Origin of the sequence: Soonwooa sp., from assembly GCF_030151385.1 — a bacterium.
In the GTDB taxonomy this organism is placed as follows: Bacteria; Bacteroidota; Bacteroidia; order Flavobacteriales; family Weeksellaceae; genus Soonwooa.
This window is the reverse complement of record NZ_JASLDS010000073.1, coordinates 173,014-230,684: the sequence shown is the minus strand read 5'-3', so window position 1 is coordinate 230,684 and position 57,671 is coordinate 173,014. Positions and strand designations below refer to the sequence as shown.

Annotated in this window: 46 protein-coding genes and 1 tRNA gene (2 of these 47 only partly in view); 32 read left to right on the top strand and 15 right to left on the bottom strand. The window is 35.2% G+C overall.

Going from position 1 to position 57,671, the window contains the following annotated elements; genetic code table 11:
* Window positions 1–738, top strand: partial view of a T9SS type A sorting domain-containing protein gene (locus Q1V95_RS15715; RefSeq protein WP_300675663.1) — the 3' portion only. 633 nt of this gene lie to the left of the window's left edge; 738 of the gene's 1,371 nt are visible here — the last part of the coding sequence; its start codon lies off the left edge, out of view; it ends in the stop codon at window positions 736–738.
* Between the two features lie 51 nt (window positions 739–789).
* Here the strand turns inward: Q1V95_RS15715 and Q1V95_RS15710 are convergent, their stop codons facing one another.
* Both Q1V95_RS15710 and Q1V95_RS15705 read right to left on the bottom strand, forming a co-directional pair.
* A complete protein-coding gene (locus Q1V95_RS15710; RefSeq protein WP_300675662.1) occupies window positions 790–1,671 on the bottom strand; it encodes a hypothetical protein in 882 nt (293 codons plus the stop codon).
* A 183-nt stretch (window positions 1,672–1,854) separates the two neighbouring features.
* Window positions 1,855–2,331: a phosphoglycerate mutase family protein gene (locus tag Q1V95_RS15705; protein ID WP_300675661.1), complete on the bottom strand. Its 477-nt coding sequence runs from the start codon at window positions 2,329–2,331 to the stop codon at window positions 1,855–1,857.
* 299 nt (window positions 2,332–2,630) lie between these two features.
* Between Q1V95_RS15705 and Q1V95_RS15700 the strand changes: the two genes are divergently transcribed.
* The 11 genes from Q1V95_RS15700 (at window position 2,631) to Q1V95_RS15650 (ending at window position 19,139) form a co-directional block, all read left to right on the top strand.
* Complete coding sequence (locus tag Q1V95_RS15700) at window positions 2,631–3,509, top strand: AraC family transcriptional regulator (protein WP_300675660.1); 879 nt, start codon at window positions 2,631–2,633, stop codon at window positions 3,507–3,509.
* Window positions 3,510–3,815: 306 nt separating this feature from the next.
* A complete protein-coding gene (locus Q1V95_RS15695; protein ID WP_300675659.1) occupies window positions 3,816–4,946 on the top strand; it encodes a TonB-dependent receptor plug domain-containing protein in 1,131 nt (376 codons plus the stop codon).
* A gap of 107 nt (window positions 4,947–5,053) precedes the next feature.
* Complete coding sequence (locus tag Q1V95_RS15690; RefSeq protein WP_300675658.1) at window positions 5,054–6,307, top strand: MFS transporter; 1,254 nt, start codon at window positions 5,054–5,056, stop codon at window positions 6,305–6,307.
* A 135-nt stretch (window positions 6,308–6,442) separates the two neighbouring features.
* Entirely contained in the window at window positions 6,443–7,402 is a 960-nt protein-coding gene (locus Q1V95_RS15685; RefSeq protein ID WP_300675657.1) for a glycoside hydrolase family 130 protein, read from the top strand.
* Between the two features lie 12 nt (window positions 7,403–7,414).
* Window positions 7,415–9,646 carry a GH92 family glycosyl hydrolase gene (locus tag Q1V95_RS15680; RefSeq protein WP_300675656.1) on the top strand — a complete coding sequence of 744 codons (2,232 nt, stop codon included), beginning with the start codon at window positions 7,415–7,417 and terminating at the stop codon, window positions 9,644–9,646.
* A 273-nt stretch (window positions 9,647–9,919) separates the two neighbouring features.
* Window positions 9,920–11,347 carry a glycoside hydrolase family 125 protein gene (locus tag Q1V95_RS15675; protein WP_300675655.1) on the top strand — a complete coding sequence of 476 codons (1,428 nt, stop codon included), beginning with the start codon at window positions 9,920–9,922 and terminating at the stop codon, window positions 11,345–11,347.
* Between the two features lie 64 nt (window positions 11,348–11,411).
* Window positions 11,412–13,820: a LamG-like jellyroll fold domain-containing protein gene (locus tag Q1V95_RS15670; protein WP_300675654.1), complete on the top strand. Its 2,409-nt coding sequence runs from the start codon at window positions 11,412–11,414 to the stop codon at window positions 13,818–13,820.
* A gap of 142 nt (window positions 13,821–13,962) precedes the next feature.
* Window positions 13,963–14,832, top strand: coding sequence for an ROK family protein (locus Q1V95_RS15665; RefSeq protein ID WP_300675653.1), 870 nt, complete (start codon window positions 13,963–13,965; stop codon window positions 14,830–14,832).
* A gap of 10 nt (window positions 14,833–14,842) precedes the next feature.
* On the top strand, window positions 14,843–17,113 hold the full coding sequence (locus Q1V95_RS15660; RefSeq protein WP_300675652.1) for a GH92 family glycosyl hydrolase: 2,271 nt from the start codon (window positions 14,843–14,845) through the stop codon (window positions 17,111–17,113).
* Between the two features lie 23 nt (window positions 17,114–17,136).
* Window positions 17,137–17,628, top strand: coding sequence for a phosphoheptose isomerase (locus Q1V95_RS15655; RefSeq protein WP_300675651.1), 492 nt, complete (start codon window positions 17,137–17,139; stop codon window positions 17,626–17,628).
* A gap of 248 nt (window positions 17,629–17,876) precedes the next feature.
* Complete coding sequence (locus tag Q1V95_RS15650; RefSeq protein WP_300675650.1) at window positions 17,877–19,139, top strand: T9SS type A sorting domain-containing protein; 1,263 nt, start codon at window positions 17,877–17,879, stop codon at window positions 19,137–19,139.
* A 65-nt stretch (window positions 19,140–19,204) separates the two neighbouring features.
* On the opposite strand, the gene Q1V95_RS15645 is transcribed toward Q1V95_RS15650, so the two are convergent.
* Window positions 19,205–19,278: transfer RNA gene (locus Q1V95_RS15645), tRNA-Arg, on the bottom strand.
* Window positions 19,279–19,337: 59 nt separating this feature from the next.
* On the opposite strand from Q1V95_RS15645, the gene Q1V95_RS15640 reads away from it, so the two are divergent.
* The 5 genes from Q1V95_RS15640 (at window position 19,338) to Q1V95_RS15620 (ending at window position 24,342) form a co-directional block, all read left to right on the top strand.
* Entirely contained in the window at window positions 19,338–20,384 is a 1,047-nt protein-coding gene (locus tag Q1V95_RS15640) for an ABC transporter substrate-binding protein (protein WP_300675649.1), read from the top strand.
* 2 nt (window positions 20,385–20,386) lie between these two features.
* Window positions 20,387–21,211 (top strand): type II CAAX endopeptidase family protein, encoded by an 825-nt coding sequence (locus Q1V95_RS15635; protein ID WP_300675648.1) that lies wholly within the window; start codon window positions 20,387–20,389, stop codon window positions 21,209–21,211.
* A 10-nt stretch (window positions 21,212–21,221) separates the two neighbouring features.
* Window positions 21,222–21,800 carry an RdgB/HAM1 family non-canonical purine NTP pyrophosphatase gene (rdgB, locus tag Q1V95_RS15630; protein ID WP_300675672.1) on the top strand — a complete coding sequence of 193 codons (579 nt, stop codon included), beginning with the start codon at window positions 21,222–21,224 and terminating at the stop codon, window positions 21,798–21,800.
* A gap of 9 nt (window positions 21,801–21,809) precedes the next feature.
* A complete protein-coding gene (locus Q1V95_RS15625) occupies window positions 21,810–22,724 on the top strand; it encodes a ribonuclease Z (protein ID WP_300675647.1) in 915 nt (304 codons plus the stop codon).
* Between the two features lie 79 nt (window positions 22,725–22,803).
* Window positions 22,804–24,342, top strand: a complete 1,539-nt coding sequence (locus Q1V95_RS15620; RefSeq protein WP_300675646.1) for a serine hydrolase — start codon at window positions 22,804–22,806, stop codon at window positions 24,340–24,342.
* 41 nt (window positions 24,343–24,383) lie between these two features.
* On the opposite strand, the gene Q1V95_RS15615 is transcribed toward Q1V95_RS15620, so the two are convergent.
* Entirely contained in the window at window positions 24,384–25,292 is a 909-nt protein-coding gene (locus Q1V95_RS15615; protein WP_300675645.1) for a CorA family divalent cation transporter, read from the bottom strand.
* A 224-nt stretch (window positions 25,293–25,516) separates the two neighbouring features.
* Between Q1V95_RS15615 and Q1V95_RS15610 the strand changes: the two genes are divergently transcribed.
* The 6 genes from Q1V95_RS15610 (at window position 25,517) to Q1V95_RS15585 (ending at window position 31,042) form a co-directional block, all read left to right on the top strand.
* Window positions 25,517–26,539, top strand: a complete 1,023-nt coding sequence (locus Q1V95_RS15610) for a beta-ketoacyl-ACP synthase III (RefSeq protein ID WP_300675644.1) — start codon at window positions 25,517–25,519, stop codon at window positions 26,537–26,539.
* 158 nt (window positions 26,540–26,697) lie between these two features.
* Complete coding sequence (locus tag Q1V95_RS15605) at window positions 26,698–27,276, top strand: hypothetical protein (RefSeq protein WP_300675643.1); 579 nt, start codon at window positions 26,698–26,700, stop codon at window positions 27,274–27,276.
* Window positions 27,277–27,410: 134 nt separating this feature from the next.
* The gene (locus tag Q1V95_RS15600) at window positions 27,411–27,980 is read left to right on the top strand and encodes a YceI family protein (protein WP_300675642.1); all 570 of its coding nucleotides are present in this window, start codon (window positions 27,411–27,413) and stop codon (window positions 27,978–27,980) included.
* An 81-nt stretch (window positions 27,981–28,061) separates the two neighbouring features.
* The gene (locus Q1V95_RS15595) at window positions 28,062–28,706 is read left to right on the top strand and encodes an alpha/beta hydrolase (protein ID WP_300675641.1); all 645 of its coding nucleotides are present in this window, start codon (window positions 28,062–28,064) and stop codon (window positions 28,704–28,706) included.
* A gap of 66 nt (window positions 28,707–28,772) precedes the next feature.
* On the top strand, window positions 28,773–30,191 hold the full coding sequence (locus Q1V95_RS15590) for an L-serine ammonia-lyase (protein ID WP_300675640.1): 1,419 nt from the start codon (window positions 28,773–28,775) through the stop codon (window positions 30,189–30,191).
* 26 nt (window positions 30,192–30,217) lie between these two features.
* On the top strand, window positions 30,218–31,042 hold the full coding sequence (locus Q1V95_RS15585; protein WP_300675639.1) for a tetratricopeptide repeat protein: 825 nt from the start codon (window positions 30,218–30,220) through the stop codon (window positions 31,040–31,042).
* Between the two features lie 88 nt (window positions 31,043–31,130).
* Here the strand turns inward: Q1V95_RS15585 and Q1V95_RS15580 are convergent, their stop codons facing one another.
* The 4 genes from Q1V95_RS15580 to tsaE all read right to left on the bottom strand — a co-directional run bounded on the left by Q1V95_RS15580 (window position 31,131) and on the right by tsaE (window position 34,171).
* Window positions 31,131–31,976: a prephenate dehydrogenase gene (locus tag Q1V95_RS15580; RefSeq protein WP_300675638.1), complete on the bottom strand. Its 846-nt coding sequence runs from the start codon at window positions 31,974–31,976 to the stop codon at window positions 31,131–31,133.
* Window positions 31,977–32,124: 148 nt separating this feature from the next.
* Entirely contained in the window at window positions 32,125–32,496 is a 372-nt protein-coding gene (locus tag Q1V95_RS15575; protein WP_300675637.1) for a hypothetical protein, read from the bottom strand.
* Window positions 32,497–32,505: 9 nt separating this feature from the next.
* Window positions 32,506–33,702 (bottom strand): alanine dehydrogenase, encoded by a 1,197-nt coding sequence (locus Q1V95_RS15570; protein WP_300675636.1) that lies wholly within the window; start codon window positions 33,700–33,702, stop codon window positions 32,506–32,508.
* 61 nt (window positions 33,703–33,763) lie between these two features.
* Window positions 33,764–34,171 carry a tRNA (adenosine(37)-N6)-threonylcarbamoyltransferase complex ATPase subunit type 1 TsaE gene (tsaE, locus tag Q1V95_RS15565; RefSeq protein ID WP_300675635.1) on the bottom strand — a complete coding sequence of 136 codons (408 nt, stop codon included), beginning with the start codon at window positions 34,169–34,171 and terminating at the stop codon, window positions 33,764–33,766.
* Window positions 34,172–34,469: 298 nt separating this feature from the next.
* On the opposite strand from tsaE, the gene dnaG reads away from it, so the two are divergent.
* Together dnaG and clpP are read left to right on the top strand one after the other, a co-directional pair.
* Complete coding sequence (gene dnaG / locus Q1V95_RS15560; RefSeq protein ID WP_300675634.1) at window positions 34,470–36,392, top strand: DNA primase; 1,923 nt, start codon at window positions 34,470–34,472, stop codon at window positions 36,390–36,392.
* 66 nt (window positions 36,393–36,458) lie between these two features.
* Window positions 36,459–37,142, top strand: coding sequence for an ATP-dependent Clp endopeptidase proteolytic subunit ClpP (clpP, locus tag Q1V95_RS15555; RefSeq protein ID WP_300675633.1), 684 nt, complete (start codon window positions 36,459–36,461; stop codon window positions 37,140–37,142).
* Between the two features lie 256 nt (window positions 37,143–37,398).
* On the opposite strand, the gene Q1V95_RS15550 is transcribed toward clpP, so the two are convergent.
* Window positions 37,399–38,163 (bottom strand): TIGR02757 family protein, encoded by a 765-nt coding sequence (locus tag Q1V95_RS15550; protein ID WP_300675632.1) that lies wholly within the window; start codon window positions 38,161–38,163, stop codon window positions 37,399–37,401.
* Between the two features lie 300 nt (window positions 38,164–38,463).
* Here Q1V95_RS15550 and pyrF point away from each other — a divergent pair, with 300 nt between their 5' ends.
* Both pyrF and Q1V95_RS15540 read left to right on the top strand, forming a co-directional pair.
* Window positions 38,464–39,822 carry an orotidine-5'-phosphate decarboxylase gene (pyrF, locus tag Q1V95_RS15545; RefSeq protein WP_300675631.1) on the top strand — a complete coding sequence of 453 codons (1,359 nt, stop codon included), beginning with the start codon at window positions 38,464–38,466 and terminating at the stop codon, window positions 39,820–39,822.
* Window positions 39,823–39,991: 169 nt separating this feature from the next.
* Window positions 39,992–42,811, top strand: a complete 2,820-nt coding sequence (locus tag Q1V95_RS15540; protein WP_300675630.1) for an aminopeptidase — start codon at window positions 39,992–39,994, stop codon at window positions 42,809–42,811.
* 62 nt (window positions 42,812–42,873) lie between these two features.
* Here the strand turns inward: Q1V95_RS15540 and Q1V95_RS15535 are convergent, their stop codons facing one another.
* From Q1V95_RS15535 to Q1V95_RS15525, 3 genes are all read right to left on the bottom strand, one after another.
* On the bottom strand, window positions 42,874–43,638 hold the full coding sequence (locus tag Q1V95_RS15535) for a T9SS type A sorting domain-containing protein (protein ID WP_300675629.1): 765 nt from the start codon (window positions 43,636–43,638) through the stop codon (window positions 42,874–42,876).
* Between the two features lie 293 nt (window positions 43,639–43,931).
* Window positions 43,932–44,621: a T9SS type A sorting domain-containing protein gene (locus Q1V95_RS15530; protein ID WP_300675628.1), complete on the bottom strand. Its 690-nt coding sequence runs from the start codon at window positions 44,619–44,621 to the stop codon at window positions 43,932–43,934.
* A 211-nt stretch (window positions 44,622–44,832) separates the two neighbouring features.
* The gene (locus Q1V95_RS15525) at window positions 44,833–45,948 is read right to left on the bottom strand and encodes a T9SS type A sorting domain-containing protein (protein WP_300675627.1); all 1,116 of its coding nucleotides are present in this window, start codon (window positions 45,946–45,948) and stop codon (window positions 44,833–44,835) included.
* A gap of 232 nt (window positions 45,949–46,180) precedes the next feature.
* Here Q1V95_RS15525 and Q1V95_RS15520 point away from each other — a divergent pair, with 232 nt between their 5' ends.
* The 3 genes from Q1V95_RS15520 (at window position 46,181) to Q1V95_RS15510 (ending at window position 50,407) form a co-directional block, all read left to right on the top strand.
* Window positions 46,181–49,417, top strand: a complete 3,237-nt coding sequence (locus Q1V95_RS15520) for a hypothetical protein (protein ID WP_300675626.1) — start codon at window positions 46,181–46,183, stop codon at window positions 49,415–49,417.
* A 298-nt stretch (window positions 49,418–49,715) separates the two neighbouring features.
* On the top strand, window positions 49,716–50,114 hold the full coding sequence (locus Q1V95_RS15515) for an OsmC family protein (RefSeq protein WP_300675625.1): 399 nt from the start codon (window positions 49,716–49,718) through the stop codon (window positions 50,112–50,114).
* 11 nt (window positions 50,115–50,125) lie between these two features.
* Entirely contained in the window at window positions 50,126–50,407 is a 282-nt protein-coding gene (locus Q1V95_RS15510) for a GNAT family N-acetyltransferase (RefSeq protein ID WP_300675624.1), read from the top strand.
* A gap of 79 nt (window positions 50,408–50,486) precedes the next feature.
* On the opposite strand, the gene uvrA is transcribed toward Q1V95_RS15510, so the two are convergent.
* Window positions 50,487–53,273, bottom strand: a complete 2,787-nt coding sequence (gene uvrA, locus Q1V95_RS15505) for an excinuclease ABC subunit UvrA (RefSeq protein WP_300675623.1) — start codon at window positions 53,271–53,273, stop codon at window positions 50,487–50,489.
* Window positions 53,274–53,450: 177 nt separating this feature from the next.
* A complete protein-coding gene (locus Q1V95_RS15500) occupies window positions 53,451–54,266 on the bottom strand; it encodes a T9SS type A sorting domain-containing protein (RefSeq protein WP_300675622.1) in 816 nt (271 codons plus the stop codon).
* A gap of 341 nt (window positions 54,267–54,607) precedes the next feature.
* Here Q1V95_RS15500 and Q1V95_RS15495 point away from each other — a divergent pair, with 341 nt between their 5' ends.
* On the top strand, window positions 54,608–56,404 hold the full coding sequence (locus Q1V95_RS15495; protein WP_300675621.1) for a TonB-dependent receptor: 1,797 nt from the start codon (window positions 54,608–54,610) through the stop codon (window positions 56,402–56,404).
* Between the two features lie 31 nt (window positions 56,405–56,435).
* On the opposite strand, the gene Q1V95_RS15490 is transcribed toward Q1V95_RS15495, so the two are convergent.
* Window positions 56,436–57,107, bottom strand: a complete 672-nt coding sequence (locus Q1V95_RS15490; RefSeq protein ID WP_300675620.1) for a hypothetical protein — start codon at window positions 57,105–57,107, stop codon at window positions 56,436–56,438.
* A gap of 108 nt (window positions 57,108–57,215) precedes the next feature.
* Between Q1V95_RS15490 and Q1V95_RS15485 the strand changes: the two genes are divergently transcribed.
* Window positions 57,216–57,671, top strand: the 5' portion of a protein-coding gene (locus Q1V95_RS15485; RefSeq protein ID WP_300675619.1) for a S1-like domain-containing RNA-binding protein. Its footprint extends 369 nt past the window's final position; the window shows 456 of its 825 coding nt (coding positions 1–456); the start codon lies at window positions 57,216–57,218; the stop codon falls past the right edge of the window.

Here is a 57,671-nt window from a genome sequence, read left to right as displayed (position 1 = left end):
AAAAACAACAAAGGAGAGCTTCCTAAGGTTATTACAAATGAAGTAAAAGGTATCAACAAAAATGGTGTTGCAGTTGGCCAGTTTGATAACTTACCATTTATCTATGATCCTGCATCTGATACTTACACAGAGTTCGCAAATCCAGATCCTGCAACTTACTTCGGTGGCGCATTTTCTAGCATTTCAGATGATGGAACTGTAGTTGGAATGTGGTATAACGGTGGTCAAAAGAATAGATTTGCAATTATTTATAATCCTAGTTTGGGAACTACACCTAAAGACTTAAAAACATTTTTAGAGGATAAAGGTGTAGCAGTTAATTCCAGCGGTTCATTAGGAAATATGGGACCTGCTATTGCAATCTCGCCAAATGGAAAATATGTGGCAGGTTTTGAAGATGGACCAGCAGTGCAAGCTTATGGTTGGATTGTTAGTATGCCAGAGAAGTATTTGGCAAACAATGATACAAAAGTCAATATTACGAATATTAATGTATATCCAAACCCAGTAATTGACGAATTAACTGTTGATCTAAAATCATCAAAATCTGGTATAGCAAAAGTCGAACTTTACTCAATGGAAGGAAAACTGCTTCTGGCTGAGAATAAAAATATGACAAATGGTGCTAATAACTTTAAAATGAATGTGGCGCAAGTTGCAAAAGGAACTAAGAATCTAATTTTGGTTATTAACACACCTGAAGGAAACAGAATTACTAAGAAATTGGTAATGAAGTAATTATTTATTTTGTATTGTTAAAAGCGATGGGTTTTTAATTCATCGCTTTTTTTATTGAATGTCGCCATAGGCTAATTTTCGGAATTCTAATTCCATTTTCCAAGGACGTAATCCAGCACTTACACGTCTTTGGTCAAGATTTTTGATGTCTTTAATTTGCTTATCTGATATGTTAGAATAAATTCCATAAGTGTAAATACCACTCGTACGATCATGACTATCAATTAATGCTGCATAAAGTTCTGGAAATGATTCTCCATTTTTAACATAATCAAAAAAGATTGGTTTGAAGTATTCGATATCAAGAAAATGCAAGGCGAAAATTAAGAAATGATCTGGTTGCTTATCGATAGTATAATTGCCAATTAATTTTGGATTAAAAAAGCCATATTGAGAAAGTAATTCCTTCATTCTGTTTTCATTGTAGCAATTAACTTTGTCATATTCCTCTTTTGAAATGCCTTCTTTTCTGACACGTTGATCTTCCGCTAACATTTTAATAAACTCATCTCTTAGCTTTATGTTGACGTTATGTCGCCAATTGCTATTTATTTTTTTTGCATCTTCGACGAAGTGAGTCCAATTTTTATCTTGTTTTAAAACTTGAAGATTCTCATTTTCACTCATTAAATCTAAAGTATATCCGTTTTCGAACAAAAAATTAAGATACTTGTAAGCTTTACTATTGTTGTTGCGACTTGCTTCGATGCTAGCAAGCATTTCTGGAGCACTGAGTAGTGGGTCAAATATTAATTGGCAATTTTGTTCAGCTTTTTTTAGGTTAATGTAGGCAGAGTCAAAATTCTTTTTTAAATATTGAATTTGAGCTTTGTAAACAAGAGGGTAATAATCTTCAATGTAGTTACATTTTTTGTTTTGAGCAAAAGAAAATACACAGCAAGCTATTAAGAATGAGGAAATTATGCTTTTCATGATTTGTTTTTTTGATAACGATATTTCAGACTAGAATATTGTTTTATTATCAAAATAACGCACAATTAAAAATGAAAAAGCAATTTTTTATCTAATTTGCATTTCATAAATGTAATGTGCTTTTTTTAAGAAATATTTTAAAATACAATTACTACAAAAGCACAAATCGTAATTTTAAAAACATCAAATTGTTTTCGGAGAATAGAAATATAAAAACTTCTTTTTTGCCATTTCGAAATCTGACCAATCTTCGCAATCGACTTCATAGCCAACAACACCGCAAGTTGGAAGATTGATAATTTCGTCTGTCAAGTAATTCGCAAAATTTGAAATGCCATTATTGTGCGAGAAAATTGCAACTGAATTAATATCATTTGCTAAACCGTAAATCACGTTTTCAAAATGCTGTTCTCTTGCATTGTAAAGTTGTTGCTCAGTCGAAAAATCGCTATCATAAATTTTTGAAAATAAAGCGCAAGTCTCTTGAGCTCTCTTTGCAGGACTGCTAATAAAAGAATCGATTTTGATGTTTTGATTTTTTAGAAATTTCGCCATTTTGGGAGCGTTTTCTATACCAGTTTCTGTTAAAGGTCTGTCAAAATCATCAACGCCTTCTGGCCAATCACTTTTCGCGTGTCTTACGAGCAAAATTGTTTTCATGTGCTTTTTTCTTCAAAATTAAAATTAATAAAAAATATCTTTCAAAAATTATTTTTCTTTGAAAATCAATCTGATAAGCATATAACGATTGCTAGTGTTTTCCAGTTTGAAGTAGGAATTGGAATCTTTTGGTTATTTAAAAAGTTGATTATATGCTTGTAAATCAGTGATTTGTGTTTTTGTTTGAAGTTGTTTTGTTAAATATTTTATAATATGCCTCGAAAAATGAAGAAAATGTAAAAATTGTAATTAAAAATCTATCTTTACTACGATAATACTTCGATTACTAGCATTTTGTCATGAGTCATCTAGAAAATATTTTGCGAGAAATTACGCCATTGTCGCCAGAAGACAGTTTTTTGTTTTTTGACCGCATCCATCATTCTTTTGTGTTTCCGTATCATTATCATCCAGAAGTTGAGCTCAATTTTATTGTTGATGGCAAAGGTTACAAAAGAGTAGTAGGTGACCATTCCGAAGAAATTGATGATCTAGAATTGGTGTTAATTGGTCCAAATCTTCCGCATTGTTGGGCAGATCATAATTGTAAGAATAAAAGGTCTCGAGAGGTGACGATTCAGTTTAATCAAGATTTTTTTTCTCAAGCTTTGATGGAGAAAAATATTTTTAAACCTATTAGTCGCTTGTTGAATGAGTCAATACGAGGTATTTTATTTTCTCGAGAAACAGCCGAAAAGGTGAAAGCGTCTTTATTAAGCCTTTCGAAAATGGACAGCTTTGATTCATTCTTGGAAATTATGAAAGTCCTCAATATCCTCGCAAATGATGAAAATAGAATTTTGTTGTCATCTTATAGTATAGAACAAGAAGTGTTTGCCTACAAAGATGCCATGAAAACGGTGCACGATTTTGTTCATAAAAATTTTAAAAATAAAATTACGCTTGACGAAATAGCATCTTTGGTTAATATGAGCATTCCGACTTTTAATCGATTTATTAAGCAAAGGACAGGAAAAACTTTCGTCAATTATCTTAACGAAATCCGCATTAGTTACACTGTTCGCTGGATGACGGAGCGTACTATGACAATCTCCGAAATTGCTTTTGATGCTGGATTTAACAATATTGCGAATTTTAACAAAATTTTTAAGTCTATTAAGAATACAACGCCTTCAAAATTCAAGGATCAATTCACAGGTGTTAAAAAAATCGAGTAATTGCTTATATATAATACATCTACAAAACGTCAATAAAGTAGTATTTTTACTAAATTTTTTAGTTTCAATTTTTGATGGTAAATTGTTGATAGATAAAATATTATGTGTTTGTTTTTAATGTTGTTTGCAAAATAATATCATTTTATGATAAAATAGTATTACTTCTATTTCAGAACAAAAATTAGTTTTGTTTATATGAATTGAATATTAACGAAATTTTAAATATTTAAAATTAATTGTCAATTTTTTTTGAATGTTTTAAGCTTAAGTTAACTGATATTCTGTCAATTAAATAATACAAAACTTATGAGAAAAGCAGTTCTACCTATTTTATTCGTGTTTTCTTTGGCTGCTAACGCACAAGAGAAAGCATCGGATTCTACAAAGACTAATGACATAGAAACTGTTGTAGTAACAGCTTTAGGTGTCAAAAGACAAGCCAAGTCATTAACCTATTCTGCACAGCAGATTGGTGGCGACGAGCTTTCTGAAGTAAAAACTCCAAATTTACTTAATGCTATTAATGGTAAAGTTTCTAACGTACAAATCAACAAAACCAATGGTGTTGGTAGTTCGGTAAGAGTTGTGATGCGTGGTAACAAGTCCGTATCTAACGTTGCACCTTTATATGTTATTGATGGTATTCCAATGTTTAACGGTAATGGAGGAACTCCAAGTATTGGACAATACACAAACATGCCAGATGCGGGTGACGTGATGAGTTCTATTAACCCAGACGACATCGAAAGTATTAACTTCTTAAAAGGTGCTTCAGCTTCGGCACTTTATGGTTCGGCTGGTGGTAATGGTGTTGTGCTAATCACCACTAAGAAAGGTCGTGCTGGTAGAAGTTCTATCAGCTATAGCAGTAGCTTGACAATGGATAAGGCTTATAGTCTTCCAGAGTTACAGCATAGTTACCTATCTTATGATCCTTCCGTTAATGGTTCTACAGCCGGCTCATCAATAGAAAGTTGGGGAGCAAAAGGTACATCTAAAGATTATTTGAAAGATTTTTTGAGAACTGGTGCTACTTGGATTAATAGTCTTTCTTTCCAATCAGGTAATGATAAGTCAACCAATTACTTCTCAATTGGAAATACAACTAATAAAGGAATTATTCCTCTTTCTAGCTTTGATCAATATAATGTGTCATTCAGAAATACAAGTAAATTTTTGGATGATAAGTTAACATTAGATGCTAGCTTTATTGGATCATTACAAAATAGTATTAACAGACAAACGCCAGGAGTTTCATTTTCTCCTTTGGTGAGTTTGTATTGGTTACCAAGAGGTGTTGATTTTGATCAATATGGTCCAAATAATTATTCATATAATAACGATACGAAAACTTCTACATACAATTATCAACAAGCGGCGTCTATGCTTAATGGACCAGACACTGGTGGTACCAGACTTTGGTGGGATAAAAAATAAAACTGTTTATTATTTTCTTTATAGATTGGGCGCATTATCTTGCGCCCATCTATTAAATAAAAATTATTGTGGAAAAACTACAAGCTCCAAAATCTAAAATAAATCCTATGTTCTGGATTCCCACTTTGTATTTTGCAATGGGAATGCCATTTGTAAGTATTAACTCGGTTGCTGGTATCATGTATAAAAACATGGGAATCACCGATGCTAAAATTGCTTTTTGGACAGCGCTTATTTTATTTTTTTGGACTATTAAACCTTTGTGGAGTCCGTTTTTAGAAATTTATAAAACCAAAAGATTTTTTGCAATAACTGCACAATTTTCGATTGGTGTTTTGTTCGCGTTGGTGGTTTTTACGCTACCGATGACCGATTTCTTTAAGTACAGTATTGGCTTGTTAGCGGTTGTTGCTTTTTGTGGTGCAACGCATGATATTGCAGCTGACGGAATCTACATTAATGCGTTAACCAACAGAGAACAAGCTAAATATATTGGTTGGCAAGGTGCTTTTTACAATATGGCAAAAATTGTTGGAAGTGGCGCTTTGGTCTATCTGGCTGGGACTTTGGAAAAGTCAAGAGGTGTTACCAATGCTTGGATGATGATTATGGGGATTTGTTCGGCGGTATTTATTAGTTTGGCGATTTATCACTATTTCGTTTTACCAAAAGAAAATAATTCTCAAGTAAATACACATCAGAAATCATTTAAAAATGTACTTGAGGAGCTAGGGAAAATCATTAAAACTTTTTTCACAAAACCTCAAATCTTGTGGAGTATTGGTTTTGTAATCTTCTATCGTTTTGCAGAAGGTTTCGCGATTAAAATCGCGCCTCTCTTTTTCAAAGCACCAAGGACAGCAGGAGGTTTAGGGCTTTCGACTGAGGATATTGGTATTATTTATGGGACTTATGGATCGATTGCTTTTATTTTAGGATCCGTTTTGGCAGGTCATTTTATATCAGCAAGAGGTCTAAAAAAATCATTGATTTGGTTGTGTTGTGCATTTAATATTCCATTTGTTGTGTATGCACTTTTGGCGTTTTATGTTCCCGAAAATCTATACGTCATCGGCGCTGCCGTAGTGTTTGAGTATTTCGGATATGGTTTTGGGTTTGTTGGTTTAATGCTTTACATTATGCAACAGATTGCGCCAGGCGAACATAAAACTTCACACTATGCTTTTGCAACGGGGATTATGAATTTCGGCGTCATGCTTCCAGGGATGATAAGTGGTTACATAAGCGATGCAATAGGCTACAAAATGTTTTTCATTTGGGTGTTGGTTGCGACTATTCCAGCTTTTTTGGTAACCATGTTTGTACCGTTTCCACATCAAGAAGAAAAAACAGGAGCGTAAAAATTAAATTTTAAACTTACTTCACGTATACTTTTATAATTAAAATTAAGTCATTTTCAAAATATGACTTAAGGTCTTTCGTGTTTGAAAATTTTTAAAACAGAAAGACATTTAATAAAACTTAAAATAAAAAAAATGAAAACAATTCCTTGGCAAGACCGACCGGAAAACAATAATGATGTAATGTGGCGTTTTTCGGAAAATCCAATTATTGGACGTTACGATATTCCGAGTTCTAATAGTATTTTTAACAGTGCAGTTATCTCTTTTGAAGACGGGTTTGCAGGTGTTTTTCGTTGCGATAATAAAGCGGTACAGATGAATATCTTTGCTGGTTTTAGTGATGACGGTATCAACTGGAAGATTAACCACGAGCCAATCGAGATGAAAGCTGGTAATACAGAAATGATTGACTCTGATTACAAATACGATCCTCGTGTAACTTTTATCGAAGACCGTTATTGGATCAGTTGGTGTAATGGTTACAACGGACCAACAATTGGATTGGCTTATACATTTGATTTTAAAGAATTTTATCAATGCGAAAATGCATTTTTGCCTTTTAATAGAAACGGTGTGCTTTTTCCAGAAAAAATCAATGGTAAATATGCGATGCTAAGTCGTCCAAGTGATAATGGACACACGCCTTTTGGTGATATTTTTATCAGCTACAGTCCAGATATGAAGTATTGGGGCGAACACCGTTGTGTGATGAAAGTGGCGCCTTTTATGGACAGTGCTTGGCAATGTACCAAAATCGGTTCTGGTTCGGTGCCTATCAAAACGGAAGAAGGTTGGTTGATGTTCTATCATGGTGTTATCAATACTTGTAATGGATTCCGTTACTCGATGGGAGCGGTTTTATTGGATTTAGAAAATCCTGATAAAGTTTTGTACCGTTCAAAGCAATATCTTCTTGCTCCAGCTGAACTTTATGAGACAACGGGCGATGTTCCCAATGTTGTTTTCCCATGTGCAGCAATTTCTGAAGGTGATAAAGTAGCTGTTTATTATGGCGCAGCAGATACAGTTGTTGCTGTAGCTTTTGGATATATTTCTGAAATTATTAATTTTATGAAAAAAGATTCATTGTAAAAGACTTTTAGCATGATTAAACATTTCAAGGTTTTAGTATTTTTCGTTTGTACCTCTATTTTAGGATTTGCTCAGGATAAAAATGACATTCTAAAATGGGTTGATCCTTTTATTGGGACAGGTGGTCATGGACACACATTTCCTGGCGCAACTGCACCATTTGGAATGATACAATTGAGTCCCGATCAAAACACAAAATCAGGTGATTGGGATTGGTGTTCGGGTTATCATTATTCCAGCAAAACCATTATGGGATTCAGCCACAATCATCTTAGCGGAACTGGCTGGGCAGATTTGGGCGACATTTTGGTGATGCCGACAACTGGCAAAGTCAACATGATTGCTGGCACAGAGCAACAACCGCAAAATACTTATCGCTCGACATTTAGTCATGATAGAGAATCAGCGTCACCTGGATATTATTCGGTGATGTTGGATTCTTACAACGTAAAAGCAGAATTAACGGCATCGGAAAGAGTTGGCTTTCATAAATATACGTTTCCAAAAACGGACGAAGCTAATATTATTATCGATCCAACCAACAAAATTTTTGGAACGGTTTATCATACAGCGATTAACATAGAATCAAATAAGAAAATTACGGGTTATTGCTACAGTACAGGTTGGGGCGGAAAACGTTTTGCGTATTTCGTGATGGAGTTTTCTAAACCTTTTAAAAGCTCAGGCGTTTATAAAGCTGGAAAAATTCTTGAAAATGAAAAAGCAGCCATCGCAAAAGATGCAAAAGCTTTTGTAAGATTCTCAACAGAAAACAATGAAGCAATCGAAGTTAAGGTGGCTTTGTCACCGATTAGTATTGAGAATGCGGAAGAAAACCTAAATGTAGAAGCTAAAAATATTGACTTTGCAAAAGCTAAAGAAAATGTACAAAATACTTGGCGAAAACTAATTTCAAGATATGATGTTTCTGGCGGAACGGACGACCAACGCAAAATTTTCTACACAGGTGTTTATCACACATTTATTGCTCCTAATCTTTATATGGATGTTAATGGTGATTATGTTGCAGCCGAAGAAAACATGAATGCGAAAGGTTTCAAAAATTACAGTACGTTTTCGTATTGGGACGGTTTCCGAGCGACACATCCTTTGCTGACGATTATGGATCAAAAACATACCACCGAGTTTGCAAATACTTTGATTAGCCGTCATAAAGACCGCAAAGATCACATGCCAATTTGGGAACTTACAGGTTTTGATAATTTCTGTATGTTAGGCTATCACAGCGTTTCGGTGATTTGGGATGCCATTTCAAAAGGAGTTCCTGGTATTAATTTGGAAGATGCGTTTGCCGCGATGAAAGATGCTTCTTTAACAGATAAAATGAGCAGTAGTGATGGCGGTGGCGGTTTGAATGATTATATCAAATTAGGATATACACCATCAGAAAATGGAGCTTCAGTTTCTTCGACTTTAGAATATGCTTATGATGATTGGTGTATCGCACAATTGGCGCTAAAACTCGGTAAAAAAGAGGAAGCGGAAATCTATTTGAAGCGTTCTCAAAACTACCTTAATACATTTAATAAAGAAAACAAACATTTTTGGCCAAGAAAAAAAGATGGAAAATTTATTGAAGATTTTGCTTTAAATGATTGGACGAAGTTACAACCACATTGGGTTTCTGGGAATATTTGGGCTTATGATTTTTTTGTTCCGCAAGATATTCCAGGGATGATTAATCTTTATGGTGGCAAAAAAGCTTTTGAACAAAAATTAGATAATACTTTTAACCAAGATTTAAAAATGATTGGTGAGCAACATGTTGATATTTCAGGATTTATCGGTTCTTTAGGTTTTGGTGATGAGCCTGGACATCATGTTCCGTATTTGTACAATTATGCTGGTGTGCCATCGAAAACTCAAAAAATGGTGAAGTTTATTAGAGACAATATGTATCATGCAAAGCCTGATGGCATCGTGAATAACGAAGATTGCGGACAAATGTCGGCTTGGTATATTTTCTCATCTTTAGGATTTTATCCAGTGACGCCAGGCAATGGAAAATATGCAATCGGAACACCTCTATTCCCAAAAGTTAGTTTGAAACTTGAAAACGGAAAAACTTTTACGGTTGTTGCAGATAAGATTTCTGACAAGAATTTTTATGTTCAAAAAATATTTTTAAACGGAAAAGAATTCAAAGGTTGGGAGTTGGATCATGCTGATATTATGAATGGCGGAGAACTAAAATTCGTAATGGGAAACAAGCCTGTTAACTAGTTTGAATTTTATTTTAAAAAAAACTAATGTTAGTCCTATTTTAAAGTAGTCATATCGAGAACTGTTTTAATCAAAGTAAAAACAAATAAACTTGATTAGAAAAAGCAACGTCAGTTTGAGTAGATTTTGAAAAAATCGTATCGAGAACTATTTTTAGATGGAGGAAAAGTAAATAAACTTGATTAAAAAAACTAACGTCAGTTCGAGTAGATTTTGAAAAAATTATATCGAGAACTAATTTAACAATAAAAAATCGCGAAAAAATAAATTATAATGAAAAGAAGAAAATTTATCCAAACAGGTTCATTGGCAGGTGCTGGATTACTATTCCCGAATTTGGCTTTTTCGAAAGCTATTTGGGGAGAAGATTATCCTGTGGTACGTGTTGCCAAGAACAAAAGAAATTTTTCTAGTGAGGCGGTAGAAAATGCAATTTCACAATTTAAAAAGAAAGTAAAAAATAAAGAGCTAAGTTGGCTTTTCGAAAACTGTTTTCCAAACACTTTGGACACAACGGTTTTCTTTAGCGAAACAAACGGAACACCCGACACTTACGTTATTACTGGTGACATCGATGCGATGTGGTTAAGAGACAGTTCGGCGCAAGTTTTTCCGTATCTACAATTTACAAAAACGGATCAGCAACTTCATAAGTTAATTGCTGGTGTTATCCATAAACAAACGAAATTCATTCTAAAAGATCCTTATGCAAACGCTTTCTACAACGACGATAACAAAGTTAGTAAGTGGAAAGAGTTTGACCATACCGATATGAAAGATGGTATCCACGAAAGAAAGTGGGAAATCGATTCTTTGTGTTATCCGATTCGTTTGGCTTATCATTTTTGGAAAGAAACAGGTGATACCAAACCTTTTGATAACAATTGGTTGCAAGGGATTAAGTTGACGCTTCAGACTTTCAAAGAGCAACAAAGAAAAGAAAATCTCGGTCCCTATAAATTCGAAAGAACGACAGATTGGGCGACAGACGGTATTCCGATGGGAGGTTACGGTTATCCTGTAAAACCAAATGGGCTTATCTGTTCGATGTTCCGCCCAAGTGACGATGCAACAATTTGGGCGTACCTTATTCCATCTAACTTGTTTGCAGTTGTTAGTTTGAGACAAGCTTCGGAAATGGTCTCCAAAATTAAAAATGAAACAAAACTAGCACAAGAGCTTTCTGCTTTGGCTGATGAAGTCGAAAACGCTGTTAACAAATATGGCGTTTACAACCATCCAGAGTTTGGAAAAATGTACGCTTTTGAAGTTAACGGTTTTGGAAGTTATAACTTAATGGACGATGCTAATTGCCCGAGTTTATTAGGTTTACCGTATTTGGATGCCGTTAAAGAAAACGATCCTATTTATCAAAATACCAGAAAATTTGTTTGGTCAGAGAATAATCCATTCTTCTTCAAAGGTAAGGTTGCGGAAGGAATCGGCGGTCCACACATCGGTTTGGATATGATTTGGCCAATGAGTTTAATAATGAAAGCTTTGACAACTAAAGATAAAACTCAAATCAAAAATTGTATTCAGATTTTACAAAAAACACATGGCGGTACAGGTTTTATGCACGAGTCATTTAATAAAAATGATAGCACAAAATTTACAAGATCATGGTTTGCTTGGGCTAATACTTTGTTTGGAGAACTTCTTTGGAAAACTTTCAATGAAAGCCCAGAATTATTAGGTTAAGCTTTTGAAATCTAAACACAAATTTCAGATATACACCATTTTTAACAATTAAAAAACTTTTAATATGAAGAAAAAAACGCTTCTTTTGATGATGCTAGGCGGCTTGTTATCGACGCAAGTTAAGGCTCAGCAGAATCCACAAAACTTCTGCTATGTGGAGGTTAATGACAATAACTTGCTTAATGTTGGCGCTTACACGTTGACCAATTCGGGCAAGCCAGCATTTGATAGCGCGATTATTTTTGCGGGAAATATCAATTACGATGCTTCAAAAGGTCGTACTTATATCTACAATAATAACAACGTTACCAAAGTCCTTAACGATGTTAATACTTATGTGCGACCACTTCAACAAAAAGGAATCAAGGTATTATTAAGTCTTATTGGTAATCACCAAGGTGTCGGTATTTTGAATTTCCAAAATCAGGCAGCTGCTAAAGATTTTGCTTTGCAAGTCGCGAATACCGTTTACACTTATGGTCTGGATGGTGTCGATTTCGATGACGAATATGCGGGTTATCCAACAACTGGAAATGTGAAAAATGGAGCATCTTTTACAATGCTTTTACAAGAATTAAAAGCAGCCATGCCAGATAAGTTGGTGACGCTTTATGATTATTCTGACTCGGTTGGTGCACCAGTTCCCACCACTTACTTAACGAATGGAGCAGATCGTGCTGGTAACTATATCGATTATGCTTACAACGGTCTTTACGGAACTTACATGACGCAAATGGCGACTGCTGTTCCTCCTTTAGGAAAACCTAAATTAGGAGCTGCTGCATTTAATGTGCAATCGACATCGACATCGGTAATCAATACGCAATCTACAAGAACTAAAACCGATGGTTATGGTGTGATTGTTTGGTATGATTTGCGTCAAGCAGATGCTAGTGCAAAGATTTCGACATCGACGAGCAACTTGTACGGTGAGACAACAACATTATCAGGGGCAACTTATGCTTGGACTGCTGGTGTTAATTGTGATGCACCAGTTGGATTAGATGCTGTAAATCTTGCTGGGACATCAGGAACTTTAACTTGGACAGGCGATGCGACCAAAACCTATAACATCGATTATAAAGCGGCTAATTCTTCAACTTGGACAAGTGTTGCAACCAACTATTCTGGAAGTAGTATTGCGATTAATAATTTGACGGCAAATACCGAGTACGATTGGAGAATTCAATCAAATTGTTCTGCCTCATTGACGAGTACTTATATTTTTGCACCTCGTTTTAATTCGGGTAACGGCTGTATTGCACCTTACGGATTGTCATCATCTAACTACAAAGGGACATCAGCGACTGTTTCGTGGACATCGACCAATGCTAGTTCTTACACGATTCAGTACAAAGCAGCAACGGCAGCAGATTGGACAACGGTTAATAATGTAACGACTAATACTTACAACTTACAAGGTTTAACGCCTAACACAGCTTACACGTGGAAAGTTCAAAGTTCTTGTGGAGCGCAGGTTAGTACATTTTCGAATGAGTCATCTTTCAAAAGTGGATTCACGCCAGTGCAAAGTCCTGGGAATCGTTCGCTTTATTTTAACGGAACGACCAATTATCTAGATGCAGGTAATTTTGACCTTAGCGGAAATGCTTTGACTTTGGAAGGTTGGGTTAAAATGAGTGCTTTTCAAACTGCATTTCCTTACATTTCGTCAGTAGCAGGTATCGAAGGAGGAGACAACAACTCGGCTTTATTGCGTTTTGGAGATGGCGATATTCCAACGGGAGATTATTTGCAGTTTGTGGTAAGTATCGGCGGAGCACAAGTTAAATTAAAATCAGCAACTAAATTTAATAAAGATGCTTGGTATCATATTGCAGCAACTTATGATGGTGCAGCAATGAAGCTTTATGTTAACGGTGCTTTAGATGCAACGGTTTCAGCGTCGGGAGCATTTAATGCTAATGGGAACTTTTTCTTAGCGGCGAGAAATTCTAACAATAACGATAGAAGACTTAATGGTTTCATGGACGAGTTTAGAGTTTGGAAAAAAGCTTTATCTGTGGACGAAGTCGTAGCGACACAATGTATTGTAGCACCTAATGCTGCAGGATTGGAAGCGAATTGGAAGTTTAATGAAGGTAGTGGTATCGCGGCTTTCGACCAAACGGCTAATACGCATTTCGCAATTTTGAACAATATGACAGACGCTAATTGGAGTACAGATGTAGCTTGTGTTAATGATATGGCGGTTAGTGATGTTGCTTCTGCAAAAACTAAAATCTATCCAAATCCAGTTAAAAAAGGTGACGATATTCACTTTGTGACTAAAGAAAAATCAGCAATTGTTACGCTTTATGATGCAACTGGAAAATTGGTGAAAACGCAAAAGATTTCGGATACTAATTCAGTGATTAGTTCGTCTAACTTGGGTGCTGGACTTTATATTTACAAGGTTCAAAGTGCTGATGCAAGTGCAGTTGTAGATTCTGGAAAAGTAATGGTGAAATAACACTTTTTTGATATTTTTTTAATTAAGAGCATTTTTAGAAATTTCAGTAAAATTTTTAAACAAACTCTAAGACAAGTCGCAAATTTGATGTTGAAAAATATCGAATTTGCGCTTGTTTATCTTATTTTTAAGCCAAAATAAAATGAAACAAATAGTAGGAATAGACGTTGGTGGGTCGCATATTACGATGGCGCAGGTAACAACTGAAAATCGCGAAATCATCGCGTCAACTTATCTTCGAGAACATGTTGATTCTTTAGCAGAAAAAGAAGTTATTCTGTCCGCTTGGGTTTCGGCGATAGAAAAACTTATTGCAAATCTCGATAGAAATCTTGTATTAATCGGTGTTGCAATGCCTGGACCTTTCGATTATGAAAACGGAATTTCGTTGATGACGCATGGCAAATTTATCAACATTCTTAATTTGAATATTAAAAAAGAATTAGCGCAAAGACTTTCGATTTCTGAGAAACAAATTCATTTTGTCAATGATGCAGCAGCATTTTTGGAAGGCGAAATTTTTGGTGGCGCAGTCCAAAATTACGAACGCGTTTTTGGCATTACTTTAGGAACGGGACTTGGAAGTACGTTTTATGATGGTACATTTGCAACCGACGAAGATCTTTGGGATGCACCTTATAAAGAAAGCATTTTCGAAAATTATTTGACAACCAATTGGTTTATTAAGCGTTATAAAGAACTTACAGGAGAAGATATTTCTGGGACTAAAGATTTACTCGAAAAATCCGAAGACATCCGAACTCTAATTTTTGATGAATACGCAGATCATTTTAGTGATTTTGTCGTGCAACATGTTAAAAATTATAATCCGAATGTTTTGGTTATTGGTGGTAATATCGCAAAAGCTTATCCTTATTTTCAGGAAAAACTTACCCGAAATTTAGAAGAGAATAACATTAATTTACCAATAAAAATATCTGCTATTTTTGAGGATGCAGCCATATTGGGTGCTGCAAGCTATGCGTTGAAGCAATCGTCAAACAATAATTAAAATTATGAAAATGAAATCTATATTTGCTACGCTTTTTGTTTTTATAAATCTTATTTCTTTTGGGCAAAATTCGCTAGTCGATTATGTCAATCCTTTGATGGGAACGCAGTCGAAGCCGTCTTTGTCCAACGGAAATACGTATCCTGCTGTTGGTCTTCCGTGGGGAATGAATCTTTGGACGCCACAAACAGGAAAGATGGGCGACGGCTGGGCTTACAGTTATGATGCAGACAAAATAAAAGGCTTCAAACAGACGCATCAACCATCGCCTTGGATGAATGATTATGGTGCTTTTGCCATAATGCCAGGCGTTGGAAAACCAAAATTCAAAGAGGAAGAAAGAGCGAGTTGGTTTAGTCACAAAGCTGAAATTTCAACACCTTATTTTTATAGCGTTTATCTAGCGGACGCGAATGTTACAACTGCTTTCACGCCAACGGAAAGAGCTTCTTTTTTTAAGTTTGATTTTCCAAAAACGGATAGCGCTTATGTTGTTATCGATGCTTTGGACAAAGGTTCGTACATCAAAATTCTTCCTAAAGAGCGCAAAATCATTGGTTATACGACCAAATATGCTTCAGGGAAATATGAGAATTTCAAAAACTATTTTGTTGTTCAGTTTGATAAAGATTTTGATTTAACCCAAATTTGGGCAGACGAAAAATTGTTGGACAAACAGTTAGAAAATTCGTCCAATCATGCAGGAGCAATTATTGGTTTTAAACTTAAAAATAAAGAATCAGTGTATGCAAAAGTCGCTTCTTCTTTTGTAAGTTTTGAACAAGCTGAATTAAATTTAAAAAGAGAAATCGCTAACAAAACTTTTGACCAAGTAAAAACTGAAGCAAAAGATATTTGGAACAAAACTTTAAGCAAAATCGAAGTTAAAGGTGGGACAGATCAACAGACAAGGACTTTCTATTCGTCGTTGTACAGAACCTTATTTTTCCCTCAGAAACTTTATGAGATTGATGCACAAAACAAAATTAAACATTGGAGTCCATACAACAGCAAAATTCTGGATGGAAGAATGTTCGCTGGTACAGGCTTCTGGGATACTTTCCGTGCACTTTATCCATTGTTAAATTTGGTCTATCCTAGCATTAATGTTGAAATGCAGGAAGGTTTGGCTAATGCTTACAAAGAAGGTGGATTTTTGCCTGAGTGGAGTAGTCCAGGCTATTCCGATATTATGATTGGTAACAACTCTGCCTCGGTTGTTGCGGATGCTTATCTCAAAGGACTTCGCGGTTACGACATCGAAACGCTTTGGGAAGCTGTAAAGCATGGTGCAAATAATGAAGGACCGATGAGCGCCGTTGGTAGAAAAGGTGTTGATTATTACAATCAGCTTGGTTATGTGCCTTATGATGTCAAAATTAATGAAAACGCTGCTAGAACCTTGGAATATGCTTATGATGATTTTGCAATATATCAATTAGGAAAAGCTTTGGGAAAACCGGCATCGGAGATTGATGTTTATAAAAAGCGTGCTTACAATTACAAAAATCTTTTCGATAAAGAGTCTGGATGGATGCGTGGCAAAAACAAGGATGGCAAATTCCAAACGCCATTTAATCCGTACAAATGGGGTGATGCTTTCACGGAAGGAAATAGTCTACATTATACGTGGTCAGTTTTTCAAGATGTTGATGGATTGGCAACTTTAATGGGTGGCAAAAAGAAATTCGAAGCAAAGTTGGACGAAATTTTTACGCTTCCTCCAGTTTTCGATGATAGTTATTATGGCTTTGTGATCCACGAAATCCGCGAAATGCAAATTATGGATATGGGACAATATGCCCACGGAAATCAACCAATTCAGCACATGATTTATCTTTATAACTATGCTGGAGCGCCGTACAAAACACAATATTGGGCAAGAAAGGTGATGGACAAGTTGTATCAAGCAACGCCAGATGGATATTGTGGTGATGAGGACAATGGACAGACTTCGGCATGGTACATTTTTTCAGCTTTAGGTTTTTATCCAGTAACACCTGCAACAGATCAATATGTTTTGGGAGCGCCTTTGTTTAAGAATGTGATTATTCATTTAGAAAATGGAAATTCAATTAAAATAAATGCACCAGAAAATAGTGCGGAAAATCTTTATGTTAACAGCTTAAAAGTGAATAACCAAGCTTATTCTAAAAATTGGTTAAGTCATAAAGAATTGATTCAAGGTGCGGTTTTGGATTTCCAAATGAATAACGTCCCGAATAAACAAAGGGGAAGTGAGGAAAAGGATTTTCCTTACTCAATGTCAAAAGAAAAGTAAAATTCAAAATAAATAAACAATAAATGGAAAAGAATAAAATCTTTGATGAGGTCGAAAAAATGTTGACCGAACAAAAGTTTAATATCGTTGCAAAAGACGATTCCAGACCTTGGGGAGGCTTTTTTGTAATTGATGAAAGCCAAGCGCAAGATTTTGCAAACATCTATTTTGACGGTATCGATGTGGACGGATTGAGAATCGGAGGAAAGCTAAGTCCTAAAATTCTTTTGGTAGCTCCAGAAGCAAGATTAAGCTGGCAATACCACCACAGAAGAGCCGAGATTTGGCAAGTGGTTTCTGGAAGAGTTGGTATCAAAAGAAGTCCAACAGATGAGGAAGGAGAGTTGGTAGAGTACCATCCGAAAGATCAAATCAAGTTGGAGCAGGGCGAAAGACACCGTTTGATTGGTTTGGATAATTGGGGCGTTGTTGCGGAAATCTGGCAACATGTTGACGCTTCTAATCCTTCCAATGAAGACGATATTGTAAGAGTTCAGGACGATTTTGGTCGATAGAATCTGAAAATTTAGAAATTCAATTTTTTATAAGATTAAAAATATCCGTAATAGGATGTCAGTTGAATTTTTCAAAAAGAGCATTCTCATAGTTTCTGTGAGAATGTTTTTTTATTTAGTACACTTTTGAATTGTTTGAAGATGTTTGTTTTTTATGGTAATAGTTGAGCTTATTTGATGTTTTTTTTGAATATTTATTAATTTATTTAATGTTTTTGTTATCTTTAGTTAAAATAAACTAACACTCTATGAAAACACTTTTATCTTCTATTTTACTCCTGATTTTTAATATCTCTTGCTATGCGCAATGGGTAGAGAAAGATTTATCCAATATCACAACAACTTGGCTTAGTGATATATATGCTATAACACCAGATATTGTGATCATCACAGGTGCGAATGGCACTATTCTTAAATCTACAGATGCTGGCACGACATGGCAACAAAAAAACTGTGGAACTGATCTTTATTTGAGAGAGATACAATTTCCAACTTCCAAAATTGGATATGTGTTAGCTGGCGGAAATACGCTTCTTAAAACCAAAGATGCTGGAGAAACGTGGACACAATTTCCTATTGAAAATATTTCTGGGATAGATGTTATATCATGCGTTAACGAGAATTTGATTTTTCTAAATACTAACAAAGGTTTAATAAAGAGCGAGGATGGCGGTGCGACTTGGAGTGCACCTGTACAATCACCTTTTTTTGGAGAACATGGTATCCAAATGCAGTTTTTTGATAGAAATGTTGGTTTTGTTGGGATAGACGAGATGAGCTACTTGGATAATGGTGACCAGCACTGGGAGAATAGATTGGCTAAAACTACTGATGCAGGGAAATCTTGGCAAATATTTGACGCAATCGCACCATTTCATTTTTTAAATGAAAATCTTGGCTTTTATTATTTTCAAAAACTTTATAAAATAACTAATAGTGGCAATCAAATTGAAGGAGTTGGTGGTTATTCAGCACATACGCTAAGGAAAATTATCGCAATTGATGAAAATACAATTTGGGGAATTCTTGATGCTCGAGCATTGAATTATGATACGTCATCACAAGGTGTTATTAAGTTGACTAAAAATGAGGCTGGCGAATATGTTGCAAAAGGCTGGTATGATAACAGTTTTGATATTGATATGACATCTATGCACTTTGCGAATGATAATGCGGGCTACATCATTGGACGAGCTTTTGGTAAAAATAAATTATGGAAGAATACCACAGGGAGTAATGTTGGACTTAACACAACTGAAACTGATAAAATAAATCTTGTTAAAATCTTTCCTAATCCTACATCCGACAAGATTAATATCCAAATCGACACACAATTGGCAAAAGAGTTTTCAATCAATCTTACAGAAATGTCTGGGAAACTTGTTTTTGAGAAGATCTACAAAAATCATAAAGAGGTTGTTATCGATGTTAAAAATTTATCGAAAGGAACTTATTTAGTAAACATCAAAGGTCAAAATCAAGCTTCTTCACAAAAGATTATCGTTAAATAACAGATTCACAAAAGCTTATAAAACAAAAAACCGACAAAGAAATCTAATTTCATTTGTCGGTATTGTGACCTCGATAGGATTCAAACCTATAACCTTCTGAGCCGTAATCAGATGCGCTATTCAGTTGCGCCACGAGGCCGTTGTTACCTTGTTTCGTAAGGGTTTGCAAATATAACACTTTTTTCTTTTCTTTGAAATATGAAAGCACTTTTTTTTATTTTATTTTCATTTTTCTGTTTAACATCATGTAAGAAAAAAGAAATTCCGACAACAGAAAACGCTGTAATTATTTCAGAACGTTTGAGTTATAAAAATGACGGACAGCAGTTTGTTCTAAAGTCTGGAAAATTCGAAAACTTCTTCGATTCGTCAAAATTGGGCTTCAAAAAAGTCGTTTTGCTCAATTCTTCGCTTTTAGGCTTCTTCACAGAGCTTAATTTGGTGGACAGAATTGTTGGCGTTGCAAGTCCCGAATATATTTTTGACGAAAATATCCGAAAAGCTGTTGCTTCTAACAAAATAGCAAATATCGGTAACGAACAAAAATATGACATCGAAAGAATTCTTTCTTTAAAGCCAGATGCGATTTTAACAAATTATGTTCCGAGCTTCGAAAATACTTATGAGATTTTAAGAAAAGCCAATATTCAAATTATTTTTCTTGACGAATATTTAGAAACGACGCCACTTAACAAATCAAAATATCTTTTGTTATTTGGAGAATTGTTCGGGGTGAAAGAACTTGCGGAAGAACGTTACAAAAAAATTGAAACCGATTATCATAATTTGCAACAGGAAGCTTCGAAAAGTGCAGAAAAACCTGTTGTTCTTTGTAACGAAATGTACGGCAACCAATGGTTTTTGCCAGGTGGAAAATCTTCTGTTGCTAATTATTTTCGTGATGCAAATGCCAATTATGTTTTAGCAGATAATACAGATGTTAATGCAATTCCTCTTAGTTTTGAAGAAGTGTACAAAAAGTCAGAAGATGCAAAATATTGGGTGAATATTGGCGCTTATCAAACCAAACAGGCTATGCTAAATATCAATCCTAATTATTCGAAAATGAAGGTGTTCCAAAATGGAAAATTGTACATGATTAACAATCGTGAGGTAGGAATGGCAAATGATTATTTCCAAAGTGGTGCTGTTCGTGCAGATTTGGTGCTTAAAGATTATATTAAAATTTTTCATCCTGAGATGTTTCCAAATGAAGCGCTTTACTATCTTAAAGAATTAAAATAAAGATGAAATCCACAATACAACCACTTAGCTTTTTTGCAGCGCTAATTCTTTTTCTAGGTTTGGTTGCTGGTCAAACGATTATCGCTTTGCTTGCGGTGTTGTGCATCTATATATTCCATATCGATTACGCTGCATCAGCTTGGTTTGCAATTATTGGCTATTCGGTAAGCATGATATCGCCATTGGTTTTTTATTATTTTTTTGTTTTAAAACCAAAAGGATTAAAGCTACAATTTGACTTTAAGAAGAATGGATTTGTAACTTATCTTATCGTTTTTCCAATGATGTTTGGGATGATGTTAATCGCCGAATATTTAGTGACTTTTGTACCAACGACAGGTGTTTTTTTTGGTGATTTATACCAGAAATTTGAAGCGCAAATGAAGGGCTTGGCAATGGATAATGTGAGCATGATTATCATGACTGTTATTTTGGCACCAATTTTAGAGGAATTGGTTTTCCGTGGTGTAATCCAAAAGTCGATTATTAAAAACGGTGTCAATCCAAGGATAGCCATTTTTATTTCGGCATTTGTTTTTGGTGCTTTTCATGTGTATCCTTGGCAATTTGTTGGCGCTTTTTTGTTGGGTATCGTCTTAGGCTTGGTGTATGAAAAAACACAATCTCTCGTTTTGCCAATCCTTTTGCATGCTTTTAATAATTTGATTATGGCTTTAATAATGATCAAATATGGCGCTGAGACAACGCATACGCTTTTACCAATTAAGCCTATCTACAGTTTTATGATTGGTGTAGGGATTTTTAACATTTTTATGTGGGGCTTTGTTTTCTATTTTCGAAGAAAAGCTAGTATCTTTGAAGGATAAATTATGCTCGATGGAAATTTTGGTTGCGACACACAATCTTCATAAAAAGGAAGAGATTCAACAGATTTTAGGTTCTAATTATTTTGTATTAAGTCTTAGCGATTACAACTTAAATGAAGAAATTGTTGAAGATGGACATACTTTCGCAGAAAATGCTTTAATAAAGGCTAAATATTGTTTTGAAAAAACAGGAAAGCCAAGTCTTGGTGATGATAGTGGATTGGTTGTAGAAGCTCTGGATGGTCGTCCAGGAATCTATTCGGCACGTTATGCAGGAGATCACGATTTCAAAAAAAATATCGAAAAAGTTCTTGATGAAATGAAAGACGAAACCAATCGTCGTGCTTATTTTATCACTGTTTTATGCTTGGTTGATGCTTCTGGAGAACATTATTTTGAAGGTCGTGTTTATGGGAATTTAACAAAAGAAGTCTTTGGTGAAGGTGGTTTTGGTTACGATCCGATTTTTATGGCAGATGATCATAATACGACTTTTGCTGAAATGCCAGCCGAAGAAAAAAATAAAATTTCGCACAGAAGTAAAGCGCTTAAAACATTTTTAGACTATCTTTCTGTCAATCCTTTGTAAAATAAATTTGTGAGTACATATCTGACCATATTAGGTTTTAATTCCGCAATTCCGACTGTTAATTCGTCGCCAACAGCACAGCTTTTGGAGATGGAAGAACGTATGTTTTTGATTGATTGCGGAGAAGGGACTCAGGTTCAGTTACGAAAAGCAAAAGCGAGATTTTCTAAGCTTAATCATATTTTTATTTCGCATCTTCATGGCGATCATTGTTTTGGTTTGCCAGGATTAATTGCCTCTTTCAGGCTTTTGGGTAGGACGACGCCTTTGCATGTCTATGGCCCGAAAGGTATTAAAAAAATGCTCGAAACAATTTTTACGATTACTGAAACACATCGCGGTTTCGAAGTGGTCTATCACGAGTTGGATAAAAAAGTTTCGGAAAAAATATATGAAGACAAAAGGGTAGAAGTCTTCACGATTCCTTTGGATCACAGGATTTATTGTAATGGTTATTTGTTTAAAGAAAAACCAAAAGAACGTCATCTTAATATGGCGGCAATTTCCGAATTTCCCGAAATCGAAATTTGCGATTACCAAAATCTGAGAAACGGAAAAGATTTCGTTTGCGAAGATGGAACAATAATTCCAAATGCTGAATTAACCACGGATCCCAAAGCATCAGTTTCTTATGCGTTTTGTAGTGACACACGTTACAAAGAAGATATTATCCCTTTGATAAAAAATGTGGATGTCCTTTATCACGAGTCTACATTCTTACACGAATTAAAAGAAATGGCAGATTATACTGGTCACACAACGGCGCAAGAAGCTGCAACAATTGCGAAGAAAGCGGAAGTCGGCAAACTTATTATGGGACATTTCTCTAATCGTTACGATGATTTGACAGTTATGACCACCGAAGCACGACAAATCTTCCCTAATTCTTATCTTCCAAAGGCTTTAGAATGCGTAAAGCTTTAGAAATTCATCATTTTCAAAAGATAATTATTTAATTTTCCTTTATTTATTCAATATCTTTGGCTTCATAATAAAGTTAACTATGAAGAAAAGATTTATGTTTATGTTCGTGTTAGCGACTTCGACTTTTTGGGCACAAATGCCTGAGGCGAAGCTGGACGAGCTTATCCAAAACACCCTCAAAACTTTTGATGTTCCAGGAATGTCTGTTGGTATTGTTAAAGACGGTCAAATGGTGTACTCTAAAGGATTTGGAGTTCGTTCTTTAAAGAATAAACTTCCGATGGATAGCAAAACTTTGGTAGGGATTGCTTCCAATTCTAAAGGTTTTACCGCTACGGCTTTGGCGATGTTGGTGGATGATGGAAAGTTAAATTGGGATGATAAAGTGTCGAAATTTATCCCCGAATTCCAAATGTATGATCCTTATGTTTCTAAGGAAGTGACAGTTCGTGATTTGATTACGCATCGTGCAGGACTTGGTTTGGGACAAGGCGATTTGATGTTTTTCCCAGAAGGAGGAACGCAAAGTATTCAGGACATCGTTCGTAATGTTCGTTATCTAAAACCTGACCATTCTTTCCGTACAAAGCTAGAGTACAACAACATTATGTTTATTGTTGCGGGTGAAGTTATTACAAGAATTAGTGGACTATCGTGGGCGGATTTTATCGAACAGAGAATTCTAAAGCCTGTTGGGATGACAGCGAGTTTTGGTTCTTATAACCGTGCAAAATCTTCATCAAACATTATTGATGCGCATGCTCCAGTTGATGGAAAAGCGATTGCTGTACCTCACGACTGGAATGAAACGGCGAACGCAGCAGGCGGAATTATGAGTAATGTTGAAGATATGACGACTTGGGCAACTTTCCTAATGAACAATTTTACAACTAAAGAAGGTAAACGTTTGGTTTCTGAAAAGAATGCACACGAGCTTTGGTCTTTGCAGATTTCGGATAAAGTGGCTCCAAAAAATCCTTATGATACTCATTTTTATGGTTATGGTCTTGGTTGGTTTTTGAGCGATGTTAAAGGAAAATTGCAAGTTCAGCATAGTGGTGGATTAATTGGTACTGTGACACTATTCACAATGATTCCTGAATTAAAATTAGGAATTGTAGCCTTGACCAATCAGCAGTCTGGTGCAGCTTTCACAACCGTGACTAACGCAATTAAAGACAGTTATTTGGGTGTTGAAGATAGAAATTGGTTGAAACAAAATGCTGACAGAATGGCGAAGAACAATGAGCGTTTTGAAAAGCAGAAAAAAGATGTTTATGATCAAGTTAAAGCTGCGGAAAAAACATTTATCCTAAAACCTGAGCAATTTGTAGGAACTTACAATGATGCTTGGTTTGGTGATGTTGAAGTTAAACAAGAAGGCAAAAAGTATCGATTGTATTGCAAAACTTCGCCACGATTAAAAGGTGATTTGTTACCTTACAATAATAATACTTTTGTTGTTAAATGGGATGATAGAAGTTACGATGCCGATGCGTTTTTTATCGTAGATTTTGATGAAAGTGCTAAAGCAAAATCAGCAAGCATGAAACCGATTTCGGATGTTACCGATTTTAGTTTTGACTTTGGTGATTTGGATTTGAAAAAAGTAAAGTAAGAACTTTATCAAACATAAAAAAAATGGTAGTCTACTAAAGGCTACCATTTTTTTCTGCGAAAATATACAAAGGTGACAACAACAATTAATGCCATCAATGCTAATGTGCCGTAATAGCCATAAGGCAGTTTTAGTTCGGGCATATTTTCGAAGTTCATTCCGTACAAACCTGCGATAAAGGTTATTGGTAAAAAATAAACCGAATAGATTGCCAATAGTTTCATAACCTGATTGGCTTTTTGATCTGATAATGCCAAAAACATCGAAATTAAGTTGGTGGTTTGTGCGTTGAGATGGTCAAAATCTGCCAACACATCTTTTTGCTTGTCCAGTAAGTCGATAACTTCAACTTCCTCCAACTCCAACCCATGGAATTTGTTAATCCATTCTGAGGAAATGTTTAGGATTCTTGTATTAAGTCCCGCTTTTCTTTTTAGCTTGTAAAGTCTTCGGATTTGGTTGGATTGATTGGTGTTTTTTAAGAAAATTTCGTTTTCCATATTATCCAAAACTTCCACCAAATGTTGACTTTCTTCATCGTAACTTTTCATAACTTCCAATGCAAGCTTCAAGGCTAGTCTGTCGGCAGTAATTGTATGAGCAAGTTTAGAATTTTTGTTAATTTCATCAAGTACTTCGCGGATACATTTACTTTTAAGTCGATGTACGGTAATGATGAGATTTGGCAATACAAAAAGGCTCAATTTGGTACTGACGTCACTTATGGTATTAAGTGTTTGTCGTTCCATATCGGTGTTTTCGCGCATCAGGAAGAATTTTACCTCATCAACTTCTTCATATTTTGGTAAGTGATTTGGATCAATGGTATCTTCCAAAATGAGATTGTTAATATGATAACGAGAATGCAGAAATGCTAAATCATCTTCATTCGCCATTTCCACATCCAACCACTCGCAGTATTCGTTTTTAAAAATGCTTTCTATTGCCATTCCGCAAAGCTAAATAATTTTTGTAAAAATTTGTATTTCTATGCTAAAAATAGAATTTTTTATTTATTTAATAAAAATAATTAAATGTGATATTATTGTTAAAATTGCGGTGTGATGGCTGGTTTTATCAGATTTAATCAGCTTATCTATTATTAATAGTTAAATAAACTTCTATGTAATGAATAAAACATTATTTTTGCATCACTATTTTATAAGCTTAAAGTATGTTTAAAAGTAAAATTACAGGTGTGGGACATTATGTTCCAGAAAATATAGTTACCAATGATGACTTGTCAAAATTGATGAATACCAATGATGAGTGGATTACAGAAAGAACAGGTATCAAAGAAAGACGTCATCGTAAAGATCGAAATGACAGCCAAGAAACGAGTGCTTTTTTAGGTTTTAAAGCTTCGGAAATGGCGCTTAAAAATGCCAATTTAACATCTAAGGATATCGATTACATCATTTTTGCGACTTTATCTCCAGATTATTTTTTTCCTGGAAATGGTGTTTTGTTGCAAGAAATGCTAGGTTGTGATACGATTGGTGCATTGGATGTCAGAAATCAATGTTCAGGATTTGTCTATGCGATGAGCATGGCAAATGCGCTGATTGTTTCGGGGACTTATAAAAATATCTTAGTTGTTGGCGCTGAGATTCATTCTTTTGGATTGGACTTCTCAGATAGAGGACGAGGTGTTTCTGTAATTTTCGGTGATGGTGCTGGTGCTGTAGTTTTGTCGGCTTCGGAAGACGAAAACGTGAAAGGTATTTTGGCTGTTAATATGCATTCTGAAGGTAAATATGCTGAAGAACTTGCAGTTAAATTTCCAGGTTCAAAATTCGGTTGGGCAGATCGCCTGTTAACCGAACCAGAAGCGATTACGCCAGAAGATATCTATCCAGTTATGAATGGTAATTTCGTCTTCAAACATGCGGTTACTCGTTTCCCAGAAAGTATTTTGGAAGCGCTTAACAAAGCTGGTAAAACGATTGATGAATTGGATCTTTTGATTCCACATCAAGCGAATATCCGTATTGCGCAATATGTTCAACAATTATTGCATTTGCCAGATGAGAAGGTATTTATCAATATTCAAAAATATGGAAATACAACGGCAGCTTCTATTCCGATTGCGTTAAGTGAAGCAATCCAAGAAGGTCGTATGAAGCGAGGCGATTTGGTTTGTATGTCGGCTTTCGGAAGTGGATTTACTTGGGGAAGTGTCCTTTTCGAATACTAAAATTTTAAAAATATCGATAAAAAAGCAGTTTTTAAGCTGCTTTTTTTGTTTTTATAAATCATTGTAAATCTTTTGTTTAAAGGCTGTTTGCGAGGTCGATATTTGTTTTGGCATAGATTTTTCAAGTCAGTTTCTCGTAAAATGAAAAAATTTGAATTATGAAATCTTTAAAACAAGCAATTTTAGCAATCGGTGTTTTAGCGGGAGGAATGACTTATGCACAGAGTTCGGATATGAACAATATGCTAAAAGTTGGTGTTAATGGTGGTATTTCTACAGGAGGTAACACATCCGCTAATGCAGGATTAGATGTTTCTTATCAAAATTTGATAACGCCAGGATTTGGTTTAGGTATCGCGACTGGTTATAACCATTTCTTCGGAAAATCTGCAACATTTAATGATGTGAAGGTCAATAACAAAGACTTTGGTGTTGTTCCAGTGGCGGCATTAATTAGAGTTTATCCAAAGCAATTTGGTTTTTATCTAGGAGCTGACCTTGGTTACGGTTTTATTGTAGGTAATGACAATGTTACAGACAATGATGCTTACAATGCAAAAAGACCTGATGGCGGTTTTTATTTGAAACCAGAAATTGGTTACCACAACAAAGATTGGAATTTCTTTGCACATTACACAAAAGTATTTACGGGTGACAAAGGTCAAGTTGCCGATCAGAAGTTTAACGCAGGCTCAGTTGGGGTAGGCGTTGCGTACAACATTCCTTTAGGAAACTAATCAAATTATTATAATCTCTTTAGCCTGTCTTCGGATGGGCTTTTTTGTGAAATGAATTTTCTTATCATAAATCAATTTTTATTTAGAATGATTATTGGTAAGTTTGCAATATAAAATTTAAACAATATAAAATTATGAAAAAATTAGCTTTAGTTGCTTTGATGATTGGAGGTCTAGCATTTGGACAAACTAAAAAAGTTGTAGGTTCTGACGTACATTGGTGGGGTTACAAAATCGCAAAATCAGAAGCATCTTCTCACGATGGAACGGTTAATGTAAAATCTGGAAATATCGTTGTTAAAGATAACAAAGTTGTTGGTGGTAGCTTCGTGTTAGATATGACAACAATTAGCGCAACAGACGTTAAAGACGCAGAAACAAAAGCTAAGTTGGATGGTCACCTTAAGACTGGCGACTTCTTCGAAGTTGAAAAATTCCCAACAGCAGAATTTACAATTACTGGAGTTAAGCCAAGTACAGACAAAGTTTGGAATTCTACAATTACAGGTAACTTAACAGTAAAAGGAAAAACTAACGCAATCAGCTTCCCAGCAAAAGTAGGTGTTAGCAAAGGTGTTGCAACAATTGTAACAGACAAATTCAGCTTTGACCGTCAAAAATTTGGTGTTTCTTACAAATCTACAATGGCTGACGTTTTAGTAAAAGACGATATCGACATGAAAGTGAAAGTAACTGCAAAATAATTGCGTAACTTTAAGAATATTTAAAAAAGAACAGCTTGTCTGTTCTTTTTTTGTTTCCTACTTTTGATAGTAGTTTTGCTTATGAAATTATATGTTGTTAGTGGCCTAGGTGCCGATTTTACGGTTTTGGAAAAGTTGACTTTTGATACCGATATCGAAGTCGAATTTCTCAATTGGTTAATTCCAGAAAATCAAGAAGCATTTTCGCATTATGTAAAAAGAATGGCGGACAGGATTGACGATACCGAAGATTTTTATCTATTAGGCTATTCATTTGGTGGGATTATGGTGCAAGAAATTCATCATCTAAAGCCAGCCAAGAAAGTTGTTATTTTGGGAAGCATCCGAAGTGACGAAGAAAAGTCACCTTTGATAAAATTCGGAGGTTTTACAAAAATTCCGAGGTTGGTGCCAGAGCGTTTTTTTAATGAAAACTCAGCAGTGGTTTATTCATTTTTAAGAAAGTTGTTTGACCCTAAAAATCCGCGTATTAACAACTATTTTCGAGTGCGTCATCCTTATTATCTTAAGTGGTCTATCGAAAAAATTTCGGAGTGGAAATTCAAAAAAATGCCAAACATCATCCAAGTGATGGCGGATAAAGACATTGTTTTTCCGATTAAAAATTCGAAACCAGATTTCGTTATTAAAAACGCAACCCATTTATTCCCAGCGACTAAACCAAAAGAAGTATCTGCAATTCTTCTAGAAGTCTTCAAATCCTAAGAATTTTTGATTATTGACTTTTTAATTTGTAAATTGATAGTATCTTTAGAGCCCTAATTTTATTGAATGGAATCGATCAGTGTTTTTGAAATTATAAAAGTTGGAATTGGCCCGTCTAGCTCGCATACTATGGGACCATGGAACGCCGCAGAGATGTTTTTGAACCTTATCAAAAGAGACAGAAGCTTGACGGATGTTAAGGAAGTTTTCGTAGAATTCTTTGGCTCACTTGCCAAAACGGGGATTGGTCATGGGACAGATATTGCTGGAATGTTGGGACTTTCTGGCGAAAATTTCAAAACAATTGATACCACTAGAATTGATGAAAAAATAGCGCACATCAAAGAATCTCAAATTCTTAATCTTGGTGGTGTGCATCCTGTACCGTTTATCTACGGTTATAATTTAATTTTAAATAAAGAAAAAACGCTTGACTTTCATCCAAACGGAATGATTTTCCGCGCTATTTTTAACGATAGCGAAGAGCTAAGTCAAGATTACTATTCGCTTGGTGGTGGTTTTGTTGGGACTAAGGAAGATAATACTTACAGCGAAATGTGTGTTCGTACTTTGTATCCTTGTCACCACGGCAGCGATATTATTAAATATATTGAACAACTAAATTTAACACGAGTTTCGGATTTAATTTATCTAAATGAAGAATCTTGGAGAAGTCGCGAAGAGACCAATCAGCAAGCTTTAGAAATTTGGAAAAATATTAAAGAATGCGTGTACAAAGGTGTTAACAAAAAAGGAATTCTTCCTGGTGGACTTAATGTAACACGTCGTGCTTCCGAAATGAATGAAAAACTTCTCGGTTCCAAAATTTACAAAAATATGGACCAATGGTTCCAAATGGTTTGTGAGGAAGAAAAAACTTTCAATTCGATTACCAAATGGATCAGTTGTTTTGCTTTGGCTGTTAACGAAGAAAATGCAGCTTTTGGAAGAATTATCACAGCTCCTACTAATGGCGCAAGTGGCGTTATTCCTGCAGTTTTGATGTATGCGCAGACTTTCACCGAATTTAATAAAGAAGAAGATATTATCAGATTTATTTTAACAGCTGGCGAAATCGGAACTTTGTTCAAAAAGAATGCAACCATTTCTGCGGCGATGGGCGGTTGTCAAGCGGAAGTTGGCGTATCGTCAGCTATGGCTGCTGCGGCTTTGACTGAAATTTCTGGCGGAACGCCTGGGCAAGTTTTGATGGCGGCAGAAATTGCGATGGAGCATCACCTTGGTTTGACTTGCGATCCGATTGGTGGTCTTGTGCAGATTCCTTGTATCGAACGTAATTCGATGGGCGCAATTAAAGCGATTACTGCTTCTAATTTGGCACTCGAAGGTGATCCTAGCAAAGCACGTGTTTCTCTTGATAACGTTATCAAATCGATGTGGGAAACGGCTTTGGATATGAATTCTAAATATAAAGAAACCTCCGAAGGTGGCTTGGCTGTTGCGGTTAACGTTGCAGAATGTTAGTTTTTTTGAATTAAATTTTTGAAGCTTTGACAAAGTTTTTAAGTCTTATTTTTTTGTTACCATTTTTTGGATTTTCGCAGAATTTCGAAAGTTTCAAGAATTTGAATGAAACGCAAAAACAAGAGGTTTTAAAAATTTTGCAAGACGATTCTCAAGCTTCTTTATTCTCCATTAAACATCAAAAAAATCTTGATAAGCTTTTAGAATTTATGCCTAATGAGGCTTTTCTCTGGCAGCAGAAAGCGATGCCTTTGTTCAAGCAACGGAAGTATGAACTTGGCATGCAATATCTCGATAAAGCTGTTGCCTTGGACAAAACCAATCATTATCGAGAATACCGCGCTTTCATAAAATGTGCTTTTCAGAAAAATTATCAAGAAGCTTTGCGAGAGTTTTTCGAACTTTCGAAAACGAGAGAAGATGGTGTGGTGATGGATCATCCATATACTTTTTGGATGGCGCTTTGCTACTTGCAAATGAATGATTTTGACCAAGCTAAATTGTATCTTAACAAAACTTTGGCTTTTAGTGTGAAACATTCGATTTCGAATCCGTACGAATATTTTTACCAAGGTATTGTCGCTTTCGAAACGCGAAAATATCAAGACGCGATCGGCTTTTTTAACCAATCTTTGAAAGAATATCCAAATTTTTCGGATGCTAAATATTACAAGTCGATTTCGTTAATGATGCTGAACAAAGTTGACGAAGCCAAAAGTTTGTTATCAGAATCTGAAACCGATTTCCGAAATTCTTATACTTTTATTGAAGCAAATTCCATCTACGAGCCATCACCTTATCAAGTTTCCGCTTACATTTTTGAATACACCAAAACTTTGTTTAATAGATAGTTTTTTTTGAATGTCGTCAGATTCAGTAATTCTTCAAAATATACTAAAGAAAAATTGTATCGAAATCTAAATTCATAAATGATTAAAATTACTTATCCAAAATCCCTCGTATTCTATTGGCGTTAAGGATAAGCTCTTCCAAAAACTCAAAATTTTCTTTTTCTAATGCCGCTTTGAATTTTCGCAACTGAGAAATATGCTCATTTAAAACATCTAAAACATTTTCTTTGTTTTGTTTAAAAATTGGAACCCACATTTCTGGATGCGATTTTGCAAGACGAACCGTGCTCGAAAATCCCGAACTCGCTAACTGAAAAATAGTATCTTCCTCACGTTCTTTTTCCAAAACAGTATTTGCCAACGCATAAGACGTAATATGCGAAATATGTGAAATGTAAGCCGTGTGAACATCGTGTTTGTCAGCGTCCATGTAAAGAATGTTCATTTCTAAATTTTCGTAAACTTGCTTTACCAATTCCACAGCGAAATCGTAAGAATCTTCATGATTGCAGATAACAGCCGCGCGATTGCTAAAAGCTTCGGAAGTTGCAGCCATTGGACCGCTGTTTTCGGTTCCCCACATCGGATGGCTTGCCACAAAGTTTTTACGTTTTGAGTGTTCGTCGGCAATGCTAGTGATTTCAAGTTTTGTTGATCCGACGTCCATTACCACTGTTTTGTCCGAAATTCTATCCAGAACTTCTGGCAAAATGACCTTTGTAGCTTCAACAGGCAAAGCGATAATTATTAAATCTGACTCGCGGATAAGATTTTCAAAAGTCGCGATTTCATCAATGATATTTAGGTCTTTTGCTGTTTGAAGATGCGCCTCACTTTTATCAAAGCCAATAATTTTTTGTGTAAAGTTTTTTTCTTTTAATTTTAAAGCCATCGAACCTCCGATAAGGCCGACGCCAATAAGTCCTATTGTCATAATTGTATTTTTAAAAACAAAAAACCCCGTCCTAGGACGAGGTTATTATATTGCATACGAAATCTCCATCCTAGTCTAGGTTGTTAATTCGTAATAATATGTTGCTTGGTTAAACATTGATGCAAAGCTATGAAAAGACTTTCAAATTTTAGTTTAATTTTTTAAAAGATTTTATCACAACCGAATCTTTTGTCTTTTCGAAAGTTAATTCGTACTTCGGATTTTTCTCTGGTGATGTCATATAATATTCAGGGAAAGGTTGCTTCTGCGCTTGACTTTTATCGAAATCAATTTTTCCTTTTCCTATGATTGAATCCTTAAGATATTGAGCATCGATTTTTTGTAGATCGAGCTCTGGTTTTAGGTTTGTCGGTATCGAAACTGGTTTTGTCATACTTTCTCCGATAACTCTTTCGTTGGGAAAGTAAGAGCAACTCGCTCCTTTTTTGTTTAAAATAAAAAAGACAATAATAAGTCCTGGAATAAATCCAACAAAGTAAAATTTAAGTTTTTTGAGCATTATTTAATTTTAGAAAATCAACAAGTTAATGTCGTGATAAGGTAAATCGAATTTTTTGCAGATCACCAATTTTGTGTGGCGACCTTTGTACATGTAAAGGCTTTGTTTAACCTCTTTTTTGCAAAGTAGCATATTTTCATAGCCACCATCTTCGTCGTATCCTAGGATGTAACTCAGGAAGAAATTGCTAATTGCTTTAGTCGTACTTCTTGGCATTCTCGCTGTTAGATTCGGAAGTCCACAGTGTACGACGTCATGTTTTATAATGAAAGGATTTTCTAGACTTGTCAATTCGGAAGTTTCGATGGCTTTTCCGTTGTCCACGGTAATGTCGATGATAACGCTACCTTTTTTCATTTTTAAAACCATATCTTCTGTTACAACTGGTGGAAGATTTAGCCTAGGTAATGCGCCAATAACAACATCGGCACGACGTACGGCTTTTGTCAATTCGCGAGGATCGATGATGGAAGTCGGTACGCGATGATCCACAATAGAATGCAGACGTCTAAGTTTTGATAAGGAATTGTCGAAAACTCGAACATTTGCGCCTAATCCAATTGCAGCTTTTGTCGCAAATTCGCCAACGATACCTGCGCCAATAATCACAACTTCGGTTGGGCGTACTCCTGTTATTCCGCCTAACATCAAGCCACTTGACAAAGCCAAAAGCTCTGATGCATACAAAATAGAAACGCTTCCAGCAATCTCACCAATTAGTCTAACAAGCGAAAGTTGTTGGTACTCGTCGGTGATAAATTCGAAAGCGATAGCATTTATTTTTTTCTCGGATAGCTGCACAAAATATTCTTTGTCGCGAAGATTAAGTTGAAGCGCCGAAATAAGATAAGTATTGGCTTTTAGATAAGTTATCTCTTCTAATGTTGGCGGATTTATTTTTAAAACAATATCCTGTACAAATGCCTCTTTGGGATCTTCAACAATCACAGCGCCTGCCTCGGCATATTGTAAATCTGTATAATGAGCTCCTTCTCCAGCGCCTCTTTCAATAACGACTTTGTGTCCTGCTTGTACCAAAACCTGCACTGCGTCAGGGATTAGACATAATCTTTTTTCAGAAAGGCTGATTTCTTTAGGAATACCAATGCTGTGCATTTTTCCTTTGCGAACAACCTCAAGCTTTTCCTCTTTTGGGATTAGCTCTTCCTCTTTGAAGGGCGTAAATATGGTAGAAGTATGGCTCATTAAGCTTGCAATATTTTTATTAGATTAAAGATACAAATATAAACAACTTGGGTCTTATTTTTTACTCGAAATTAATAATCCTTTCGTCGCCTGTGTTGGTTATTTTCATTTCATGAAATTCTTCAGGTAGAAGCTCGCTTTCGTAGATTTCTGGCCACTCGATAATGCACAAATAAGCGTTGTCAAGATATTCTTCGATGCCAAAATCGTAAGCTTCTTCAATGTTTTTTAAACGATAAAGATCAAAATGAAAGATTTTTCCTTTCGGAGAGTTATATTCGTTAACAATAGAGTAGGTTGGCGAACTGACTTCGTCCTCACTTCCTAATGCGGAAACCAATTGTTGCGAAAAAGTTGTCTTGCCAGCGCCCAAATTTCCTTTTAATAAAAGGATAGGTCTATCCAATTTGGATTTTACATAGTCAACAACTTCTTGCCATTCTTCGATACTTCGAATCTTGAATTCCATCTTTCAAAAATTTTTGTAAAATTACGGATTTTGAAGTTGTTTTAGAAATATGAATTTGCGCTCCGTAGGAGCGCTCAGATAATAGCAGAATGCTTCTTAGTGTGGTTGAGCTCCGAAGGAGCTCAATAATTGATTAACAGTTCGCTCCTCCGGAGCGCCTTTTCGCAAAATTTGAAGTTTCTATTAACAGTTAGTTCCTCGGGAACTTTCGAAGAGTAATTATAAGTCTCAATTTTTGCTTCGTTTTTAATCATAATTTTTTACTTTCAAAATCCTAAACAATCACTAAATTTACATCGTGATTACCAAAGAGACTATAGATAAAATTTTCTCTGCTGCCCGCATTGAAGAAATCATTGGCGAATATGTACAATTAAAACGTGCTGGCTCTAACCTAAAAGGCCTGAGCCCCTTTGTTGATGAGAAGTCACCCAGTTTTATTGTATCGCCCAGTAAGCAAATTTTCAAGGATTTTTCGTCGGGGAAAGGCGGCGGTGTTATTACATTTCTTAAGGAATTAGAAGGTTTTTCTTATCCCGAAGCTTTACGACATTTAGCAAAAAAATATGGCATTCCCGTTGAGGAAGATATTGTCGAAATGTCGCCTGAACAAAAGCAACAACGCGATCAAAAAGATTTAATCTATAAAATTCATGAAGTTGCCAACGACTTTTTTATCGAACAACTTTGGGATGCCGAAGAAGGGCAACAGATTGGACTTTCTTACTTTAGAGAGCGAGAGCTTCGTCAAGATATCATTAAAAAATTTCAGCTTGGTTATTCGCCAGAGAAGAAAGATGCCTTTACCGAATATGCTTTAGCAAAAGGTTACGACAAAGAAATTCTCGAAAAATCGGGGCTTTCAGTTTTTCCTGAAAACGCACCAAAAGGTGTTGACCGTTTTCGTGAGCGTGTGATGTTTCCAATTCATAGTTTTTCGGGGAGAGTTTTAGGATTTGGAGGAAGAATTCTTAACAATACCATCAAAACTGCAAAATATCTTAACTCGCCCGAAACTGAAATTTACCACAAATCCAATGTTCTTTATGGACTTTTCCAATCCAAGCAAGCGATTTCTAAACAGAATCTTTGCCTTTTGGTGGAAGGTTACATGGACGTTATTGCGCTTCATCAGGCAGGTATTGAGCATGTTGTTGCCAGTAGCGGAACGGCATTAACAGTTGAACAAATCAGATTAATTAAACGTCTTACGGAGAATGTGACGATTTTGTTTGATGGTGATGCAGCGGGAATTAAAGCGAGTTTCCGAAGTATTGATATGTTGCTATCGGAGGGGATGAATATTCGCGTTCTGTTATTTCCTGATGGTGATGATCCAGACAGCTTTTCGAGAAAGCATCCACAAGATTATGTGGAAGATTTTATTCAAAAACATGCGCAGGATTTTATCGATTTTAAAGCAGAAATACTTTTTCAAAATACCGATAACGACCCAATTAAAAAGGCAGAAGCGATTCGTGAGATTGTAAAATCTGTTGCTTTTGTAACCAATGGTCTTAAACAAGAAATTTACCTTAAAGAAGTTGCGAACAAATTTAAGCTAAGCGAGCAAAATTTGTTTAACGAATTACAACTTCAAAAAGATTATAAAGATAAAGAACATCGTCCTAGACCTCAAACTGCACAACCTGAGCAAAAATTAGAAATTGTTCCGGAAGTTGATGTTAAAATCAGTCCGCTTTTTGTTTTAGAAGAAAAGCTTATTGAGTTAATGATGAAGTTCGGTGATGTCATTATCGATAGAAAGGATGCAGAAGGCGCAGAATATAAGACAACGGTTATCGAAGAAATTATTCAACATTTAGAAGAAGACGATTGCCAATTGCAAACCGAAATCAACCAGAAAATTGTTGATGAAATAAAAGCTGGACTTCAAGAAAATGAATTACGCTCGAGTTCGTTTTTCTTTAAATTAATGGATGAAGAGATTTCTGGGAAAATGGCAGATGCCTTGATCAATCCTTATGAAACGAGTGATTGGGCAAAATTTAATATTTATTTTAGCAGCGAAGAAGAGGTGGTTCCCAAAATGGTTAGTGACACAATCCTGCGTTATAAGCGAGAATATGTCATGAAGATTATTGAGGATCTTAAAAAAGCTTTAGAAACTGAAGACGAGAAAGAAGAAATCTATTTTAAAATTATTAAGCTTTCGCAACTTCGGAATCAGTTGGACGCGATGTTGTTTAGGATTTTATGACAGAATGGCGTACTTTAGCAAAGGAACAGAAATTGCAAATACAAACTCGAAAAAATACCAATTTATATGGACTTAAAAAAAGAATTTAGAGATTACGCGGTGAAGCATCAAGGTATTAATGGCCTTGCAACCGACCAATATATGGGAATGTTCAATCCAACTAATTTGACGCCGTACATTATGGAAGAGCGTCGTATGAATGTTGCGCAGATGGACGTTTTCTCAAGATTAATGATGGACAGAATCATCTTTTTGGGAACAGGAATCGACGACCAAGTTGCGAATATCGTAACAGCGCAGTTGTTATTCTTAGAAAGTTCTGACCCATCGAAGGATATTCAGATTTATATCAACTCGCCAGGAGGTAGTGTTTATGCAGGTTTAGGAATCTACGATACGATGCAAATTATCAAACCAGATGTTGCGACGATTTGTACAGGTATCGCTGCATCAATGGGCGCTGTATTGCTGGTGGCAGGTGAAAATGGAAAACGTTCTGCTCTTAAGCATTCTCGCGTGATGATTCACCAGCCTAGTGGTGGTGCACAAGGTGTTGCTTCGGATATGGAGATCAACCTTAGAGAAATGTTGAAGTTGAAAAAAGAACTTTATGACATTATTTCTTTACACTCTGGTCAAACTTACGACTGGGTAGAAAAAGCCTCTGATAGAGACTATTGGATGACCTCGGAAGAAGCAAAAGGCTTCGGAATGGTTGATGAGGTTTTAGAAAGAAAAATTGCTAAATAATATAGAAAACTCAGTGTGAACTGAGTTTTTTTATTTTTTAACATTTAATTCATCTTGGTTGTTGGATTATTTTATATCTTTATTCTAGAAATAATGGAAATGATACGTTTGGCAAGACATATTTTCGATATTACTATAACTGAATTTGATACATTTTGAGATGGCTGGGTAGCCGTCTCTTTTTTTTTATAAGTTACTAACTAAACAAAATGAGATGTCTTTCTATTGGAGTGGTTCCTAAAGAGCCACTTCTTTTTTATTCAAACTCTTTGCTGATGCCAAGTCCGAATAAAGCGTAATCATAGACAGCAGGATCTTTTGTGTTAAGTTGTCTCAAAACCAAATCCAATTCTTCCAAAGTTTTCCAATCGTTTTGTTTTCGTGTGACGAGATTTAGTTTTCTCGAAATATTAGCTGTGTGGACATCCAGCGGTATCGAAAGATAAGCTTGGTTAATGTTTTTCCAAATTCCAAAATCGACACCGCGATTATCGTCTCGCACCATCCAACGCAAAAACATCATAATCCTTTTCGATGCTGAGTTTTTGTAAGGCGAGCTTACATGTTTGTGAGCGCGATGTTCTTCTTTTAAAAATTCGTTTCGGAAACGTTCGATGCTGTGGTAGAAATTGGTTTCGTCATTTTTTAAAAGAAATAAATCTTCCAAACTATGGTGTTCTCGATAGATTCTTTGGAACTGTTTTAGAAAATATTTAAAATCTTCCATATGAAAGGTACGGTGAGCCGCTTTATCTGGAAATTTTTCTAAATCAGAATTTTTAAAATTTAAAACAAAATCATAAGGCGAGTTTCCCATAAGTTCCATCATCAAATCTGCATTTTTTATAATCGCCTTTCTGTTACCCCAAGCAATACTTGCTGACAGAAAACCAGCAATTTCGATGTCTTGTTTGGTGTCAAAACGATGCGGAATTTGGATTGGATCGTTATCAATAAAAGATATGTTGTTATAGAAATCAGCTTTTTCGTTTAGAAGATCAATAATGTCTCGTTGAAGCATTTTTTATTATTTTTTGTGGAGCGTTTTTAAAGTTTCAAATTGTTTGTGCTGGTTTTACTCATTTAACTCCAATGAAAATTTATCTCAGGTAAAATGAAAACCAACAAAGTAGAATCTTTGACTTTTTTGTGTCTTAAATAGATTTGTTATTGTTTCTAATTTTTCGACTTTGCATTTAAGCTTTGGTACTTTTAATTTTAACAAAATCATTTTAAAATCAATAAAAAATCCAATTTCTGACAGGACAAAATTACAATATTGAAAATTAAACTTTAACTTTGTAGAAAGTGAAAAGTAAAAATGGAAAGTAAAAAAGAATTCTTTTTAGAATGCTACAAATTAGGCATTATCAAATTCGGAAGATTTACATTAAAAAGCGGTATCGAAAGCCCTTTTTATGTTGACTTACGTCCTTTGGCATCAGAACCAAAAATCTTGAAAAATCTTGCCAACTATCTTTTGGATATGTTGCCTTTGGATAATTTTGATGTGATTTGTGGTGTGCCTTATGCAGCACTTCCGATGGCGACGGCGATGTCTTTGGAAAGTTACATTCCGTTGATTATTAAAAGAAAAGAGGCGAAAACTTACGGAACTAAAAAGCTTCTTGAAGGTATTTACAAAAAAGGGGATAACTGTCTTTTGGTAGAAGATGTGATTACTTCAGGAAAATCTTTAATTGAGACCATCGAAGAAGTTGAAAATGAAGGTTTGAAAGTTGCGGATATCGTTGTGGTACTAGACAGAGAGCAAGGTGGAAAAGAAAAATTGGAAGCCAAAGGTTACAAAGTTCATACCTTATTTACGATTTCGGAAGTTGTAAAAATTTTAAAAGAAGTTGAGCATCTTACTGACGAAGAAGTTGCTAGAATCAATGATTTCTTAAACGGAAACCAAGTTCAGTTTCAAGAAAAAAAGAAAATTTCTTACGAAAATAAACTAGAAAAAGTGGAGCATCCGATGGCGAAACGCCTTTTGGAAATCGCTATCGAAAAGAATTCTAACCTTATCGCTTCTGCTGATATTTTGTCGACGCGCGAATTATTAGATTTCGCAGATATGGTTGGTCCACACATTGTAGCACTTAAAACCCATATCGATATTTTGACGGATTTTGATGCAGATTCTACAATTCTACCTTTAAAAGATTTGGCGCAAAAACATAATTTCTTAATTATGGAAGATCGAAAATTTGCTGATATTGGTAATACCCAAGAATTGCAATTTTCTTACGGAATGTACAAGATTTCTAATTGGGCAGACCTTGTAACGGCACAAGTAATCGGTGGAAGCGCAAGTCTCGATGGTTTCCATAACGTTGGTGTTGTAGCGATTTTGGGAATGTCATCTAAAGGTACTTTGACCGACGCACATTATCGTGAAGAAGCGATGAAGATTATCGAAAGCCAATCTAATGTGATGGCTTGTGTTGCACAAAATGAAATTCCAGATGATTTGATTCTTATGACGCCAGGCGTTAATCTTTCAGATTCAGGCGATAGCAAAGGTCAACAATACAACATTCCAGAAAAAGTGATTAATAATTATCATACGGATTTTATTATTGTTGGACGCGGCATCTATAAAGCTGAAAATCCAGAACAAGAAGCTGTTAAATACAAAATGGCAGGATGGGAAGCTTACAAAAACGCATTATAGAAATATTTCTTAAAAATATTGAAACAGCTAGCGAGATTTTCGGTAGCTGTTTTTTTAGGTTAAATTTTAATATTAAATTTTCGAATTATACTTATTTTTCACCAATAATATTCACCTAATAAAGCATTTGGAAAGTTTTTTTGCTAAATTTGAGTATTGCAAATATTTGATGAAGAAATTATTTTTTGGTAGCTTGTTTTTGATGCAGGGGATTTGGTGTTTTGGACAGCAAGATAGCATTCAGATTTCTGCACGATTGTCGCCTGATGCACAAGTACTTATTGTGGATCAACAGATACTTTATCACAATAATCTTGATGTCGCACTGGACAAAATTAAGCTTCTTAATTGGGTTGCAGCTTATCAAAACAGGAATACGCCACTTCTTAAACGTAAATTAAAAGATCGCAAAAAAGATTTATATTTTGCAAAAACCTCAGAACTTGGTTCTCTTAACAATTTGCAAATTGAAATCGATGGAAAAACAAGAGATTTTTCACATCTCAAAGAAGAGTTTTTGTATCTGAATCTTGATGAAAAACTTGATCCGAAATCGTCAAAAAACATAAAGTTACATTACGAGATCAAATTGCCTAATTCGAAGTTTACAGGTTATGGTATTGACAAAACTGATATTAACTTAAAGTATTTTTTCATTGTTCCTGATACTTTTGAAAACCAAGAGCAGTATCCGCGACATTTTTTAGATACCGAACAGAATCTTAATAGTGGTTCTTATTGGGATGTTGATTTCCAAATTCACGATGCCTTTAAAGTAGAATCCAATTTGCACCATTCTGGAACTTCAAAAAATGATTTTGCAGGTGTTTCTGTTAATGATCCTGAGTTTTTTATTTCATTTAATAACATTGACAAAATCCCTGTAACAGTAGAGAATCAGAAAATTGATGTTGTTTTCGGTTATCCAATTACCCAAGAAGATCGCGCAAGTTTGGAGTTTTATCTGCCATTACATCTCAAGTTTCTGAAACAACGATTTGGTGATTTGCCCGACAAGATTTTCATCAGTGAAAAATTTCGATCAACAGAAAAGTTCGTGGGAATTGACGATATTAAGTTTTGGAAATTCCATTACAAGTTATTTTCGGATCCAGAAAAAATCGATTTGCATTATTTTAGCGTTGTATCCAAGCAGATTATCGACAATCTCTTCATCAATGAAAAGAATGCCGATCACTGGTTAAAAAATGGTTTGCAAACTTACTCGGAATTACAATACATTAGAGAGTTTTATCCTAATCATAAGCTTTTGGGAGATCTTCCTGATCAAGCCAAAATTTTGGGAATGAAGCCTTTGAAGATTTTCCATGCTTCGGATCTTAAATTAAGCGAGCGTTATTCTTTGGCATATCAATATATATTGACACAAAATCTCGATCAAAAAATCAGTGAAAAATATGAGGACCTCAGCAAGTTTAATGCTTTTGCGATAAGCCACTTCGAAACTGGAATTTTGTTTTATTTTGTTGCGGATCAAATGGGATTTGCAAAATTCAATTCGTTTCTAAATTCTTATTTTCAACAACATTTTAGAAAACCTGTTGAGGCAAGTGATTTCTTATCAAAGTTAGAATGGGAAAGTGGCGGCAATTCCAAATTTTTGGCTTCACTAATTGAGGAAAAAAATCGTGTGAATTTTAACCTTAAAAAATTCGCTAGAAAAGATGATTCTTTTGAAGTAAAAATAAATAAACTGGGAAAGCAAAGTCTTCCATTCAAACTTGAAACAGAGACTGAATCGGGTTCTAAAGAAACCCAATGGCAATACGCGGATTCGTTTTCGGCGAAATATGATATCAAAACAAATGACGCAGACAAAATAATCGTGAATGATGATTTTGCGTTTCCAGAAACTAATTTTAGAGATAACTATCTATACACAAAAGGGCTTTTTTCAAACATGAAAAGGCTAAAATTAAAACTTATCAAAGACATCCCAAATCCAGAATATAACGAACTTTATGTTTCGCCTCGCGTTGGATTTAATGCTTATGATAAAGTGATGCTTGGTTTTAATTTGGTGAATCGTGGTGTTTTTGATCAAAAATTTGTGTACTCCGTTTCGCCTTATTATAGTACTGGAACGGGACAATTGACTGGTAAAGCAGGCGTTTCTTACAACATCATGCCTGCGGATAGTTTCTTTAGAAGTTGGCAGATTGGTGGCTCGGCATCCTATTTCCACTACGATTATGACTTAGCTTATCAGACTTATGGATTGTTTACTAACTTCTCATTTAATAAAAATCCTAGAAGTGCTGTTGGTCGAAATTTATATTTTAGTTATGGACACTTCCAAAAAGATTTGGATGCAAAACGAATTTTAGCAAAAGAATATGGAAAATATAATCTTTGGAATGTTGGCTATTCGTATACAGACAATTCTCTAATCCACGAAAAGTCTATTAACGCCAATTTCCAATGGATGGAAGATTTTCAAAAATTGTCGACAGAGGCTTTTTATCGCTGGGAATATATGAAAGATAGAAAGATTAGTTTCCGATTTTTTGGAGGCTTCTTTCTCAACAACCATACGCAAAATACGGACTTCGATTATGGAATTTCGCGTGTTTCCAATTATGCCTTTTCTTATGGTTTATTAGGTCAAAGTGCTACAACAGGAATATTGTCACAACAATATATCTTGGCAGAAGGCGGTTTCAAATCTTATTTTAATACGAAAGCCAATGACTGGATTACCAGTGTTAATGTAGATTCTCATATTTGGAAAATGTTCAATCTTTATGCTGATGCTGGTTTGTATAAAAATAAAGGACAACGCACAGAGTTTATTTGGGATTCTGGTGTTAAATTGAAAATTATCCCAGACTTTCTCGAAGTTTATTTCCCAATACAATCATCTTTAGGCTTCGAACCAGCGATGAAGGATTATGGATATCGAATCCGATACACTCTGATATTTAACCTCAATGCATTAGTCGGAAATCTCCGACGAGGTGTTTACTAAAATACTAAAACAAAAAAGACCGTTCATAAGAACGGTCTTAATATTTTGAATAATTAATTCAATTATTTTTTGATAACTTTTTGAGAAACCGCTTGACCGTTAACGGTTGCAGTTACAACATAAGTACCTTTTGCTAAGTTAGAAACATCCAATTTAGTATTTTCTTTAACTTCAGCAGTTTTAACAACTTGACCAGCCATGTTGATAACAGATACGTTAGCAGCTTGTCCGAAGATTAATTCGTTAGCAACAACTGTATTTTTTACCAAGTTAACTTTAGTTACGTTAACATCACCAACTGCAAGAGCATCAGTGTAAGTAACAGTGATTGACTTAATTCTGATTTGTGCAGCAGTTCCTGTTTGACCATTCTTAATCATGATTGTAGATGCAGGAGAAGTTGGAGTAATTAAGTAAGTTGCGTTCGTAGTATCCGCAGGATCATATACTGTAGGTACAACAACACCATCAACTGTTATAACTGCTGTAGACGGCGCGTAATTATCAGAACCCACTGTACCAGGAGTAACAATTTTTACAACATTAAGTTTAATACCTGTAGCCGCTTTAACAGCATATGTGTTACCTTCACCAGTTGCATTTGCAGAATACATTCTTAGAGTACCACCACCAGCTGTATAGAAAGAAGGATTTGTAGTAGCACCATTCTTTAATGCTTCATAAGTAACTTTTCCTGCAACAATATTACCTGTAGTAATTGCTTGCGCGTTAGAGAATCCTTGATTATTAAGTACATAATCAAAAGTAGTTTGTGCAGATACTAAAGATACTGCAGCTACGCCTAAAATTGTAAAGATTTTTTTCATAATATAAAAAATTTAAGTTTTGCTAAAAATTGGACTGCTAAATTACGCAAAAAATGGAATTAAAATCACTTCCTTTGAAATTTAACAATTAATTAATGTTGGGATTTTGAATTTCATTAATAAAAACTTTGTACAAATGCTTATCCAAGCACGTTTCAACCTTATTCTAGCTTCAAAATCTTAGGACAAAATTACGGCTAATTTTGATGCCAAAAATATGATTCATATTATGTTTCTATTAACAAAAAAGCCTCCCAAAAAAGGAGGCTAGATTATATTTTTCGTAAGAAAAATTATTTTTTAATGATTTTTTGAGAAACCGCTTTACCATTAACTGTTGCAGTTACTACATAAGTTCCTTTAGCAAGGTTAGATACATCTAATCTAGAGTTATCTTTAACATCAGCAGTTTTTACTACTTGTCCAGCCATATTGATAACTGATACTTTAGCATCTTGACCGAAGATGATTTCGTTAGCTACTACTGTATTTTTTACTAAGTTAGCTTTTGAAGAATTGATATCTCCAACTGCCATTGTTGGGTTAGTCCACACAAAATTATCAAATGATGTTTGAGCTCCTTTAGCTACAACTTTAACAACAACATTACCTGACTTATTAATCGTTGTTGATAAGTTCTTAACTACAACCGGATCTCCAGAAGTTCCAAAGCTAGGAGAAGTATTCACTAACGTACCATCAACGTATACTTCAACTTTTCTAGCAGTATTACCTGTGAAAGCTTTTTTGTAATCAAAATTTAGTGTTCCAACTCCATTTGGAAATTTAACTTCAATTGATCCATCAGCTTTAGCCAAAACTGTTTTCCCTGTAATAATATCACTAGTTGTATCTAATATTCTAGCATCAGTAATTGTCCAAGTTGTGTCATTCTCACCAGAAAAAGTAACAGTTGTGTAACCAGAACCAGCTGTGTTTGCTTCGTTTGTAAATCCTTGAGAACCTTGAGCACTAACAGTCATCGAGATAGCAGCAACTGCTAATAAAGAATAAAATTTTTTCATGTTGTAAAATATTTAAGTTAAGTTTATTTTCCTGTGGCAAAAATAAGTTTTTATTCTAAAAGGTGGCATTACTAATATATAAACAATATATTAAGAATTAATAACAATACATTGTAACAAAAAAGCCTCCCAAAAAAGGAGGCAATCATATTTTCTCAAAAAAGAGATATTATTTTTTAATAATCTTTTGAGATACCGCTTTACCGTTAACTGTAGCAGTTACAATGTATGTTCCTTTAGAAAGGTTAGAAACATCTAATCTAGTATTGTCTTTAACATCAGCAGTTTTTACAATTTGACCTGTCATGTTAACAATAGATACTTTGGTAGATTGACTGAAGATAATTTCGTTTGTAATAACAGTATTTTTAACCAAGTTAACTTTAACTGTATTAGTATTACTTACAGCTAATGTTTTATCAACTGTTAGTGTAACAACATTGGAAATCGTTTCACAAGTATCATTTTTAACAACAACTCTCAATTTAGTACCATTCATACCTTCATTAGCTTCATCAATAACAAATGTAGCTTCTTGCGCAGTTTCGCTAAACTCTACAGGGATATCAAGCCATTCTCCTTCATTTTCTGCTTGCCATTGGTAAGTTAATACATCAGATGCATTAGCAGAAGATGCCGTTACCGAAAAACTAGTTGAAGCACCTGGTGCAACAGTTTTGTCTTGTGGTTGCGAAGTAATTGTTGGCGCTGTACAAGGAGCATCTGTAACTTCAGTAATTACAACCTTAATATTGTCAACTCTTAAATTCTGTGTAGTATTTGTTCTTTGGAATTTCAAATTAAGTGTTTCGTTGCCTTCAACTGAGAATTCATTTGTAGTATTTGCCGCTGCAGCTCCCGAAGAACTTCCAACTTGTACGTCGTTTACAAGTACATTAATTGGTCCGCTTCCTGTTTGCGAAAAAGTAACTTTCACTTTTTTTGCATTGTACACTTTAATACCACTTACCTGAAAATATCCAGTAGTACTTTTGTTTAACCAAACGTGTCCACTTGTAGTATTGGTTGAAGTTGCTGTTGAATACATTGCACTTGCACCAGTAAAAGTAAGAGAAGATGCATCAGCAGCTACTAGAGTAGTTGTACCTCTTTTGTCGTAACTTCCCATATTACTGGCTGTAAATGTAGTATTAGAAGATCCAAAGTCTCCAAAAGTTTCTTCATAAAGACTGGCGTCAACAGTCGCTTGTGCGAAAGCCGTTACACTTCCGAATGTTAAAGCTGCACCAAGAAGGACAGACTTTAAAGAATAAAGTTTTTTCATGATAAAAAATGTTTAAGTTAGAGTATTAATATTATAATTTTTTATTTTTTAATCTTTCAAAAAAAAACGAAACCTAATCTTGGAGTAGAAGATTCATATTGTTTCTGAAAGGGCTTCAAAGATAAACTTTTATTTTAAATACAAAATTTTTGACAAAAATTATCGTTAATCACTTGTAAATCTTTTATTCATCCTTATTATTCGTAGATTTACAGCTGAAAAAATTTTGATATTGTATCGACAGATTTTTACCATTTTAATCTTCTGTTTGGCTTGTTGTGGTTTGCAAGCTCAGGTTTTCTCATGGAAAAATCCCAACTTACCTAAAGATTCTATAAAAAAAGACAGTATTATTTCTGCTAAAATTAATAAGGACTTCTTTGTTAAAGATACTTTGGACTTCATCAAAAAATCACCGCAGTTGGTATATGACGAAGAAGTTTTGGTTAAAAATACAAAAGCTAAAATCCTAGGCGACCTTAGTTCCAAAGGTTCCATTGTGCGTGGTATCACTTTTGGAAATAACCAAGGTTCTTCGGTACAAAGCTCCATGGATTTGCAGATTTCGGGAAAGTTGAGTGAAGATGTTTCGATTTTGGCTTCGATATCGGATCATAATTTGCCAATACAAGCCGATGGTTACACACAAACTTTACAAGAGTTTGACAAAATCTATGTTCAGTTAAATATCAAAAAGCACAGCATCATCCGCGCTGGACATCTCGATTTAGACGATAGTCAAACTTTCTTTGGGCGATTCCAACGTCGAAGCATGGGACTGCAATTCCAAACCACTTGGGAGGAAAATGGCAATAAAACTTTCCTTGATATTTCGGGCGGTGTGGCGCGAAGTGAATTTAACAGAATGCGTTTTCAAGGTATTGAAGGCAATCAAGGTCCTTACCGATTATTTGGTAAAAACGGAGAACAATTTATCACCATAATTTCTGGCTCGGAGCAAGTCTATATTGATGGTGTTTTGATGAAGCGTGGCGAAAACCTAGATTATACTATTAACTATAATACTGGCGAAATTACTTTTACGAGTTTTAGACCTATATATAAACAGAACTTTATCACCATAACTTACAACTATACCAATCGAAATTACACCAGATTTTTGGTAACAGGAAATCTTCAACATCAACGAGAACGCCTCAAAGTTGGACTTTCATGGTTTATGGAAAACGATAATAAAAATGCACCTTTGTCACTTAACCTTAGCGACGAAGACAAACAATATCTTATCAATGCGGGGAATAATCCCGACATGATGTATGCACCATCGGGCACCAAAACCGATTATGATGTCAATAAGATTCTATACAAAAAAATATTTGACGGAACGATCTATCATTACGAATTTTCGACCAATAAAGATGATGAATTGTACCAAGTTGTTTTCACCTATTTTGGAGATACCAAGGGCGATTACCGAATACAACAAACCACCAATAACGGTCGCGTTTTCGAATTTGTAGGGCAAGGTCTTGGCGATTACCGAGCAGTTCGACGTTTGCCAGCACCAGAAAAAACGCAAGTCTTTTCTACCAATGCCGAATATGCTTTAGAAAATGGTGTCATTGGCGTTGACGCTTCTCTTAGCAATCATGACCTTAACTTATTTTCTTCAAAAGATAATAACGAAAACATAGGTTACGCCGCTCGAGTATATGCCAACAAAAGTTTTATTAAAAACAGTTGGAAAGGAACACCAATGTTTGAGTATCAGCATATCCAAAAGAATTTCAAAGTTTTGGACAGAATTAACAATGTTGATTTTTGGCGTGATTTTAACTTAACGGAAGAATTTAACCAAATCACTCAAAATAGATTTGTGCTTGGCTTCGATAACCTTTGGAATGATGGGACTTTCCTTAATTACAAATTAAACTACCTTGACGAAAAAGCAACTTATAAAGGCATAAAGAACGATCTTAATTTTGGTTGGAAAAATCAAAAATGGATAACACAAGCCAATGCTTCTTATCTCGACACCAAGTCGACACCGATGAACACGCAATTTATTCGTGCTAACGCCTCAGCAGAATTGTTAGGCGCAAAAGGAAGTTGGTCAATTGGCGGCGCAATGGAGCATAATCAAAAGAAGTTCAACGAAACCCAAGCTTACGATACGACCAGCTTTAGTTGGAAAGAAATTTTTGTTCAAAAGAAAATCTCAGATAGCGCACGCACCAAGCTTTTGATGAAAGTTTATTTGCGCGATAACGATTCCATTCGTGATAATCGTTTGCAAAAAATGAACAATATTCTCGGCATCATGGCAGAAAGCCAAATCATTAAAACCGAAAAAACACAGTTATCGGCTTTGGTACACTATCGCAAGTTTTTCTACAAAGATCAAACTTTAGCCAATGATCAAAATCAAGATTTCGTGGTTGGTAACTTAATGTACAACCAACAACTTTTCCGAAACGGTATGCGTTTGCAAGCTTTTTACGAATTAGGAAATGGTCAAGAAGCGCAGCGCGAATTTCAATACATCAAAGTTACCGATGGACAAGGTGTGTACAAATGGACCGATTATAATGGTGATGGCATCCAGCAGTTGGACGAGTTCGAGGTCGCAGAATATATGGATCAAGCGCAATATATTCGCGTCTATACTAATACCGTAAAGTATTTGGCATCCAACAAAAACAAATTGCAATTGGCTTTGTTTGTCAATCCGGCCGTTATTTTTAGCTCCGAAAACGCTTTCCTAAAACGTTGGAACTTCAATGTGTCATTACTATCGCAAAACGCTTTTATGAAAGGTGATCGCGTGGTCGTCCTCAATCCTTTTGCGAAAGAAAGCGACCAGATTATGAAAACCCAAAACCTTTTGTTTTCGGCTTTGTTTAATTCGAATGACAAATCTGGCTGGAATGCCAACTATCGCTTCACGTCCAACGACAATTTACTTAACGCCAATTACAGTGTGGAAGAGCGTTCTAGCGGTTTGCACTTCTTTAATCTAGGATATTGGTTTAACAAAAACTTCCGCACCGATTGGGAAAATCAACTTCAGAATGTCACCAATCATTCGCAAATGTTTAGCACACGAAACTACCTGCTTCAAAACTGGGAAACCAAGCCAAAAGCCACTTATCGCTTAACAGAAAGTCTCCAAGCCGAACTTTTTGGAGCGCTTCGTCAAAAGAAAAGAACCGATGGCGACGAAAAGCTAAAAGCTTACGAATTGTCAGGAACTCTGCAATGGGACCACAAGAAAACCTCTCTCAGAGCCAATTTCTCATTTATCAATAACGATTTTACAGGCAACAGTTTCAGCATTGTAGGTAACCAAATGTTGGAAGGTCTCAAATCTGGCAAAAACCAAGTCTGGAGCGTTTATTGGCAGCAAAGTCTCAATTCATTTTTACAACTCAATATCAACTACGAAGGTCGTAATTCTGGCGAGCGCACGATCCACACGGGCAGTATGCAGATTCGCGCAAGTTTTTAGGATTTTTATTTGGGCGGCAATTCGGGCTATTCAGGGGTTTCGTCCTCAGAAGCCCAAGTTTTTCCCAAGCAATTCTTCGGACCGCTCCTTTCAGTCGCGCCCTTACTATCCCGGCCGCAGTGTCCGCTACCGATTTTAGATTGGAGGAAGTTCAGAAGTTTTTCTGACTTGTAATTTTTCGTAAAATCTAAAATTTAAAAAACGGTATCGCTTTTGTTTTAAAGGAAACTTCGAATTCTTATCCCACATCAATTGGGAAGTGAAATCATAATCTTAATATTGTAAAAAATAAAACGAAATGGATGTTAATGTAACTGCAACTATCGGAAACGATCTTTATTTAACGAAAGTCACAACAGGAAATCATGAGATTATCGTTGACGAACCATTAGATAAAGGCGGAAAAGACTTGGCGCCAAAACCAACCGAACTTCTTGCAGCTTCTTTGGCAAGTTGCACAGCAATTACCCTGAAAATGTATGCCGAAAGAAAAGCTTGGGATGTCGGCGAAATCTTTGTAGATGTGACGTTAGTTGATAGTGTTGATAAGTCACAAACGGCTTTTAAAAGAAATATTCGATTTTCGAAAACAGATATTCCAGAAGATCAGATGAAGCGTTTCCGACATATTGCGAATGCTTGTCCCGTTCATAAGATTTTAGAAGGATCAATTACAGTAAATTCAGAATTTAATTAAAAAATATAAAAATGGAAATCAAACAACAAAACAACGAAAAGAACGGAATGTTCGAAGCTTTTATCGATGGTAGACATGCTGGTGAAATGACTTATACTTGGGCGGGAGAAGATAAATTCATCATCGATCATACAGGTGTAGAAGAAGCTTACAATGGTCTTGGCGTCGGAATGAACCTTCTAAATGCAGTCGTAGATTTCGCTCGAAAGGAAAATAAAAAAGTGATTCCACTTTGTCCTTTTGCTAACGCAATGTTCAAAAAACATGCAGAATTACAAGATGTTTTAGCATAAAAATAAATTATTTATCAGTAAAAAGGCTTTCAGAATTCTAAACTCTGAAAGCCTTTTTATTTTTAAACGTAAAGAAAACTTAAAGTTTTTCCGCAATGTACTTTGCAGTTGCCGATATTTTATTCTTAGTTAAATCTTCTGGTGTTCCTGTGAAAACCACTTCACCACCATGTTTACCAGCATTTGGACCGATGTCAATAATATAGTCAGCACATTTGATGATGTCAGGTTGATGTTCAATCACAATCACTGAATGTCCAAGTTCTATTAAAGCTTGTAGTGATTTCATCAATTTATTAATATCATGGAAATGCAATCCTGTCGATGGTTCGTCAAAAACAAATAAAGTTTTGTCTGTTGTAACACCTTTTACTAGGAAAGACGCAAGTTTTACACGTTGCGCTTCACCGCCAGAAAGCGTGGAAGAAGATTGTCCCAATTGTAAATAACCAAGCCCAACTTCTTGTAAAGGTTTTAATTTCTGTACGATTTTGGACTCGTGTAATTCTGTGAAAAAGTTAATCGCTTCATCAACAGTCATTTTTAGAATGTCAGAAATATTTTTTTCGTCAACTTTTACTTCGAGAATTTCACTTTTAAAACGTGTGCCGTGGCAATGTTCGCATTCCAATTCGATATCTGCCATAAATTGCATTGACACTGTAATCACACCTTCGCCTTTACATTCGTCGCAACGTCCACCATCCACATTAAAAGAAAAATGTTTTGGTTTTAATCCCATTAACGACGCCGATTTTTGCTTCGAAAACAAATCACGAATATCGTCATAGGCTTTTAGATAAGTAACGGGATTAGAACGTGATGATTTTCCGATTGGATTTTGGTCGATTAACTCAATGTTTTTAATCAACTTTTTTGGAAACTCAACGCTGTCGTAATCGGCTTTTTTGCCACCCATTCCCAACTGAATTTGCACTGCGTTGGTTAAGATTTCCTTCATCAAAGTTGATTTTCCACTTCCTGAAACGCCTGTAACAACCGTCAGAATTTCTAGCGGAACATCAACGTCAATGTTTTTAAGATTGTTTTGTCGAGCGCCTTTTATTTTTATAAATTCTTTTGGAACACGACGTTTTTTCGGAACTTCAATGTTTAGTTCGTGGTTAAGATATTTTGACGTTAAAGTATCAGCTTTTTTAAGATCTTTATAATCACCAGCAAATACCAAATCGCCGCCAAGATAACCAGCTTCAGGACCAATGTCGATAATGTAGTCAGCAGCGCGCATCACATCTTCGTCATGTTCAACTACAATAACAGTGTTGCCAAGATCGCGAAGGTTTTTTAGAACTTCAATAAGATTTTCGGTGTCGCGAGAGTGAAGACCAATACTTGGTTCGTCCAAAATATAAATAGAACCCACCAAAGAACTTCCCAAACTTGTCGCCAAATTAATACGTTGACTTTCGCCGCCAGAAAGCGTGTTGGACGTTCGGTTAAGACTTAGGTAACCAAGACCAACTTTTAGTAAAAATCCGATTCGAGATTTTATTTCGTAAAGAAGTCGTTTTGCGACTTCGGCATCGTATTTTGATAATTTTAAACTTTCAATAATTGGTGAAAGCTCATGTAGTGGCAATTCGATTAAAGATTGGATATTGTGTCCATCGATTTTTACCCAAGAAGTTTCTTCACGCAATCTAAGACCTTCGCAAGTTGGACAAGTCGTCTTGCCACGATAACGCGACAACATCACACGGTATTGGATTTTATAAAGATTTTCCTCCAACATTTTGAAGAAATTATCAATACTTGGGAAACTTGCAGACTTGTCACCACGCCACAAATATTGTTTTTGCTCTTTTGTGAGTTGGTGGTAAGGTTTATGAATAGGGAAGTCTTTTGCTTTTTTAATAAAAGAACGTTTCCATTCGCTCATCGTTTCGCCTTTCCAAGGAGCTACAGCATCTTCGAAGACCGAAAGATTTTTATTTGGAATGACAAGGTCTTCGTCAATGCCAATTATTTTGCCGTAACCTTCGCAAGTTGGACAAGCGCCATAAGGATTGTTAAAGCTGAAATAATGGACATTCGGTTCGTTAAAATCGATGCCATCTAATTCAAATTTATTGGAGAAATCTCGAACTTCGTTACTTTCTGTATTTTTCAAAAGACAACGGCCGTGACCTTCGTAGAACGCCATTTGGATAGAATCTGCAAGACGTTGTAGGAAGTTTTCGTCCTCTTCGTAACTGAAACGGTCGATCACCAAAAATATCTCTGTATTGGCTTCTGGAACGAAACCAAAACTTTCTAAATCTTCGATACTGGCAAGGTTCCCGCCAACTTCTAAACGTGTAAAACCCGAAACTTTCAAGGTTTTTAATTGTTCGGTAAAACCATCGACTTCATATTGTAAAGGCGCCATCAAAATGAAACTCGTGTCTTTTTTTGACGCTTTTATAAAATCGATAACATCGGTAACAGAATCTTTTTTGACCTCTTCACCAGAAATTGGCGAAAAAGTATGACCAATTCTCGCATACAATAACTTTAGATAATCATAAATTTCCGTCGATGTACCAACTGTAGAACGCGGATTAGACGAAATGACTTTTTGCTGAATTGCTATTGAAGGTGCAAGACCTTTAATATCATCAACTTTTGGTTTCTCTAGTTTTCCTAAAAATTGTCGCGCATACGAACTCAAGCTTTCAACATATCGGCGTTGACCTTCGGCATAGATAGTGTCAAAAGCCAGCGAAGATTTCCCGCTTCCAGATACGCCTGTTATAACAATGAGTTTATTCTTTGGAATTAAAACATCAATGTGCTTCAGGTTATTGAGGTGCGCGTTTTTAACAAAAAGTTGTTTTTTTATATCGATTTCTGCAGTTGTAGCCATATCAAAATTAAGACCCACAAAATTACGAAAAAATGCGTTTTTTTGGCTAGTTATTTTGTTAATGTTTATTAACTAAAGAGAGCAGTAAATGAATTACTGCTCTCTTTCTAACTTAAAATATAGAATTCTTTATGAAGAGAATTTTTTGTGTCTGATTTTTGTATAAAGCCTCTACTATTAATCTTTTGTGAATTTGAAAGTTTTGTTAGCGCCGTCAACTTCTGCTTTCAAAATGTAGTTTCCTTTTGGAAGAACCGAAATATCGATGCTAGATTTGTTGGCTGAAGCATTAGTTTTCTTAACTAAACCTCCTGCTAGATTGTAGATTTCAACATTGTTAATCGTTTTTGCTCCTGTTATATTAATTTCTTTTTGCGCTGGATTTGGATATAAAGAAATTTTGCTTTGTTGCAAATCTGAGGTTGCTAAATAGGCATCACAAGTCGCAGTAAATGAGAACACGATGTCCGATCCGACATTCATCCAAGCATCGGCATTTGCGTTATAAGCTCTCGATGGATAACCTACAACCGTGCTGGTAGTCTCTAGATATTCGGTTCCATTACTTTCGCCAATACCTAACCAATAGGTTTGCGTGCTAGTTGAAGTGTTGCTAACTACAATCGGTGTTGCCAATTGGAAAGTATATGTTTTGAAAGCTAAACCAAATTTGTTAGCGTTAAGAGTACTGCTGGTAGGTGTTAGCGTTACTTTTGAAAGTTGTGTTTTAGGAAAATTGGTTGTTGAATTGTCATAAATAAAAAATGACAAAGATGTCAAAGCTGATGTTTCTGCAGTATTAACCGTGATTTTAGAAATCTTTTTTGTGGTGTTTCCAGCAATTGTGAAATCATTAGCTAGTATTGTCGAAGTAATGTTTCCGTAAGCATCTTCTTGATTTTTAGATGGTACTGTGTTGTCACAGCTGGTTTGTGCGTTTGTGATACCTGATAAGCTAATAGTAGCGATTAAAGTAAGTAAAGTTTTCTTCATGTTAATTATTTTGATTGATTTAGGTGTAAATATAAACTTATAATTAAATTTTAAATAAAAAATGTGTATTTTCGAGTGTATTTAGTTTAATTATCTTTTGTTTTTTAAAATTATTAAATATTTTACTGAATATGAAATTTGTCATTTGTTAAATCAGATATATTTATCTATTAGGATTGTTTTAATTATGTTAAGTTAAGGTGGTTTTGATTTATATTTTTAACTAAAATTACATTTGTGTAATTTATTTTTAAAATTTTCTTAATTATTAAATAAAATTAATTTCTTAATTGTTTTGTTTTTCCTATTGCTTAGATTTGCCGTCGTAAAATTAAAAAGCTATGAAAAAGTTTGTGATAATGGGGATTTCGCTTAGCTGTCTCTTTTTGTCAGCACAAGAAAATGGAATAGAAGAAGTTGTTGTGCAAGGGAAATTTTTTTCGACTCCTATTTCTAAAGTGAGTGAGAATGTAACAGTAGTTTCGAAACAGCAAATTCTAGATTCGCCAGCAAAAAGTGTCGCAGATCTGCTGCAATATTTTACAGGAATGGATATCCGTCGTCGGGGACTTAATGATGTACAAACGGATCTAAGTATTCGCGGAAGTTCTTTTGATCAAGTTTTGGTTATGGTTAATGGGATTAAGATGAATGATGCGCAAACAGGGCATAATACTTTTAATCTACCATTTGATATGGCGAGTATCGACCGTATCGAAATTATAAAAGGTCCTGCAGCTCGACGTTTTGGACAGAATGCTTATGGAGGTGTGATTAATATTATTACCAATGTTGGCAAAGAAAATACTTACCAAGTCAATGCTTCGGAAGGTGATTTCAAAACGTGGTCGTTGGGTGCTGCAGCAGATTTTGGAAGCGAGAAATTCGGGAACTTTATTCAAGTTGGTAAGTCAGAATCGGCTGGTTATCGTTTTAACACAGATACAGACGTACAAAATGTTTGGTATCAAAACCAATTCAAGGTTAATGATGCGACTTTCAAAATGCAAGCAGGTTTCACAGAAAAGAAGTTTGGTGCTAACGGATTTTATTCGTCGCCTTTAGCAAAAGATCAATATGAAGAAACGCAAACCTCTTTGGTGAGCACTTCTTACGAACAGAAATTTGGGAATTTTGGCGTTAATGCCAATGTTTATTGGAAGCGTGCACAAGATATGTATTTGTTTAACCGCTGGAAGCCAGAAGTCTATCGAAACATGCATATTGGTAACAATCTTGGTGGCGAAATTAATACAAGTTTTGTCTCGAAATTAGGTAAAACAGGATTGGGTGCAGAGTTTCGAAATGAAAGCTTGCGCAGTAATAATCTTGGCGAAAGAGAGCGTTTTATTTCACAATTGTTTTTGGAGCATCACATTAGTCTAATCAATCAAAAATTAAATATTGTCCCGAGTGTAAGTTGGGCAAATTATCCTGGTAATGGAAATTTTTTCTATCCAGGTTTGGATGTAGGTTATAGCCTAGATCAACATAATAAAGTCTACGCCAATTGGGCAAAAACCAGTCGTGTGCCGACTTACACTGATCTATATTATGTAAGTAAAACTGAAACTGGAAATCCTAACTTGAAGCCAGAAAATGCGATGAATTATGAAGTTGGCTACGAATATCGCCGCTCGAATTCTTTATTTAAGCTAAGTGGTTTTGGAAGGAATACCGACGACGCAATCGACTGGACAAAAGATTCTGCAGGTGAAGTTTGGCGTGCCGAAAACATCCGAAACATCCAGACTTTAGGTTTAGAAACTGAAGTTGCTCAAAAGCTTAACTGGATTGTTAATAATTTGTCGGTAGGTTATACTTATTTGGATAACAAGATTAATCGTGACGATAAGGCTTTTTCAAAATATGTATTGGATAATCTTCGTCACCAATTCAATGCAAAACTACAAGCAAGGTATTGGAAGTTTGATACAGAAGTGGTCTATCGTTACAACGAACGTGTCGCTTTGGGAAGTTACAATCTTTTGGATGCGAAGTTAAATTACCAAACCGAAAAGCTCAATATTTATCTTTTGGTGAATAATATTACGAATACAAAATATACAGAAACAAGTCTAGTCCCAATGCCAGGACGTTGGTTTATGCTTGGATTTACTTTTAAAAATAAATTTTAGAAAATTGAAAAAAGCCATCGAATGATGGCTTTTATTTTTTTTGTACGAATAAACATGCTGCAGAATAATCTCTTTTAAAATCATTGAGATAGTAATTGAGCATGAATTTCCATTCTCTAAATTTGTAAAAAGGCATCAAAAATCTAGCGACTTTCACAGGTATTACTTTTTTGTTTGTTTTAAGATACTTGTGAAAATTGTAGTTGGTGGATACGACTTGCGAATCTATAACAGTAAATTTGTTAAAAAGTTGGTGCTGCATTTTATCAGGAGCTGGTCGATAAAAACTTTCAACAGGATCGTGAGCTGGTGGGAAAGTATGAGAATTGGTGACAATTAAAAAGCCATCTTTTTCCAAGATTTCATCAATGATAAGGCTAAGTTCTTCTCGCTGTTCTCTTTCGAGATACATCAACAAGTTGTTTATCATTATTGATTTGAATTTATATTTTTTAAGCTCCTCTAAAAAGTCTTTATCATAAAGATTACCAACAATATCGACACCTTCGGCAGCTTTCATATCAAGGTGAACCACATTTTTTGCTTCATCGGGAACTAAATCAAAAATATTTTTTTGAATAAAGCCTTGCCTGATGGTGCGGTATTCTTTCGTAGAACTACCTATATTAAGAATCGGAAAGGCTTGTTGCTCGACAACAACTTTTATTTTGTCTCCAATCCAATTTGATTCTTCTATTAACATAGAGTGTTTTTTCAAAAATATAAATATTATTGAAGCTTTAAAACTTTATTTTGAAATTTAGAAAAAGGAACGATTTTATTTTGCCTAATTTTGCAGCAAATATTTACAATGCAAGTAGGAACATTCCAGACGCTAAAGGTTTCAGAAGTTAATAATTCAGGTTATATCTTAACAGACGAATTCGGTGAAAAAGCCTTTCTATCCAAGATTTTAGTTAATTCGACTTTAGAAGTTGATCAAGATATTGACGTTTTTGTTTATCAAGATGATGATAAATTAAAAGCGACAACCGAAACGCCTTTATGTGAAGTGGGAGAGTTTGCAGTGATGACTTGCGTGCAAAGTTTGCCAAGTGGCGCTTTTATGGATTGGGGAATTATCAAAGATTTGTTCGTTCCTTACAAGCAGCAAAAAGGAAAAATTCTCGAAAACAAACGATACATTGTTTACGTCTATACTGATGAAGAAAGTGGTAGAATTACGGGAACAACCAAGTTTAAACGTAATCCGCAATACACCGATTTACCATTTAAAAAGGGAGATAAAGTTGATTTGTTGATGATT

Excerpts from the sequence above, each read along its gene's own strand:
- Q1V95_RS15700 (WP_300675660.1), top strand. The coding sequence starts at position 2,631 with ATGAGTCATCTAGAAAATATTTTGCGAGAAATTACGCCATTGTCGCCA.
- Q1V95_RS15685 (WP_300675657.1), top strand. The coding sequence starts at position 6,443 with ATGAAAACAATTCCTTGGCAAGACCGACCGGAAAACAATAATGATGTA.
- Q1V95_RS15510 (WP_300675624.1), top strand. The coding sequence starts at position 50,126 with ATGGAAATCAAACAACAAAACAACGAAAAGAACGGAATGTTCGAAGCT.
- Q1V95_RS15530 (WP_300675628.1), bottom strand. The coding sequence starts at position 44,621 with ATGACTGTTAGTGCTCAAGGTTCTCAAGGATTTACAAACGAAGCAAAC.
- Q1V95_RS15495 (WP_300675621.1), top strand. The coding sequence starts at position 54,608 with ATGAAAAAGTTTGTGATAATGGGGATTTCGCTTAGCTGTCTCTTTTTG.
- Q1V95_RS15665 (WP_300675653.1), top strand. The coding sequence starts at position 13,963 with ATGAAACAAATAGTAGGAATAGACGTTGGTGGGTCGCATATTACGATG.
- Q1V95_RS15670 (WP_300675654.1), top strand. The coding sequence starts at position 11,412 with ATGAAGAAAAAAACGCTTCTTTTGATGATGCTAGGCGGCTTGTTATCG.
- Q1V95_RS15620 (WP_300675646.1), top strand. The coding sequence starts at position 22,804 with ATGAAGAAAAGATTTATGTTTATGTTCGTGTTAGCGACTTCGACTTTT.
- Q1V95_RS15655 (WP_300675651.1), top strand. The coding sequence starts at position 17,137 with ATGGAAAAGAATAAAATCTTTGATGAGGTCGAAAAAATGTTGACCGAA.
- Q1V95_RS15590 (WP_300675640.1), top strand. The coding sequence starts at position 28,773 with ATGGAATCGATCAGTGTTTTTGAAATTATAAAAGTTGGAATTGGCCCG.
- Q1V95_RS15550 (WP_300675632.1), bottom strand. The coding sequence starts at position 38,163 with ATGCTTCAACGAGACATTATTGATCTTCTAAACGAAAAAGCTGATTTC.
- Q1V95_RS15570 (WP_300675636.1), bottom strand. The coding sequence starts at position 33,702 with ATGAGCCATACTTCTACCATATTTACGCCCTTCAAAGAGGAAGAGCTA.
- pyrF (WP_300675631.1), top strand. The coding sequence starts at position 38,464 with ATGGAAAGTAAAAAAGAATTCTTTTTAGAATGCTACAAATTAGGCATT.
- Q1V95_RS15580 (WP_300675638.1), bottom strand. The coding sequence starts at position 31,976 with ATGACAATAGGACTTATTGGCGTCGGCCTTATCGGAGGTTCGATGGCT.
- Q1V95_RS15595 (WP_300675641.1), top strand. The coding sequence starts at position 28,062 with ATGAAATTATATGTTGTTAGTGGCCTAGGTGCCGATTTTACGGTTTTG.
- Q1V95_RS15640 (WP_300675649.1), top strand. The coding sequence starts at position 19,338 with ATGAAAGCACTTTTTTTTATTTTATTTTCATTTTTCTGTTTAACATCA.
- Q1V95_RS15710 (WP_300675662.1), bottom strand. The coding sequence starts at position 1,671 with ATGAAAAGCATAATTTCCTCATTCTTAATAGCTTGCTGTGTATTTTCT.
- Q1V95_RS15680 (WP_300675656.1), top strand. The coding sequence starts at position 7,415 with ATGATTAAACATTTCAAGGTTTTAGTATTTTTCGTTTGTACCTCTATT.
- Q1V95_RS15610 (WP_300675644.1), top strand. The coding sequence starts at position 25,517 with ATGTTTAAAAGTAAAATTACAGGTGTGGGACATTATGTTCCAGAAAAT.
- Q1V95_RS15500 (WP_300675622.1), bottom strand. The coding sequence starts at position 54,266 with ATGAAGAAAACTTTACTTACTTTAATCGCTACTATTAGCTTATCAGGT.
- Q1V95_RS15690 (WP_300675658.1), top strand. The coding sequence starts at position 5,054 with ATGTTCTGGATTCCCACTTTGTATTTTGCAATGGGAATGCCATTTGTA.
- Q1V95_RS15635 (WP_300675648.1), top strand. The coding sequence starts at position 20,387 with ATGAAATCCACAATACAACCACTTAGCTTTTTTGCAGCGCTAATTCTT.
- Q1V95_RS15660 (WP_300675652.1), top strand. The coding sequence starts at position 14,843 with ATGAAATCTATATTTGCTACGCTTTTTGTTTTTATAAATCTTATTTCT.
- Q1V95_RS15540 (WP_300675630.1), top strand. The coding sequence starts at position 39,992 with ATGAAGAAATTATTTTTTGGTAGCTTGTTTTTGATGCAGGGGATTTGG.
- Q1V95_RS15600 (WP_300675642.1), top strand. The coding sequence starts at position 27,411 with ATGAAAAAATTAGCTTTAGTTGCTTTGATGATTGGAGGTCTAGCATTT.
- Q1V95_RS15705 (WP_300675661.1), bottom strand. The coding sequence starts at position 2,331 with ATGAAAACAATTTTGCTCGTAAGACACGCGAAAAGTGATTGGCCAGAA.
- Q1V95_RS15650 (WP_300675650.1), top strand. The coding sequence starts at position 17,877 with ATGAAAACACTTTTATCTTCTATTTTACTCCTGATTTTTAATATCTCT.
- Q1V95_RS15615 (WP_300675645.1), bottom strand. The coding sequence starts at position 25,292 with ATGGCAATAGAAAGCATTTTTAAAAACGAATACTGCGAGTGGTTGGAT.
- tsaE (WP_300675635.1), bottom strand. The coding sequence starts at position 34,171 with ATGGAATTCAAGATTCGAAGTATCGAAGAATGGCAAGAAGTTGTTGAC.
- Q1V95_RS15535 (WP_300675629.1), bottom strand. The coding sequence starts at position 43,638 with ATGAAAAAAATCTTTACAATTTTAGGCGTAGCTGCAGTATCTTTAGTA.
- Q1V95_RS15695 (WP_300675659.1), top strand. The coding sequence starts at position 3,816 with ATGAGAAAAGCAGTTCTACCTATTTTATTCGTGTTTTCTTTGGCTGCT.
- uvrA (WP_300675623.1), bottom strand. The coding sequence starts at position 53,273 with ATGGCTACAACTGCAGAAATCGATATAAAAAAACAACTTTTTGTTAAA.
- Q1V95_RS15525 (WP_300675627.1), bottom strand. The coding sequence starts at position 45,948 with ATGAAAAAACTTTATTCTTTAAAGTCTGTCCTTCTTGGTGCAGCTTTA.
- Q1V95_RS15490 (WP_300675620.1), bottom strand. The coding sequence starts at position 57,107 with ATGTTAATAGAAGAATCAAATTGGATTGGAGACAAAATAAAAGTTGTT.
- rdgB (WP_300675672.1), top strand. The coding sequence starts at position 21,222 with ATGGAAATTTTGGTTGCGACACACAATCTTCATAAAAAGGAAGAGATT.
- Q1V95_RS15515 (WP_300675625.1), top strand. The coding sequence starts at position 49,716 with ATGGATGTTAATGTAACTGCAACTATCGGAAACGATCTTTATTTAACG.
- Q1V95_RS15575 (WP_300675637.1), bottom strand. The coding sequence starts at position 32,496 with ATGCTCAAAAAACTTAAATTTTACTTTGTTGGATTTATTCCAGGACTT.
- Q1V95_RS15675 (WP_300675655.1), top strand. The coding sequence starts at position 9,920 with ATGAAAAGAAGAAAATTTATCCAAACAGGTTCATTGGCAGGTGCTGGA.
- clpP (WP_300675633.1), top strand. The coding sequence starts at position 36,459 with ATGGACTTAAAAAAAGAATTTAGAGATTACGCGGTGAAGCATCAAGGT.
- Q1V95_RS15605 (WP_300675643.1), top strand. The coding sequence starts at position 26,698 with ATGAAATCTTTAAAACAAGCAATTTTAGCAATCGGTGTTTTAGCGGGA.